Origin of the sequence: Paraburkholderia sp. Cy-641 (assembly GCF_011752945.1) — a bacterium.
Lineage (GTDB): Bacteria > Pseudomonadota > Gammaproteobacteria > Burkholderiales > Burkholderiaceae > Paraburkholderia.
Window position 1 is genome coordinate 1 of sequence record NZ_VWWM01000042.1, and the last position, 55,026, is coordinate 55,026.

Annotated in this window: 57 protein-coding genes and 1 riboswitch; of the genes, 14 read left to right on the plus strand and 43 right to left on the minus strand. The window is 63.7% G+C overall.

Features of this window, described 5'->3' with window-relative positions:
* Positions 1-140 (minus strand): NAD(P)-binding protein (locus tag F3J20_RS21520; protein ID WP_167284463.1); only part of this gene is annotated, 140 nt, incomplete at its 3' end.
* 240 nt (positions 141-380) lie between these two features.
* Positions 381-504: riboswitch (TPP riboswitch) on the minus strand.
* 433 nt (positions 505-937) lie between these two features.
* On the opposite strand from F3J20_RS21520, the gene F3J20_RS21525 reads away from it, so the two are divergent.
* The 5 genes from F3J20_RS21525 (at position 938) to F3J20_RS21545 (ending at position 6,751) form a co-directional block, all read left to right on the plus strand.
* A complete protein-coding gene (locus tag F3J20_RS21525; protein WP_167045539.1) occupies positions 938-2,689 on the plus strand; it encodes an ABC transporter ATP-binding protein/permease in 1,752 nt (583 codons plus the stop codon).
* 49 nt (positions 2,690-2,738) lie between these two features.
* Positions 2,739-3,551: an SDR family oxidoreductase gene (locus tag F3J20_RS21530; RefSeq protein ID WP_167284464.1), complete on the plus strand. Its 813-nt coding sequence runs from the start codon at positions 2,739-2,741 to the stop codon at positions 3,549-3,551.
* 194 nt (positions 3,552-3,745) lie between these two features.
* Positions 3,746-4,495 carry a response regulator gene (locus tag F3J20_RS21535; protein WP_167045533.1) on the plus strand — a complete coding sequence of 250 codons (750 nt, stop codon included), beginning with the start codon at positions 3,746-3,748 and terminating at the stop codon, positions 4,493-4,495.
* Positions 4,496-4,706: 211 nt separating this feature from the next.
* Positions 4,707-5,447: a response regulator gene (locus F3J20_RS21540; RefSeq protein ID WP_167045530.1), complete on the plus strand. Its 741-nt coding sequence runs from the start codon at positions 4,707-4,709 to the stop codon at positions 5,445-5,447.
* A complete protein-coding gene (locus tag F3J20_RS21545) occupies positions 5,444-6,751 on the plus strand; it encodes an ATP-binding protein (RefSeq protein WP_167284465.1) in 1,308 nt (435 codons plus the stop codon). The genes F3J20_RS21540 and F3J20_RS21545 overlap by 4 nt, the downstream gene beginning before the upstream one ends.
* Positions 6,752-7,123: 372 nt before the next feature.
* On the opposite strand, the gene F3J20_RS21550 is transcribed toward F3J20_RS21545, so the two are convergent.
* Entirely contained in the window at positions 7,124-8,071 is a 948-nt protein-coding gene (locus F3J20_RS21550) for a tyrosine-protein phosphatase (protein WP_167284466.1), read from the minus strand.
* Positions 8,072-8,416: 345 nt separating this feature from the next.
* Here F3J20_RS21550 and F3J20_RS21555 point away from each other — a divergent pair, with 345 nt between their 5' ends.
* Both F3J20_RS21555 and F3J20_RS21560 read left to right on the plus strand, forming a co-directional pair.
* Positions 8,417-9,676: an MFS transporter gene (locus F3J20_RS21555; protein WP_167045520.1), complete on the plus strand. Its 1,260-nt coding sequence runs from the start codon at positions 8,417-8,419 to the stop codon at positions 9,674-9,676.
* 17 nt (positions 9,677-9,693) lie between these two features.
* Positions 9,694-10,959, plus strand: a complete 1,266-nt coding sequence (locus tag F3J20_RS21560; protein ID WP_167284467.1) for a D-amino acid dehydrogenase — start codon at positions 9,694-9,696, stop codon at positions 10,957-10,959.
* A gap of 223 nt (positions 10,960-11,182) precedes the next feature.
* Here F3J20_RS21560 and F3J20_RS21565 read toward each other — a convergent pair whose 3' ends face one another.
* The 3 genes from F3J20_RS21565 to F3J20_RS21575 form a co-directional block, all read right to left on the minus strand.
* The gene (locus F3J20_RS21565; protein ID WP_167284468.1) at positions 11,183-12,652 is read right to left on the minus strand and encodes a glutamate synthase subunit beta; all 1,470 of its coding nucleotides are present in this window, start codon (positions 12,650-12,652) and stop codon (positions 11,183-11,185) included.
* Positions 12,653-12,764: 112 nt separating this feature from the next.
* On the minus strand, positions 12,765-17,462 hold the full coding sequence (locus F3J20_RS21570) for a glutamate synthase-related protein (protein WP_167284469.1): 4,698 nt from the start codon (positions 17,460-17,462) through the stop codon (positions 12,765-12,767).
* Between the two features lie 350 nt (positions 17,463-17,812).
* Positions 17,813-18,520, minus strand: coding sequence for a transposase (locus tag F3J20_RS21575; protein ID WP_167045507.1), 708 nt, complete (start codon positions 18,518-18,520; stop codon positions 17,813-17,815).
* Positions 18,521-18,707: 187 nt separating this feature from the next.
* Between F3J20_RS21575 and F3J20_RS21580 the strand changes: the two genes are divergently transcribed.
* On the plus strand, positions 18,708-19,433 hold the full coding sequence (locus F3J20_RS21580; RefSeq protein ID WP_167045504.1) for an OmpW family outer membrane protein: 726 nt from the start codon (positions 18,708-18,710) through the stop codon (positions 19,431-19,433).
* A gap of 339 nt (positions 19,434-19,772) precedes the next feature.
* The gene (locus F3J20_RS21585; RefSeq protein WP_167045501.1) at positions 19,773-20,153 is read left to right on the plus strand and encodes a DUF883 family protein; all 381 of its coding nucleotides are present in this window, start codon (positions 19,773-19,775) and stop codon (positions 20,151-20,153) included.
* A gap of 84 nt (positions 20,154-20,237) precedes the next feature.
* Here F3J20_RS21585 and F3J20_RS21590 read toward each other — a convergent pair whose 3' ends face one another.
* The 7 genes from F3J20_RS21590 to pilM all read right to left on the minus strand — a co-directional run bounded on the left by F3J20_RS21590 (position 20,238) and on the right by pilM (position 27,805).
* On the minus strand, positions 20,238-21,494 hold the full coding sequence (locus tag F3J20_RS21590) for a deoxyguanosinetriphosphate triphosphohydrolase (protein WP_167284470.1): 1,257 nt from the start codon (positions 21,492-21,494) through the stop codon (positions 20,238-20,240).
* Positions 21,495-21,566: 72 nt separating this feature from the next.
* Positions 21,567-22,652: a 3-dehydroquinate synthase gene (gene aroB / locus F3J20_RS21595; protein ID WP_167284471.1), complete on the minus strand. Its 1,086-nt coding sequence runs from the start codon at positions 22,650-22,652 to the stop codon at positions 21,567-21,569.
* A complete protein-coding gene (locus tag F3J20_RS21600; RefSeq protein WP_167045492.1) occupies positions 22,652-23,203 on the minus strand; it encodes a shikimate kinase in 552 nt (183 codons plus the stop codon). The genes aroB and F3J20_RS21600 overlap by 1 nt, the downstream gene beginning before the upstream one ends.
* 114 nt (positions 23,204-23,317) lie before the next feature.
* Positions 23,318-25,045 carry a type IV pilus secretin PilQ gene (gene pilQ, locus F3J20_RS21605; protein ID WP_240162860.1) on the minus strand — a complete coding sequence of 576 codons (1,728 nt, stop codon included), beginning with the start codon at positions 25,043-25,045 and terminating at the stop codon, positions 23,318-23,320.
* Between the two features lie 23 nt (positions 25,046-25,068).
* Positions 25,069-26,016: a hypothetical protein gene (locus tag F3J20_RS21610; protein ID WP_167284473.1), complete on the minus strand. Its 948-nt coding sequence runs from the start codon at positions 26,014-26,016 to the stop codon at positions 25,069-25,071.
* A complete protein-coding gene (locus F3J20_RS21615) occupies positions 26,013-26,813 on the minus strand; it encodes a fimbrial assembly protein (RefSeq protein ID WP_240162859.1) in 801 nt (266 codons plus the stop codon). The genes F3J20_RS21610 and F3J20_RS21615 overlap by 4 nt, the downstream gene beginning before the upstream one ends.
* Entirely contained in the window at positions 26,810-27,805 is a 996-nt protein-coding gene (pilM, locus tag F3J20_RS21620) for a pilus assembly protein PilM (protein ID WP_167284474.1), read from the minus strand. Before pilM ends, F3J20_RS21615 begins: the two co-directional genes overlap by 4 nt.
* Before the next feature lie 269 nt (positions 27,806-28,074).
* On the opposite strand from pilM, the gene F3J20_RS21625 reads away from it, so the two are divergent.
* Entirely contained in the window at positions 28,075-30,480 is a 2,406-nt protein-coding gene (locus F3J20_RS21625) for a penicillin-binding protein 1A (RefSeq protein WP_167284475.1), read from the plus strand.
* Positions 30,481-30,594: 114 nt separating this feature from the next.
* Here F3J20_RS21625 and cyaY read toward each other — a convergent pair whose 3' ends face one another.
* Complete coding sequence (gene cyaY / locus F3J20_RS21630; RefSeq protein ID WP_167045480.1) at positions 30,595-30,915, minus strand: iron donor protein CyaY; 321 nt, start codon at positions 30,913-30,915, stop codon at positions 30,595-30,597.
* 35 nt (positions 30,916-30,950) lie between these two features.
* Between cyaY and F3J20_RS21635 the strand changes: the two genes are divergently transcribed.
* Entirely contained in the window at positions 30,951-31,295 is a 345-nt protein-coding gene (locus F3J20_RS21635) for a lipoprotein (protein WP_167045477.1), read from the plus strand.
* Positions 31,296-31,304: 9 nt separating this feature from the next.
* Positions 31,305-32,567 (plus strand): diaminopimelate decarboxylase, encoded by a 1,263-nt coding sequence (gene lysA / locus F3J20_RS21640; protein ID WP_167284476.1) that lies wholly within the window; start codon positions 31,305-31,307, stop codon positions 32,565-32,567.
* Positions 32,568-32,740: 173 nt separating this feature from the next.
* On the opposite strand, the gene msrQ is transcribed toward lysA, so the two are convergent.
* From msrQ to F3J20_RS21665, 5 genes are all read right to left on the minus strand, one after another.
* Entirely contained in the window at positions 32,741-33,454 is a 714-nt protein-coding gene (msrQ, locus tag F3J20_RS21645; RefSeq protein ID WP_205193123.1) for a protein-methionine-sulfoxide reductase heme-binding subunit MsrQ, read from the minus strand.
* A gap of 16 nt (positions 33,455-33,470) precedes the next feature.
* The gene (msrP, locus tag F3J20_RS21650) at positions 33,471-34,466 is read right to left on the minus strand and encodes a protein-methionine-sulfoxide reductase catalytic subunit MsrP (protein WP_167045468.1); all 996 of its coding nucleotides are present in this window, start codon (positions 34,464-34,466) and stop codon (positions 33,471-33,473) included.
* 229 nt (positions 34,467-34,695) lie between these two features.
* The gene (gene ccsB, locus F3J20_RS21655; RefSeq protein ID WP_167045465.1) at positions 34,696-35,919 is read right to left on the minus strand and encodes a c-type cytochrome biogenesis protein CcsB; all 1,224 of its coding nucleotides are present in this window, start codon (positions 35,917-35,919) and stop codon (positions 34,696-34,698) included.
* A 4-nt stretch (positions 35,920-35,923) separates the two neighbouring features.
* Positions 35,924-38,128 carry a cytochrome c biogenesis protein ResB gene (locus tag F3J20_RS21660; RefSeq protein WP_167284477.1) on the minus strand — a complete coding sequence of 735 codons (2,205 nt, stop codon included), beginning with the start codon at positions 38,126-38,128 and terminating at the stop codon, positions 35,924-35,926.
* Positions 38,129-38,243: 115 nt separating this feature from the next.
* Positions 38,244-38,897, minus strand: a complete 654-nt coding sequence (locus tag F3J20_RS21665) for a c-type cytochrome (protein WP_167284484.1) — start codon at positions 38,895-38,897, stop codon at positions 38,244-38,246.
* Positions 38,898-39,117: 220 nt separating this feature from the next.
* On the opposite strand from F3J20_RS21665, the gene yihA reads away from it, so the two are divergent.
* Both yihA and hemB read left to right on the plus strand, forming a co-directional pair.
* Entirely contained in the window at positions 39,118-39,771 is a 654-nt protein-coding gene (yihA, locus tag F3J20_RS21670; protein WP_167045456.1) for a ribosome biogenesis GTP-binding protein YihA/YsxC, read from the plus strand.
* A 260-nt stretch (positions 39,772-40,031) separates the two neighbouring features.
* Positions 40,032-41,030 (plus strand): porphobilinogen synthase, encoded by a 999-nt coding sequence (gene hemB, locus F3J20_RS21675; protein WP_167284478.1) that lies wholly within the window; start codon positions 40,032-40,034, stop codon positions 41,028-41,030.
* 153 nt (positions 41,031-41,183) lie between these two features.
* Here the strand turns inward: hemB and dsbD are convergent, their stop codons facing one another.
* From dsbD to rplV, 25 genes are all read right to left on the minus strand, one after another.
* Positions 41,184-43,058, minus strand: coding sequence for a protein-disulfide reductase DsbD (dsbD, locus tag F3J20_RS21680; RefSeq protein ID WP_167284479.1), 1,875 nt, complete (start codon positions 43,056-43,058; stop codon positions 41,184-41,186).
* Positions 43,051-43,377: a divalent-cation tolerance protein CutA gene (gene cutA, locus F3J20_RS21685; protein ID WP_205988803.1), complete on the minus strand. Its 327-nt coding sequence runs from the start codon at positions 43,375-43,377 to the stop codon at positions 43,051-43,053. Before cutA ends, dsbD begins: the two co-directional genes overlap by 8 nt.
* Before the next feature lie 190 nt (positions 43,378-43,567).
* The gene (gene rplQ / locus F3J20_RS21690) at positions 43,568-43,960 is read right to left on the minus strand and encodes a 50S ribosomal protein L17 (RefSeq protein ID WP_013589828.1); all 393 of its coding nucleotides are present in this window, start codon (positions 43,958-43,960) and stop codon (positions 43,568-43,570) included.
* A gap of 183 nt (positions 43,961-44,143) precedes the next feature.
* A complete protein-coding gene (rpoA, locus tag F3J20_RS21695; protein ID WP_007730697.1) occupies positions 44,144-45,121 on the minus strand; it encodes a DNA-directed RNA polymerase subunit alpha in 978 nt (325 codons plus the stop codon).
* 124 nt (positions 45,122-45,245) lie between these two features.
* Positions 45,246-45,869 carry a 30S ribosomal protein S4 gene (gene rpsD / locus F3J20_RS21700; protein WP_167045447.1) on the minus strand — a complete coding sequence of 208 codons (624 nt, stop codon included), beginning with the start codon at positions 45,867-45,869 and terminating at the stop codon, positions 45,246-45,248.
* A gap of 148 nt (positions 45,870-46,017) precedes the next feature.
* Positions 46,018-46,422, minus strand: coding sequence for a 30S ribosomal protein S11 (gene rpsK / locus F3J20_RS21705; protein ID WP_006052224.1), 405 nt, complete (start codon positions 46,420-46,422; stop codon positions 46,018-46,020).
* A gap of 28 nt (positions 46,423-46,450) precedes the next feature.
* The gene (gene rpsM / locus F3J20_RS21710) at positions 46,451-46,816 is read right to left on the minus strand and encodes a 30S ribosomal protein S13 (RefSeq protein WP_006052223.1); all 366 of its coding nucleotides are present in this window, start codon (positions 46,814-46,816) and stop codon (positions 46,451-46,453) included.
* A 41-nt stretch (positions 46,817-46,857) separates the two neighbouring features.
* Positions 46,858-46,974, minus strand: a complete 117-nt coding sequence (rpmJ, locus tag F3J20_RS21715; RefSeq protein WP_004199844.1) for a 50S ribosomal protein L36 — start codon at positions 46,972-46,974, stop codon at positions 46,858-46,860.
* A gap of 20 nt (positions 46,975-46,994) precedes the next feature.
* A complete protein-coding gene (infA, locus tag F3J20_RS21720; RefSeq protein WP_004521905.1) occupies positions 46,995-47,213 on the minus strand; it encodes a translation initiation factor IF-1 in 219 nt (72 codons plus the stop codon).
* Between the two features lie 8 nt (positions 47,214-47,221).
* A complete protein-coding gene (secY, locus tag F3J20_RS21725) occupies positions 47,222-48,568 on the minus strand; it encodes a preprotein translocase subunit SecY (protein ID WP_008923333.1) in 1,347 nt (448 codons plus the stop codon).
* A gap of 46 nt (positions 48,569-48,614) precedes the next feature.
* A complete protein-coding gene (gene rplO / locus F3J20_RS21730; RefSeq protein WP_008923334.1) occupies positions 48,615-49,049 on the minus strand; it encodes a 50S ribosomal protein L15 in 435 nt (144 codons plus the stop codon).
* 29 nt (positions 49,050-49,078) lie between these two features.
* Positions 49,079-49,261 (minus strand): 50S ribosomal protein L30, encoded by a 183-nt coding sequence (rpmD, locus tag F3J20_RS21735; protein ID WP_008923335.1) that lies wholly within the window; start codon positions 49,259-49,261, stop codon positions 49,079-49,081.
* Positions 49,262-49,272: 11 nt separating this feature from the next.
* The gene (gene rpsE / locus F3J20_RS21740; RefSeq protein WP_167045433.1) at positions 49,273-49,791 is read right to left on the minus strand and encodes a 30S ribosomal protein S5; all 519 of its coding nucleotides are present in this window, start codon (positions 49,789-49,791) and stop codon (positions 49,273-49,275) included.
* Positions 49,792-49,805: 14 nt separating this feature from the next.
* Positions 49,806-50,171: a 50S ribosomal protein L18 gene (rplR, locus tag F3J20_RS21745; RefSeq protein WP_008923336.1), complete on the minus strand. Its 366-nt coding sequence runs from the start codon at positions 50,169-50,171 to the stop codon at positions 49,806-49,808.
* A 12-nt stretch (positions 50,172-50,183) separates the two neighbouring features.
* A complete protein-coding gene (gene rplF, locus F3J20_RS21750) occupies positions 50,184-50,714 on the minus strand; it encodes a 50S ribosomal protein L6 (protein ID WP_167045430.1) in 531 nt (176 codons plus the stop codon).
* Positions 50,715-50,732: 18 nt separating this feature from the next.
* Positions 50,733-51,128, minus strand: a complete 396-nt coding sequence (gene rpsH, locus F3J20_RS21755; protein WP_006052216.1) for a 30S ribosomal protein S8 — start codon at positions 51,126-51,128, stop codon at positions 50,733-50,735.
* Between the two features lie 14 nt (positions 51,129-51,142).
* The gene (rpsN, locus tag F3J20_RS21760; RefSeq protein ID WP_013340737.1) at positions 51,143-51,448 is read right to left on the minus strand and encodes a 30S ribosomal protein S14; all 306 of its coding nucleotides are present in this window, start codon (positions 51,446-51,448) and stop codon (positions 51,143-51,145) included.
* 7 nt (positions 51,449-51,455) lie between these two features.
* Positions 51,456-51,995 (minus strand): 50S ribosomal protein L5, encoded by a 540-nt coding sequence (gene rplE, locus F3J20_RS21765; RefSeq protein WP_085489231.1) that lies wholly within the window; start codon positions 51,993-51,995, stop codon positions 51,456-51,458.
* Between the two features lie 16 nt (positions 51,996-52,011).
* A complete protein-coding gene (rplX, locus tag F3J20_RS21770; RefSeq protein ID WP_008923340.1) occupies positions 52,012-52,320 on the minus strand; it encodes a 50S ribosomal protein L24 in 309 nt (102 codons plus the stop codon).
* A gap of 9 nt (positions 52,321-52,329) precedes the next feature.
* Positions 52,330-52,698, minus strand: coding sequence for a 50S ribosomal protein L14 (rplN, locus tag F3J20_RS21775; protein ID WP_006998478.1), 369 nt, complete (start codon positions 52,696-52,698; stop codon positions 52,330-52,332).
* Between the two features lie 290 nt (positions 52,699-52,988).
* Positions 52,989-53,261, minus strand: coding sequence for a 30S ribosomal protein S17 (rpsQ, locus tag F3J20_RS21780; RefSeq protein WP_007180129.1), 273 nt, complete (start codon positions 53,259-53,261; stop codon positions 52,989-52,991).
* Positions 53,258-53,452, minus strand: coding sequence for a 50S ribosomal protein L29 (gene rpmC / locus F3J20_RS21785; protein WP_007180130.1), 195 nt, complete (start codon positions 53,450-53,452; stop codon positions 53,258-53,260). The genes rpsQ and rpmC overlap by 4 nt, the downstream gene beginning before the upstream one ends.
* A 10-nt stretch (positions 53,453-53,462) precedes the next feature.
* Positions 53,463-53,879: a 50S ribosomal protein L16 gene (gene rplP / locus F3J20_RS21790; RefSeq protein WP_008923342.1), complete on the minus strand. Its 417-nt coding sequence runs from the start codon at positions 53,877-53,879 to the stop codon at positions 53,463-53,465.
* Positions 53,880-53,881: 2 nt separating this feature from the next.
* Entirely contained in the window at positions 53,882-54,685 is an 804-nt protein-coding gene (gene rpsC / locus F3J20_RS21795) for a 30S ribosomal protein S3 (protein WP_167284480.1), read from the minus strand.
* Positions 54,686-54,696: 11 nt separating this feature from the next.
* Positions 54,697-55,026 (minus strand): 50S ribosomal protein L22, encoded by a 330-nt coding sequence (rplV, locus tag F3J20_RS21800; protein ID WP_007730533.1) that lies wholly within the window; start codon positions 55,024-55,026, stop codon positions 54,697-54,699.

Genomic DNA, 55,026 nt, shown 5'->3' on the forward strand with positions numbered 1-55,026 from the left:
GCGGCCGCCTGCGTCCCGGCGGCATCGCCGCGCTCGTACAGCGCCACGCGATGCCCCTCGCCGGCAAGCCGCCACGCGACCAGCCGGCCGCACAGGCCGCCGCCGAGCACGGAGAAATCGGGTCGGGCGGGACGGTTCATCGCGCACGCTCCACGGCCAGGCGGCGCAGCGCATCGCCAGAGCGGGCCATGCCAAAGCGGCACGGCGCGCCTGCGGCGGCGTGACGGGAAGCAACGTACATGTATGAAGAATAGGCGGTCATCGAGTCCTTTCCGTACGGCCCAAAAACGCACGTACCGAGGACGAAACCGGCGGGTGAAGCCGGCCGGGCAAGATGCGCGCGCGTCATGCGCCAGCGCCGCCCGGCGGGGAATGGAAGACGGTTGCTTCCGGAAACTTCCCGCGCCGGTATTACCCGGATCGGGTGCAAAGGGTCTCTCTCAGCCTCGCCGCCGCAGCATGGAAATCATGCCGCCCGTGGGCGAAGCACCCCTGTTTCGTCACGGGTCATTAGACCATAAAAGGCCGGACGCCCGCAAACCAGCGGGGCGCCGAGGCGGCCGCGATTTCGCTCCGGCACCCTCTATGGCGATGCCGATGCGCCGCGAGCCGACGCTCTGGCACAATGCCGTGATCGGTGCCGCGAACGCGGCGCGCGCGGCGCTTCAGGCCGTATGCGCGGCGCTTACACGGGGGCGCGCCGGCGGCGCAAATTAATGCCCGCTTAAGGGCGTCACGCCAGAATCGGGCGCCCGTCCGGCGTCGCGCGCCCCGAGCACGAAAGCACGACGCCCGGGCAGGCATCGCAGACCCGCCGCAGGGCAACCCAGCATACGGACCGGCTCGTCGCGGGATCGCCCGACATGGCGCAACCCGACCAGCCCGACACCGAGGATCGACCGGCTCGACCCATGGCCAGCACATCACCAGGACGCTCATGACATCCAATACTTCCGCCAGCCCCGCGCTGCCGCCCGACGAAAAAGTCTCCGCCTGGAGCCTGATCAAGCCTTACTGGGTTTCCGAGGAACGCTTCGTGGCGTGGGGGCTGCTCATCGCGATCGTCGTGATGAACCTGCTCGTCGTCTGGATCAACGTGCGCCTGAACCGCTGGAGCGCCGATTTCTACAACGCGCTGCAGCAGAAGAACGTCCACGACTTCCCGCACCTGCTGATGATCTTCAGCGGGCTCGCGTTCGGTTTCATCATCCTCGCCGTGTATGGCCGCTATCTGCGCCAGATGCTCGGCTTCCGCTGGCGCCAGTGGCTGACCACGCGCTACCTGAACGAGTGGCTCGACGACAGCGCGTTCTACCGCATCGAGCGCGACCGCCTCGCCGACAACCCCGACCAGCGGATCAGCGACGACCTGCAATCGTTCGCCACCACCACGCTTTCGCTCACGCTCGATCTGCTCTCCACGGTCGTCACGCTCGTGTCGTTCATCACGATCCTGTGGTCGCTCGCGGGCGCGCTGACCCTTTCGCTCGGCGGCATGCCGCTGCATATCCCCGGTTATATGGTGTGGGCTGCTGCGCTGTATGCGGTGGTCGGCTCGCTCGTCACGCAGAAGGTCGGTCATCCGCTCGTGTCGATCAACTATCAGGCACAGAAAGTCGAGGCGGATTTCCGTTTCGGCCTGATCCGTCTGCGCGAGAACGCCGAGCAGATCGCGTTCTACAACGGCATGGAAACCGAGAAGCACAACGCACGCACGCTGTTCGGCCGCATCCGCGACAACTGGTGGCAGGTGATGAAGTACACCAAGCGCCTGACCTTCGTGCTGAGCTTCTACGGCCAGATCGCGATCATCTTCCCGATCGTGGTCGCCGCGCCGCGCTACTTCGCGGGCGCCTTCACGTTCGGCGTGCTGATGCAGATTTCGAGCGCGTTCGGCACCGTCAGCGATTCGTTCTCGTGGTTCATCAACAGTTATACGAGCCTCGTCGAATGGCGCGCCACCGTGAACCGGTTGCGCGAGTTCAAGCGCATCATGCATGCGCCGCGTCTGAAGGAATCGGTCTCGCCGGCCACCGAACACGGCGGCATCAACCTGCATTTCGTCGACGCCAACCAGCTCTCCACCGCCAGCCTCGAACTCGCGCTGCCGAACGGCAACCCGCTGTCGCGCATCCGCGATGTCGCGATCCGGCCGGGCTCGCGCTGGCTCGTGCGCGGTCCGTCGGGCGCCGGCAAAAGCACGCTGATGCGCGCGCTCGCGGGCCTCTGGCCGTTCGGCGACGGCTCGATCGACGCGCCCGTCAACGCGCGCATGATGTTCATCCCGCAGGTCAGCTACATGCCGATCGGTACGCTGAAGGCGGCGCTCGCGTATCCGTCGGCGGCCGACACCTATAGCGACGACGAATGCCGCGAAGCGCTCGTCACCTGCCATCTGTCCGAATACGCGGACCGTCTGCAGGAATCGGCGCACTGGACCCGCGTGCTGTCGCCGGGCGAGCAGCAGCGCTTCGCCGCCGCGCGCGTGCTGCTGCACAAGCCCGACTACCTGTTCCTCGACGAAGCGACCAGCGCGCTCGACGCGGAAAACGAGGCGCGCCTGTACCGCCTGTTCACGGAGCGGCTGCCGAAGGCGGCGATCGTCAGCGTCGCGCATCGCGAGTCGCTCTCGGCGTTCCACGACGAAACGCTCGACGTCGAACGCAGCCGCGAAGCAGTAGCGGCCTGATCCGCCCGGCGAGCAATCCAACGAGCAACCCGGCGAACCGAACGACGCGATGAGCGAGCAGGCAAGCAACGCCAACGCTGGCATCGACAACGACACCAACGGCAGCGCGCGCGTCGTGCTGATTACCGGTGCCGGCTCCGGCATCGGCGCGGCGCTCGCGCAACGTCTCGCCGCGCCGGACACCGCGCTGATGCTGCACGCGCGCGGCGCCGACGACGCTTCCCGCCAACGCCTCGCGCAAGTCGCCGATCGATGCGCCGCGAACGGCGCGCGCTGCGCGACCGTGTTCGGCGATCTCGCCGAGCGCGGCGCGGCGGAGCACGTAGTCCATCAAACGCTCGCGAACTTCGGCGCGCTCGATCAACTGGTCGCCAACGCCGGACACGCGCAACGCCAGACTCTTTCCGCACTCGACCCCGACACGTTCGGCGCGGCGTTTGCCGCGATGCCGGCCGCGTTCGCCGCGCTCCTCAAACGCGCGCTGCCCGCGCTCGAAACGTCGCGGCGCGGCCGCGTGGTCGCGGTGAGCTCGTTCGTCGCGCATCGCTATCGCGCGGACGCGCCGTTTGCCGCGACGGCCGCGGCGAAGGCGGCCCTCGAATCACTCGCGAAAACCGCGGCCGCCGAGCTTGCGCCGCGCGGCGTGACCGTCAATTGCGTAGCGCCCGGCTATACGCGCAAGGACCGCGGCCCGAGCGCCGACAACGCAGCGGCATGGGCACGCGCCGCCGAAGCAACACCGCTCGGCCACGTCGCCGAGCCGGCCGACGTCGCCGCGCTGATCGCCTTCCTGCTTTCCGGCGAAGCGCGTCACATCACCGGTCAGGTGATCCATATCGATGGCGGGCTCACGCTCGGCTGAGCCGCGTCCCTCGCCACGCAGCGCAGCGCAGCGCGCAAACCGTACGTGCAAAACCGTGCGTACGACAGCCGGCACAGCACCGGCCACCCGCGCCGCCCCATCAAGCACCGGCGGCTTGCCACGTCTTACATCGGAAAGGATTCGAAAGCCGGACACGCTTTGCCCGGCCCGCGCGGATCACTAAGATGCCCTGAATGAACCAGACCATCCTGATCGTCGACGACGATCCCGTCGTGCGCGAACTCGTCAGCGAATATCTGCAAGGGCGCGGCTTCAAGGTCGTCGCGCTCGAACACGGCATGGCGCTGCAGCGCAGCCTGCTCGAGGAACGCCCCGCGCTCGTCGTACTCGACATCATGATGCCGGAGCTCGATGGCATCAGCGCGCTGCGGGCGTTGCGCGTCGCCGGCGACGACCTTCCCGTGATCCTGCTGACCGCCCGCGCCGAGCCGATCGACCGCGTGATCGGCCTCGAACTCGGCGCGGACGACTATCTCGGCAAGCCGTTCGAACCGAGCGAACTGGTCGCGCGAATTCGCACCGTGCTGCGGCGTCGCGGCACGGTTGCGCCGGGCGCGCCCGAGCAGCGCGCGCCCTATCGCTTCGGCCACTTCGAAGTGAATTTCCCCGAGCGCGAGCTGCGCCGCGACGGCGAACGCATCATGCTGCGTTCGAGCGAATTCGCGATGCTGAAAGTGTTCGTCACGCATGCGATGACCGTGCTCACGCGCGCGCAATTGCTCGAAAAACTGCGCGGCAACGACGAGACGCATCGGAATCGCAGCCTCGACGTGTCGATCTGGCGTTTGCGCCGGCTCATCGAAGCGGACCCGTCGGCGCCGCGCTATGTGCAAACGGTGTGGGGGCGCGGTTACGTGTTCGTGCCCGACGGCGAGATCGGCGCGACCGGGCGCGGGCTCGCGCCACCACTCCGGGAGCACTGAAACCGGGGCTCGAAACGCCGCGCTTCCGTGCGCGGGCGCAGTGCGCCGCATCGGCCGGCCACAACCCCGGCAGCCCGTCGAAGCAGTGCTAAAGTAAGCGCTGGTAAGCGTTGCACCTTGCGTCGCGCGCCGGCAAGCCCCGCGTCACACCGTAAGCATTGGTAAGGAAACGCCCGGCCGCCTGCCGCACGCGCCCATCTAGAATTTCGCCATGAATCCACAGGTCCTCATCGTCGACGACGATCCGGTCGTACGCGATCTGCTTTGCAAGTTTCTGCAGTCGAACGGCTTCGATGCGTCGGTGCTGCACGACGGCACGCATCTGCAGCGCCGTCTCGAACGCGAGCGGCCGTCGGTCGTCGTGCTCGACATCATGATGCCGAACACCGACGGCCTGCGCGCGCTCACCGCGCTGCGCGCCGCCGGCGACGACATTCCGGTGATCTTCGTGACCGCGCGCGGCACGGTGGCCGACCGCATCGTCGGCCTCTCGCTCGGCGCGGACGACTACCTGACCAAGCCGTTCGATCCGCGCGAACTGCTCGTGCGCATCCAGACCGTGCTGCGCCGGCGCGGGCCGTCTACCACGAGCGCGCCCGAAGCGCGCAAGCGCTATCGCTTCGGGCCGTTCGAACTCGACTTCACCACGCGCTCGCTGACCCGCGACGACGCGAAACTGCCGTTGCGCGACAGTGAATTCGCGCTCCTGAAGATTTTCGTCAACAACCCGTACAAGGTGCTGTCGCGCGTGCTGATTCACGACCTCGTGCATCGCGACAACCTGGCCTTCCGCGACCGCAGCCTCGACGTGCCGATCTGGCGTCTGCGCCGCGTGATCGAGGACGACCCGTCCAATCCGTGCTACGTGCAAACGGTACGCGGCAAGGGCTATGTGTTCGTGCCCGACGCCAGCAGCGCGCCCTTCGAGGACGAGGCCGCCCCGAGCGCATGAAAAATCCGCTGAACACGCTGTTCGGCAGAATGGCGTTGCTGTCTGCCGTGGTGTTGTTCGCGATTCAGGCAAGCTGGTTCGTGCTCGTGACGATGCAGCCGCCGCGCCATGAAATCGACGGCTTCGCGCGCGGCATTCTGCTCGTGCTGCAGGCGATCAACGGCGAGCCGATCAAGGGCGCCGCGCTCGCGCCCGCAATGCGCGTGCATCTCGTGCCCACCTGGAACATGCCGACGAGCGTGCATCTGCATGAGCCGAAGGAACGTCTGCTGATCGAACTGGGCCAGCAGTTGCGCGAGAACCTGCCGGGCGGCACGCAGATCGCCGTCGACGATCTGCGTCCGCCGCAACTCTGGGTGCTGTTTCCGGGCAAATCGAACTGGGTCGTCGTGCCGGTCGACGTGCCGCCGCCGCCGCGCTTTCTGGTCGAGGCGGTCTCGATGCTGCTTGCCGCGCTGATCCTCTCGCTATTCGCGGTCTGGCAGATGCAACGGCCGCTCTCGCGCGTCGCCGACGCGGCCCGCGAGTTCGGCTCGGGCGTGCGGCCCGAGCCCGTGCCCGTGCAGGGCCCTCGCGAGCTGCGCGATCTGATCGGCTCGTTCAACGACATGATGCGGCGCCTGAACGAAGCCGGCGACGACCAAGCCGTCATGCTGGCCGGCGTCGCGCACGATCTGAAGGCGCCGCTCACGCGCCTGAAGCTGCGCGCGAGCGTGCTGGTCGAGGAAAGCGAGCGCGCCGGCCTGATTCGCGACGTCGATTCGCTGACCAACATCGTCCAGCAGTTCCTCGAATTCGCGGGCCAGTCGGCCGACGCCGGGCCGCCTGTCGAAGTGGACGAGTTCCTGCGCGAGCAGTTTTCCGCCGGTGAAAACGCCGGCAGCGCGGAAATGGCCGAAGCCGCCGACACCGCCGAAGCGCCGCTCTTCGCGCTCGATCTGCGCGCCGGAGCGTCGTTCACGCTGCCGCGCACGCTGCTCGACCGGCTCGTCACGAACCTCGTCGACAATGCGCTCGAACACGGCATGCCGCCGGTCGAGATCGCGACCGCGCGCAACGACGGGCGCTGGACGATCCGCGTGCGCGATCATGGCCCCGGCATTCCCGACGACCGCATCGCCGCCGCGATGAAACCGTTCGTGCGGCTCGACGCCGCGCGCGGCGGCGAAGGTCATTGCGGCCTCGGCCTCGCGATCGTCGCGCGGCTCGCGCACGATCGCGGCGGACGCTGCCAGGTGCGCAATCATGCGCAGGGTGGACTCGAAGTGCGGATCGAATTGCCGGTGAATGCGACAGTAACGTAAGGATGACGCGGCAAGCGGCGGCGCAGCCAACCCGAGCGGCGCGGCGCCGGCACATGGGCGAGGCGCGCTCGAACGGACGCCGCCCGCTCATGCACATGCTCACGCACACGGCGCCATGCGCTTACACGCCCTTACCGGATCGCCTTCGGCACTGGCTACGGCTTTATAGTCGGCCTTGGCAACCTCAATGCCGCCCTTCTCCATCCGCCCATGCCCTTGGGGCGGATTTTTTTTGCCCGGCCTTTTTGTCCGGTTCTTTTTGGTGCCGCCCTTGCCCGCGCTGCTCCTGCCGCGCGGCTTCACGGCCGATCGCCGTGCGGCTCAGTCCACGAGCCGCTTAGTGCACACGTCGCTCAGTGCGAGCCGGTTACCTCAGTGCACAAGCCGATTACGCAACGCGTCGATCGTCGCAGCGGAAAGACCGAGCCCTTGCGTCAGATAGCCAGTCATCGTGCCGTAGCTCGCCTGCACCTGCTCGAAACCCGCTTGCAGATAGCCTTCCTCGACGTCGAGCAACGGTGCTTCGACCGTGGCGACGGCGGCGCCGTCCTGCACGCGCAGCGTGGCCGTTTGCGCGGCGATCGATTGCGCGAGATAGGTGTTGCTGAGCAGATAGTCCTGCATGATGACGTCGAGCGGCACGTTGGCGATGCTGAGCAGCAGCGCCGCGACCCAGCCCGCGCGATCTTTCCCCGCATTCGAATGAAACAGCTGCGCGCCCGCGCCGTCGGCGAGCGCGGCGAGCAACGTGCCGTACGCGGCCCGCTGCGCGTCGCCCGTCACGTAGGCACGCGCCTGCGCCTCCATGAACGCGACGGCGTCCGCGGACGTATCGAAGGTGGGCGCAATGAAGTCGTTCGTGCCGAGCACATTGAGCCGGCGCGCGAACGCGCCGGCCGGCAGGCTGTCGGGATTGCGCGCGATTTCGGCGGGCGTACGCAGGTCGTAGATCGCTGCGATGCCGACCTTGTCGATCGTCGCTTCGTCGGCGCTGCTCAAGGTCAACGCATTCGAGCGATAGAACGCGCCGCGGCGCATCTGCTTGCCGTCGACGGTCGGATAGCCGCTGCCCACGCCCGCGAGATCGCGGAAATTGGTGACCGATGCGAGGCGCGGCGTCTCCACCTGATTGGGGTCGAGGCTGCCGCCGCACGCCGACAGCAGCGTGCTGCCGAACCCGGCGGCCAGCAGCGCGCCGGCCGAACCCCTGAGGAAACGCCGCCGCGCTACCGACGTTTCGCCCGACGCGTCATGGCCTGCCTGCACGGTCGTGCTGGCAACAAGGCGGAACGGCGAACGGTTTTTCGCGAAAACGGGCATCAGGGGTGACGGTAAGGAAGGGGGCGTGCAGCCGGGCTGCAGACGCAGTTTAACGTTCGTCAATAACTTTTGCGTTACACCGTAGTAGGCGGTAAGGAAAAGGGCGAGATCAACACAGCCTTTCGCGAAGCGCGTACGGCAGCGTGTGCGGGACCGGGCAGAGGCGACGCGCCGTTCTGAAACCGATTTCCGCCAGCTTGCGTGTCTTATCGGTGATTACGCGATCGTTACCGCTCGATGCCATTTTTGCCACATCCGACCGCACGACGCCGCATCCCCGTAAAATACAGAAAACCTATCGTTCAGCCCCCGCAGGCAAAAGAAACCTGGAGACCACAACAAAACATGGCTTCTCTCCAATGGTTCACCGAGTTGTCCCCGCGCGAGCGCCGCACGCTTTATGCCGGCTTCGGCGGTTACGCGATCGACGCGTTCGACTTCATGATCTACTCGTTTCTGATCCCGACGCTGATCGCAACATGGGGTCTGAGCAAAAGCGAAGCGGGGATGATCGCCACCAGTTCGCTGATCTCGTCGGCGCTCGGCGGCTGGCTCGCCGGCATTCTAGCCGATCGCCACGGCCGCATCCGCGTGCTGCAATGGACGATCGCCACCTTCGCGATCTTCACCTTCCTGTCGGGCTTTACGCAGTCGTTCTGGCAGCTGCTCGCCACGCGCACGCTGCAAGGCATCGGCTTCGGCGGCGAGTGGTCGGTCGTGACGATCATGATGGCCGAGACGATCCGTTCTCCGCAGCATCGCGCGAAGGCGGTCGGCACCGTGCAGAGCAGCTGGTCGTTCGGCTGGGCAGCCGCGGCGATCGTCTACTGGGCCGCGTTCGCGCTGCTGCCTGAAGAGTACGCGTGGCGCGCCTGCTTCTGGATCGGCCTGCTGCCCGCCGCGTGGATCATCTACATCCGCCGCAACGTGAGCGACCCGGACATCTTTCTGGAGACGCGCCGCGCGCGCGAAAGCGGCTTCAACACCTCGCACTTCATGCAGATCTTCTCGGCCGCGCATCTGAAGACGACGCTGCTCGGCAGCGCACTGTGCACCGGCATGCTCGGCGGCTACTACGCGATCACGACGTGGCTGCCCACGTACCTGAAGACCGTGCGCCATCTGTCGGTGTTCAACACGAGCGGCTATCTGATCGTGCTGATCGTCGGCTCGTTCGCCGGCTATATCGTCGGCGCGATTCTGTGCGACCGGATCGGCCGGCGCGCGTCGTTCGTGCTGTTCGCGATCGGCTCGTTCGTGCTCGGCATGGTCTACACGATGCTGCCGGTCACCGACACGATGATGCTCGCGCTCGGCTTCCCGCTCGGCATCGTCGTGCAGGGCATTTTCGCGGGTGTGGGCGCGTATCTGTCCGAGCTGTATCCGAACGAGATACGCGGCTCGGGACAAGGCTTCTGCTACAACCTTGGGCGCGGCGTCGGCTCGTTCTTTCCGATCCTCGTCGGCACGCTCGCGCAGGGCATGACGCTCGTGAAGGCGATGGGCATCGTCGCGGGCTCCGGCTATCTGCTCGTGATCGTCGCCGCGCTGTGCCTGCCGGAAACGAAAGGCAAGGTACTCGGCGCGAGCCGCTCCGCCGCCTGAATTCGCCGCACATACTCATGAAAACGATTGTTCTCGGCGGCGGCGTGATCGGTGTCGCCACGGCTTTTTACCTGTGCCAGCAAGGCTGCGAAGTCACGGTGATCGAGCGCGAACCCGACGTCGCGCTCTCCACGAGCTTCGGCAACGCCGGCGTGATCGCACCGGGCTACGTGACGCCGTGGGCCGCGCCCGGCATGCCGGCGAAGATTCTCAAATATCTGTTCAAGCCCGCTTCGCCCCTGATCTTCCGGCCGACGTTCGATCCGGCCCAATGGCGCTGGATCGCGCGCTGGCTGCGCGAATGCGACCTCGAACGCTTTCGCGTGAACAAGCAGCGCATGCAGCGCGTCGCGTATTACAGCCGCACGTGTCTGCACGAATTCCGCGGCCGTCATCCGTTCGACTACGGCCGCAGCCAGGGCTATCTGCAACTGTTTCGCAGCGACTTCGACGTCGAGCTGGCCCAGCCGGCGCTCGCGGTGCTGCGCGACGCGGGCATCGCGCATCGGGAAGTCAGCGCGGCGCAGTGCGTCGAGATCGAGCCCGGCTTGCGCTGGGCGCAGCAGGCGCCGCACGCGGGCCTTTATCTGCCCGACGACGAGGCCGGCGATTGCGCGCGCTTCACCCGCGAGTTGCGCGCGATCTGCGAGCGCAACGGCGTGCGCTTCCGCTTCGATACGCGCGTGGACTCGCTCGACGTGCAAGGCCGTGCGGTACGCGGCGTGCAAATTCAGAGCGAGCGCGGCATCGAGACGCTGCGGGCCGACCACGTGGTCGTCGCGCTCGGCGTCGATAGCCCGGCGCTGCTGGCGCCGCTCGGCGTGAAGGTGCCGCTTTATCCGGTGAAGGGGTATTCGGCGACGTTGCCCGTCATCGACGAAGAAAAGGCGCCGCACGCGGCGCTCATGGACGAATCGCTGAAAACGGCGATCACGCGCTTCGGCAACAACCTGCGCGTGGCGGGCACGGCGGAACTCGGCAATCATCAGACGACACTGCGCGAACAGGCCTTGCAGACGCTGCTCAAGGTGCTGCGCGACTGGTTTCCGCATGCGGCCAAGCCGACCTCGGCGCATTTCTGGGTAGGCCGCCGGCCGATGACACCCGACGGCGCGCCGCTGCTCGGTCCGTGCCGCGTGGAGAATCTGTGGCTGAACCTCGGGCACGGCTCGACGGGCTGGGCGATGTCGATGGGCTCGGGGCGCGTGGTCGCGGACCTGATCACGCAGCGCAAGCCGGAAATCGATCTCGATGGGCTGACCTTGGCGCGCTATCGCAAGTAGCGGCGCGAGAAGCCGGGCCAGCAAACGCAGCGCGCCATAAAAAAACCGGACTCGCCCTTTCAGGCGAGCCCGGTTTTCTTTTATTCACTGCTTCGCTTTACCGCTACCTGTGCCTGTGAACCGGCACATTGTCGTCTCCACGTCTTCCTGCAAATCGTGGCCGGCTCGCGCGCATCGGACATCGAGCGCGCAAGCCGTGCCGGAGACACTGACCAGAGACGCCTTAGCGCGGCAGTTCCGAATGCCCCATCAGGAACGCATCGACCGAACGTGCGCACTGACGGCCTTCGCGGATCGCCCACACCACGAGCGACTGGCCGCGGCGCATGTCGCCCGCGGTGAACACCTTGTCCACCGACGTGTAGTACGCCTTGTCGCCTTCGGTCGAGGCACGCACGTTGCCGCGCGCATCCTTGTCGACACCGAATGCTTCGAGCACCGGCGAAACCGGCTGCGTGAAGCCCATCGCGAGCAGCACGAGGTCGGCCTTCATTTCGAATTCGGAGTTCGGCACTTCGACCATCTTGCCGTCCTTCCATTCGACGCGCGCGGCGATCAGCTTCTCGACCTTGCCGTTCTTGCCTTCGAGGCGCTTGGTCGCGACCGACCAGTCGCGCTCGCAGCCCTCGTCGTGCGACGACGACGTGCGCAGCTTGATCGGCCAGTACGGCCACACGAGCGGCTTGTTCTCTTCTTCGGGCGGCTGCGGCAGCAGTTCGAACTGCGTGACGCTCTTCGCGCCATGACGGTTCGACGTGCCGACGCAGTCCGAACCCGTATCGCCGCCGCCGATCACGACGACGTGCTTGCCCTTCGCGAGCAGCTGGTTCGGCACCTTGTCGCCGGCATTGACCTTGTTCTGCTGCGGCAGGAACTCCATCGCATAGTGGATGCCTTCGAGCTCGCGGCCTGGCACCGGCAGATCACGCGGCGTTTCCGAACCGCCGGCGATCACCACCGCGTCGAACTGCTCGTTCAGCTCGGCCGGCGTGATGGTTTCCTTCGCGGTGTTGCCGATGTAAGCCGGCAGCGAATCGGCGCGGCCGATGAGCACGTTGGTGCGGAACGTCACGCCTTCGGCTTCCATCTGGCGCATGCGGCGGTCGATCTGCCACTTCTCGAGCTTGAAGTCGGGGATGCCGTAACGCAGCAGGCCGCCGATGCGGTCGTTCTTCTCGAACACGGTCACGTCATGACCGGCGCGCGCGAGTTGCTGCGCGGCCGCGAGACCCGCGGGGCCCGAACCGACCACGGCGACCTTCTTGCCGGTCTTGTGCTTCGGCAGTTGCGGCGCGACCCAGCCTTCGGCCCAGGCCTTGTCGATGATCGCGTGCTCGATCGACTTGATGCCGACCGGGTCGTTGTTGATGCCGAGCGTACACGCCGCTTCGCACGGCGCCGGGCAGATGCGGCCCGTGAACTCGGGGAAGTTGTTGGTCGAATGCAGCACTTCGATCGCGTTCTTCCAGTCCTGGTGGAACACGAGGTCGTTGAAGTCCGGAATGATGTTGTTGACCGGGCAGCCGTTGTTGCAGAACGGAATGCCGCAGTCCATGCAACGTGCGCCTTGAATCTTCGCTTCGTCGTCGCTCAGTGCCGCGACGAATTCCTTGTAGTGCTTCACACGCGTGAGCGGAGCCTCGTACGTCTCGTGGCGACGTTCGAACTCGAGAAAACCGGTTGCCTTGCCCATGTGGTTCTCTTCTCTAATCTGTATGTAGGGTGATCTGGACCCGCCGCGCGTCGAACCTTCGAGACGCGGCGGGTACGGCTAAATGATTTTTTGCGGAGCTTTGTGCGGAGATTTAGGCGGCGAGCACTTCCTTGTTCGCCTTCTTCGCGGCGAGTTCGCCGAGCGCGCGCTTGTATTCGGTCGGGAACACCTTCACGAACTGACGGCGCGAAGCGTCCCAGTTCTCGAGCAGCGCCTTCGCACGCGGCGAGCCCGTGAACTGAAAGTGACGTTCGATGAGACCGCGCAGCAGCACTTCGTCGGTCGTGCCGCGATGCCACACGCCCTGGTCGACCGTGCGCTCCTGTTCGGCCTGTTGCAGCACCGGGTCGAGCGCGACCATCGACTTGTTGCACTTGCCCGCGAACGTGCCGTCCGGATCGAACACGTAGGCAATGCCGCCCGACATGCCGGCCGCGAAGTTGCGGCCCGTCTCGCCGAGCACGACCACGGTGCCGCCCGTCATGTATTCGCAACCGTGATCGCCCGTGCCTTCGACGACCGCCGTCGCGCCCGAGTTACGCACGCAGAAACGCTCGCCCGCGACGCCGCGGAAGAACGCTTCGCCGTCGATCGCGCCGTACATCACCGTATTGCCGCAGATGATGTTCTCTTCCGACTTGCCGCGGAAATCGTTGGTCGGACGGATGATGATGCGGCCGCCCGACAGGCCCTTGCCCACGTAGTCGTTGCCGTCGCCGACGAGGTCGAGCGTGACGCCCTTCGCGAGGAACGCGCCGAAGCTCTGGCCCGCCGTGCCCTTCAACTGGATGTGGATCGAGTCGTCGGGCAGGCCTTCGTGGCCGTACTTCTTCGCGATCGTGCCGGACAGCATCGCGCCGACCGTGCGGTTCACGTTGCGCACCGGCTGGATGAACGAGACGTGCTCGCCCTTCTCGATCGCCGCCTTCGCCTTCTCGATCAGCGTATGGTCGAGCGCACGGTCGAGGCCGTGGTCCTGCACGTCGACGTGCTTGCGCGCGACTTCCGCCGGCACTTGCGGCTGATAGAACACGCGCGAGAAGTCGAGACCCTTCGCCTTCCAGTGCTCGATGCCCTTCTTCATGTCGAGCAGTTCCGCGTGGCCGATCAGGTCGTCGAACTTGCGGATGCCGAGTTGCGCCATGATTTCGCGCGCTTCCTCGGCGACGAAGAAGAAGAAGTTCACGACGTGCTCGGGCTGGCCCTGGAACTTCGCACGCAGCACCGGATCTTGCGTCGCGACGCCGACCGGGCAGGTGTTCAGGTGGCACTTGCGCATCATGATGCAGCCTTCGACGACGAGCGGCGCCGTCGCGAAGCCGAATTCGTCCGCGCCGAGCAGCGCGCCGATCACGATGTCGCGGCCCGTCTTCATCTGACCGTCGGCCTGCACGCGAATACGGCCGCGCAGCTGGTTCAGCACCAACGTTTGCTGCGTTTCGGCGAGACCCAGTTCCCACGGCGTGCCGGCATGCTTGACCGACGACAGCGGCGACGCACCCGTGCCGCCGTCATGACCGGCGATCACGACGTGATCGGCCTTCGCCTTCGCGACACCCGCTGCAACCGTACCGACGCCCGACTCCGACACCAGCTTCACCGAGATGCTCGACGACGCGTTGACGTTCTTCAGATCGTGGATCAGCTGCGCCAGGTCTTCGATCGAGTAGATGTCGTGGTGCGGCGGCGGCGAAATCAGGCCGACGCCCGGCACCGAACAGCGCAGCTTGCCGATGTACTCGGACACCTTGTGGCCCGGCAGCTGACCGCCTTCGCCCGGCTTCGCGCCCTGCGCCATCTTGATCTGGATCTGGTCGGCCGACGCGAGGTATTCCGCCGTCACGCCGAAGCGGCCCGACGCGACCTGCTTGATGCGCGAGCGCAGCGAATCACCTTCCTTGAGCGGAATGTCGGTGACCACTTCATCGCCGATGATCGACTTCATCGTGTCGCCATTCTTGATCGGAATGCCGCGCAGTTCGTTGCGATAACGGTTCGCATCCTCGCCGCCTTCGCCGGTGTTCGACTTGCCGCCGATGCGGTTCATCGCGACGGCGAGCGTGGCGTGCGCTTCGGTGCTGATCGAGCCCATCGACATCGCGCCGGTCGCGAAACGCTTGACGATTTCCTTCGCCGGTTCGACTTCGTCGAGCGGAATCGCCCTGGTCGGATCGAACTTGAACTCGAACAGGCCGCGGAAGGTCATGTGGCGTTTGGTCTGATCGTTGATCAGATGCGCGTATTCCTTGTACGTCTGGTACGAGTTGCTGCGTGCCGAGTGCTGCAGCTTGGCGATCGCATCGGGCGTCCACATGTGTTCTTCGCCGCGCACGCGGTAGGCGTACTCGCCGCCCGCGTCGAGCATGTTCGCGAGGACCGGGTTGTCGCCGAACGCGTCGCGGTGCAGACGGATCGCTTCTTCGGCGACGTCGAAGAGTCCAATGCCGCCCACCTTCGACGACGTACCGTAGAAGTACTTCGACACGAGGTCTTCAGCGAGGCCGACCGCTTCGAAAATCTGCGCGCCGGTGTACGACATGTAGGTCGAAATGCCCATCTTCGACATGACCTTCTGCAGGCCCTTGCCGACCGCCTTCGTGAAGTTGTAGACCGCCTTCTCCGCCGACAGGTCGCCCTTCAGGCCGGCCGCGAGCTGGCTGAGCGTTTCCATCGCGAGGTACGGGTGCACGGCTTCCGCGCCATAGCCCGCGAGCAGCGCGAAGTGGTGCGTTTCACGCGCCGAACCGGTTTCGACGACGAGGCCCGTGCTCGTGCGCAGACCCTGCTGCACGAGGTGCGTGTGGATAGCGGCAGTCGCGAGCAGCGCCGGAATCGCGACGTTGTCGCGGTCGGTCTTGCGGTCCGAGACGATCAGCATGTTGTAGCCGGACTTGACCGCATCGACGGCTTCCGCGCACAGCGACGCGAGGCGCGCCTCGATGCCTTCCTTGCCCCAGGCGACCGGATAGCAGATGTTCAGTTCGTACGAGCTGAACTTGCCGCCGGTGTACTGATCGATCGCGCGGATCTTCGCGATGTCCTTGAAGTCGAGCACCGGCTGCGACACTTCGAGGCGCATCGGTGGGTTGATGTTGTTCGTGTCGAGCAGGTTCGGCTTCGGGCCGATGAACGACACGAGCGACATCACCATGTTTTCGCGGATCGGGTCGATAGGCGGATTCGTGACCTGCGCGAACAGCTGCTTGAAGTAGTGGTAGAGCGTCTTGTTCTTGTTGGACATGACCGCGAGCGGCGAGTCGTTGCCCATCGAGCCGACCGCTTCCTCGCCCGCTTGCGCCATCGGCGCCATCAGGAACTTGAGGTCTTCCTGGGTGTAGCCGAACGCCTGCTGGCGATCGAGCAATGCAGCGGCTTCGCGGCGCTCCGTCACGACGTCTTCGGCCTTCGGCTCGATCTCGTCGAGCTTGATGCGCACGGCGTCGATCCAGCTCTTGTACGGCTTGGCGTTCGCGAGGTTGTCCTTCAGTTCCTTGTCGTCGATGATGCGGCCGTGCTCCATGTCGATCAGGAACATCTTGCCCGGCTGCAGACGCCACTTCTTGACGATCTTCGATTCGGGAATCGGCAGCGTGCCCGCTTCCGACGCCATGATGACGAGGTCGTCGTCGGTAACGATGTAGCGCGCCGGACGCAGACCGTTACGGTCGAGCGTTGCGCCGATCTGGCGGCCGTCGGTGAACGCGATCGCGGCGGGGCCGTCCCACGGCTCCATCATCGCGGCGTGGTATTCGTAGAACGCCTTGCGGTTCTCGTCCATCAGCGTGTGCTGCTCCCAGGCTTCCGGGATCATCATCATCATGGCGTGGACGAGCGGGTAGCCGGCCATCACGAGCAGTTCGAGGCAGTTGTCGAACGATGCCGTATCCGATTGGCCCGGATAGATGAGCGGCCACAGCTTCGGCAGATCGTCGCCGAGCACGTGCGAGGCGATCGCGCCGGTGCGCGCGTTCAGCCAGTTGACGTTGCCCTTCACCGTGTTGATTTCGCCGTTGTGGGCGATCATGCGGTACGGGTGAGCCAGTTCCCATGCCGGGAACGTGTTGGTGGAGAAGCGCTGGTGCACGAGCGCGAGCGCCGAGACGGTGCGCTCGTCCTGCAGATCGCGGTAGTACACGCCGACCTGGCCCGCCAGCAGCAGCCCCTTGTAGACGACCGTGCGCGCCGAGCACGACGGCACGAAGTATTCCTTGCCGTGCTTGAGCTTGAGCGCCTGGATGCGGTGGCTCGCGGTCTTGCGGATGATGTACAGCTTCCGCTCGAGCGCGTCGGTCACCATGATGTCCTTGCCGCGGCCGATGAAGATCTGGCGGATCAGCGGTTCGCTCGCCTTGACGGTCGGAGAGATCGGCATGGTGTGGTCGACCGGCACGTCGCGCCAGCCGAGCACGACCTGGCCTTCGGCCTTCACCGTGCGCTCCAGTTCCTGTTCGCAGGCGATGCGCGAGGCGTGTTCCTTCGGCAGGAAGATCATGCCGACGCCGTATTCGCCAGCCGGCGGCAGCGTCACGCCCTGCTTGGCCATCTCTTCGCGATAGAAGCCGTCCGGAATCTGGATCAGGATGCCCGCGCCGTCGCCCATCAGCGGATCGGCGCCGACGGCGCCCCGGTGGTCGAGGTTTTCGAGAATCTTCAGACCCTGCTCGATGATCTCGTGGCTCTTCTGGCCCTTGATGTGGGCGACGAAGCCGACGCCGCAGGCGTCATGCTCGTTCTGCGGGTCGTACAGACCTTGGGCGGCGGGAACCGGGTGTTGCTGGTGGTCGTTCATGGGGACACCGTCTGTGAGGGGCCGGACAGGCCGTTAAACCGTTTTTCTTTTGCCGCAGTGCGGATCGCAGCCACGACGACGCTCTTCCCGCGGACGGACCATGCGTATCAAAAAGCGTCGGAATTCGGAATATACGCGACGAATCAATGGAATAGCAAATAAAACATGATGATTGATCCCCAATTATCGAATTGGTGCATCGCAGATATTTTTTATTGGTTCCATATCAAAACAGGGCAAAAGAAAACGGCATGCGCAATGCCGTTTTCATGCAGCCCTTTGATGCAAAACGCTTTCTTTCGATTCAGGGCGGCGCTATGAGGAGCGCCCTACGCTGCACCAGCGTCGCCTCACTGCGTATGCGGCGTCTCGCGCACCTTGCGCGGCCGCCCGCGCGGCAGCGGCGAAACGCGCCGGTTCGCGGCGCGCGCCGCCCACTCGCGGTACGTGTCGCTGCCGAGCACCCAGCCTTTCAGCGTGGCCTGCTGGAGCTGGCTGGCTTCGCGCTCGTCGAGCGGCTGCTCGCACAGTTCGCGGTACGCGCGCTGCCGCTCGAACGGCGTATTGCCGAGCGACCAGTAGAGCGGATGATCGGTGATGAGGCTGTCGAGGGTCAGCCCGATGTGATGCCGGTAGCTCGACCAGCGATAATCCTCAGGCGCCGTGGCCAGTTGCGCGCGTACCGGACACATCTCGACGACGCGGCTCGCGAGCAGGAAATAACGCTCGCCTTCGATTACCGTGGCCCGGTAACGGCCTTCCCACAAGGTACCGCGGCGCGCATAACGGCGGTTGAAATGCGCGACGTAGCGCCGGCCGACGGCCTGCATCGCCTTGGGCAGGCTCGACTCCTCGGTCGGCGTGACGAGCAGTTGCACGGCGCCCGGCATCAATGCGTATGCGTGAATCGAGAGGTGATGGTCCCGCGAAGCCGCCTTCAGGCAGTCGATGAAAAGCTCGTAGTCCTGGTCGTCGACGAAAGCGGGCTGCTGGTCGAGCCCGCGAAGGATGACGTGTTGCGGCTGGTCGGGGACATAAAGACGTGCAAGCCGTGCCATGCTGGAGTATCCAATAGTCGCGTTGGTATATACCCGAAGGTCCGAAGAGCCACATGCGCGCGAGGTTCGGCGCCACGCGGCCAAGCCAGAAACCACGCGGCGCTTAGGGAGAAAGCTCTAACCGCCGCGTATGGTTTGTTTCAAACGTTCTCGTCATAATGAGCAGGCCTTTTATGGAGGAGCACATATGAAATTAAAACAGGCCGTAACGGGGATGGCAGTGCTAGCCTGCATGAGCACGGCAGCGCACGCGCAATCGGCCGGAAGCATTTACGTCACGACAGGCTGGTTCCACCTTGCGCCTCAGTCGAGCAGCGACCCGCTCACAGTGACCAGCATCGGCGGCAGCCCAACCAACATCACCCAGCCGAACACCGGCGCCTCGCTCAGTTCGGCCGACACCATCGGTTTCACCGCCGGCTACTTCATTACCGATCACATCGCCACCGAATTCGTTCTGGGTGTTCCGCCTACTTTCGACCTGTACGGCACGGGCAGCCTCGAACCGTTCGGCAAGATCGGGCAGGCGAAACAGTGGAGCCCGACGCTGCTGTTCAAGTACTACTTCAATGCGCCGACAACTTCGTTCCGGCCGTATCTCGGTGTCGGCGTAAGCCGTATCTGGTTCACGGGCGAGCAGATCACCAACAGCGCATTCGAAGCGAACGTTCTGCATGGTCCGACCAGCGTCTCCACGGATAGTTCGTGGGAACCTGTGTTTAATGCGGGCTTCACGTACGCGTTCAATCAGCACTGGTTCGCCGGCATGTCGATCTCGTACCTGCCGCTCAGCACGACCGCCAAGCTGAGCTCGGCAGCGGCTACGCCGGTCGGCACGCTGACAGTGCAATCGCAAACCAAGATCAAACTGAACCCGATCGTCACTTACGTCAACATCGGTTACCGTTTCTAACGCTTCGGAATATTAGGGGTCGTTCAGTTAGGGTAGTCGAATTTTCGGGGCATGGGTAACGCCGTCATCGATCCGATGGCGGCGCTTTCATGCGGCGAGCGCCGCGCGCTGCGGTGCGCCTCGCGCATTTGTAAATTTGACGTGAGTGCGCGCGAGCGCGTGCAATATCTGCTGACGATAAGCCCGCCTTCGCCGCGGTCCGGGCTCCCGACCGCCATGCGCCGAAGGTGCTCCGCGGTTTGGCACTGAAGTTGCGTTCCGGTGGCGTTTCCCGCATGGCAACAGTCATGCTGTGCGCGACTGCGCGCGGGACACTTTCCACTCATCGACGGAGCGACCATGACAGCACTTCCGAATACCAGAGACGCCCTCGGCGAATCCTGGACCAGCGCGAGCCGCCGCGCGCGGCGCATCGCCCGCCATAGCCGGCATGCGGCCGAAGACATCGCGGACGAATTGCGCACGCTGCTGTCGGAACTCGAATCGACGCTCGCGGACGGCACGCATGCCGATGCCGTGGCCTTGCGCGGCAAGCTCAACAAACGGCTCGACGAGGCGCGCACGCGCCTGAACGACACGCGCGACTCGATGCGCCAACGCGCCGGAGTCGCCATGGCGGATGCCGACACCTACGTGCGTGAAAACCCGTGGCAGACGATTGCGATCGTCGGCGGACTCGCGCTGCTTGCCGGCGCCTTGTTCGCGTCGCGCCTGCGTTGAGGGGACGCGCGCGCGCAATGCAGTGAGGCAGGCGCGCCCGGAGCCGTGCGGGGGATGAACCAATGGCAAGCCGGGCGAGCCTGCCTAGTAGCTATCGTCGATCACGAACAGCCGCTGATACTCCTTCACCGCGTAGCGATCCGTCATGCCCGCGATGTAATGCGAGATCAGACGTGGTTGCAGTGCCGCATCGGCCGACTGGTAAGCCGGCGGCAAAAGCCGCGGATCGTCGGTGAATGCGTCGAACAGGCCGACGACGACGCGACGCGCCTTGTTGGCCATGCGCATCACGCGGTAGTGACGGTACAGGTTTCTGAACAGAAAACGCTTCAGCACAGCGGCTTGCGCGGCGACCGCCTCGCTGTGCGCGACGAGTGGCGGCGAGCCGCGCACGTCGTCTAGCGACGCCGGCGCGTAACGCGCGAGATTCGAGCGGGTCGTCTCGATCAGATCGACGATCAGCGTATTGATGATGCGCCGCACCGTCTCGTGAATCAGCCGGCGCCCCTCGATGTGCGGAAAATCGCCGCGCGCCGCCGCGTAGTGCGTCTGCCATAGCTCCACTTCGGCAAGCTGCTCGATCGTGAGCAGGCCCGAGCGCAAGCCGTCGTCGACGTCGTGGTTGTTGTACGCGATTTCGTCGGCGACGTTGGCGATCTGCGCTTCGAGCGACGGCTGCCGTCCTTCGAGAAAGCGCTCGCCGAGCGCCCCCAGACGCCGCGCATTTTCACGCGAGCAATGCTTGAGAATGCCCTCGCGCGTCTCGAAGCAGAGGTTCAGGCCATTGAACGCGCCGTAGTGCTCTTCCAGTTCGTCGACGACCGCGAGGCTCTGCAGGTTGTGCTCGAAGCCGCCGTGCTCGCGCATGCATTCGTTCAGCGCATCCTGGCCCGCATGGCCGAACGGCGTATGGCCGAGATCGTGCGCCAGCGAAATCGCTTCGACGAGGTCTTCGTTGACACGCAGATTACGCGCAACCGAACGCGCGATCTGCGCGACTTCGAGGCTATGCGTGAGGCGCGTGCGAAACAGGTCGCCCTCGTGATTGACGAACACCTGGGTCTTGTATTCGAGCCGGCGGAATGCGGTCGAGTGAACGATGCGATCGCGGTCGCGCTGAAACTCGGTGCGCGCGCTCGGCGCGGCCTCAGGATAGCGGCGCCCGCGCGACTCGGCCGAGTGCGCCGCATACGGCGCGAGATGCGCTTCGAGTGCCTGCTGGGTCGGTGCGGTGACAGCGGTCGCATGCGCGCCGATGGTTGCGGTACTCGCTGTGTTCGCAGCGGCAGCGGCACGCGCCGCCGGTTCATGCTTGAGGTCGTCGCTGCGCCTGTCGGTCACCGGGTTCTCCGAAACATGGGCGGCCTCTCCTGACTCCGATGCGCGACGCGTGGCAGCCATGCCGCGGCGTGTTTAGACGGCGGCGGCCAGCGTCGCCTGCACCTCGGCGTCGGGCGCCCGGGTGATCAGCGTCTCACCGAAACGCTTCAGCAAAATGAATTTGATCGCGCCGCCCTCCGCTTTCTTGTCGACCTGCATCAGTTCGACATAGCGGTTGGCGCCGAGCGAGGGCGCGCGAGTGGGCAAATGCGCGCCGACGATTACGTCGACGAGACGCTTGCGCGACGCTTCGTCGAGATGGCCGAGACGCACCGACAGATCGGCCGCCATCACCATCCCGCAGCCAACCGCCTCGCCGTGCAGCCACTCGCCGTAGCCGAGCCCGGCTTCGATCGCATGGCCGAACGTATGGCCGAAGTTGAGGATCGCGCGCAATCCGCCTTCGCGCTCGTCCTGCGCAACCACCGACGCCTTGATCTCGCACGAGCGCTTGACCGCCTCGGCCAGCGCCTCGGGTTCGCAGCGGTTCAACGCTTCGATATTGGCTTCGATCCAGCCGAAGAAACCGGCGTCGGCAATCGCACCGGTCTTGATGACCTCGGCGATGCCCGCCGCCAGTTCGCGCGCGGGCAGGGTTCGCAATGCGCCGATGTCGGCGATCACGGCCTGCGGCTGGTAGAACGCGCCGATCATGTTCTTGCCGAGCGGATGGTTGATGCCGGTCTTGCCGCCTACCGACGAATCCACCTGCGACAGCAACGTGGTCGGCACCTGGATGAACGGCACGCCGCGCATGTAGCAGGCCGCGGCAAACCCGGTCATGTCGCCGATCACGCCGCCACCGAGGGCGATCAGCGTGGTCTTGCGGTCGGCGCGCGAGCCGAGCAGCGCGTCAAAGATCAGGTTCAGCGTTTCGAGATTCTTGTACGCTTCGCCGTCCGGCAAAACGACCGTGGACACCTGCTTGCCGAGCGGCGCGAGCGCCGCGCGCAGCTTGTCGCCATAGAGCGGATCGACGGTGGTATTGGTGACGATCGTGACCGAACTGCCGCCGATGTGCGGCGCGAACAGCGCGGTCTGTCCGATCAGGTCGGCACCGATATGGATGGGGTAGGCACGCTCGCCCAGTTCGACGTTGACGGTAATCATACGGTCCATTATGACGCAGGATGTTTGGCGACACCGGCCATCTCGAGCTGCATCAGAACCATGTTGACGAGTCCGTTGACCGAGGGCCGGCCGGTTTCAATCACGAAATGCGCGCACTCGCGGTAGAGCGGATCGCGCACTTCATAGAGCGCTTCGAGGCGCGCCTTGGGGTCTTCCGTTTGCAGCAGCGGACGATTCTTGTCGCGCCGCGTGCGTAGCCACAGGTCGTGCGGATTGGCGCGCAGGTAGATCACGAGGCCGCGGCTTTTCAGCGCTTCGCGGTTTTCCGGCCGCAGCACCGCGCCGCCGCCGGTCGCGAGCACGATATTGTCGCGCCCGGTGAGATCGGAGATCACGCCCGCTTCGCGGTCGCGAAAGCCCGCCTCGCCTTCCAGCTCGAAGATCGTCGGAATGCGCGCGCCCGTGCGAGCCTCGATTTCATGGTCGGAATCGAAGAACGGGCGCTCGAGACGGCGCGCAACCGCCCGACCCACGGTGGTTTTCCCTGCCCCCATGAGCCCTACGAAAAAAACATTGGCGTGTGCGTCCCGCGCTTGCAACGGTGTCCTCTGGCTAATCCGGTGTAGTTCGTGCCGCAGCTTACTGGCAAAGCGGCTGCCTTGTCGAGCCTGCGCACCGCCCGTGAACGGCAGCGGTGGCCTGCCTGACGCGCCCTAATTTTCGTGAACGACGCTCGGCGTGATGAAAACCGCCAGTTCGCTAAGCGAGTCACGGTGGGCCCGGTTGCGGAAAAGCGCGCCCAGAACCGGTATTTTGCCGAGAAAGGGCACCCGTTCCACGTCGTCCCGGTCGTCGGTCGCGTAAATTCCGCCTATCGACACCGTACCACCATCCTCGACCTCGACGCGCGTTTGCACGTGCTTGGTGTTGATCGCGGGCCCGGCGTCGGTCTGCTCGCCGACGCTGTCCTTCGCCACGTCGAGATCGAGCACGACGCGGCCGTCCGGCATGATCTGCGGCTCGACTTCCAGTTTCAGCGTGGCCCGGCGGAACTGCACGCCCGACACGCCCTGCCCGACCTTGGCCTGATACGGCAGCTCGGTGCCCTGCTCGACGATCGCCTTCATCCTGTCGGCGGTGACGACCCGCGGGCTCGAGACGATTTTCCCATGCCCCTCGGCCTCGAGCGCGGAGAGTTCGAGATTCAGCAGCCGCGTGGCGTGGGCCGCGAACAACGTGAGGCCCGCGGTGGCGGCATCGAAGCCCGAGACCGGCCGGGCGGACAGATCGAAGACGGTGCCGTCCGCGCCGCCGCCGAGGCCTCTTGCCGTGCCGTCCGCACTCGTGCCCGCGAGCGAGAGCTTCACGCCGAGATTGCGCGAAAAGCCATGGTCGCCCTCCACGATGCGCGCCTCGATCAGCACCTGGCGGGTCGGCCGGTCGACGGCCGCGATCAGCGCCGCGATCTGTTCGAGCCGCCCCGCGAGATCGGTCACGAACAGCAGGTTGGTGCGAGGATCGGCGGTCACGGCGCCGCGTTTGGAGAGCACGCGCTGGGTGCCGGAGCCGGTCAGCAGACGCCGCACGTCCTCGGCGTGCGCGTAGTGCAACTGGAACGTGCGGCTCGCGAGCGGTTCGAGATCGGCGGCCCGCGCGTGCGCTTCGAAGCGCTGCCGTTCGCGCGCGGCCAGCTCCGCGGCCGGCGCGACCCAGAGCACGTTGCCGTGCCGTTCCATCGACAGATTGTTGACGTCGAGCAACGTGTCGAACGCGGTGCGCCATGGCACCTTGTCGAGCCGCAGCGAAACGGCGCCGCGCACCTTGTCGCTCGCGACGATGTTCAGGCCGGTGAACTCGGCGAACGCTTTGAGCACGGCACCGAGTTCCGCGTGCTGGAAATTCAGCGAGATCGGTTTGTCGCCGGCCGGCAGACCGGCATCGGCGGCAGCGTTCGCTGCGTCGCTCAGGCGCGCGGGCGGCGGCAGCGGGACGGGTGGGCCTTCGAGCGTGCCGCCGGCGGTGTCGTCGCGCGCGGCTGCGGCGGATTGTTTCGGCGACGGGACGGCGCTGCCGGTGCTTGCCGTGTCGTCGGCGGAGTCGCTCAGGGATGCGTTTGGCGCATCGGCCGAGGGCGCGGCCGTTCCGGTAGCGTCCGCATCTTGCGCGGTGTTTTGCGTCGCGCTTTGTGCCGCGTTTTGTGCCGAACCGTCGCGAAACGGATTCGGCACCTCGCCGCCGCCACCGCTTGGCAACGGCGCCGTTCCGTATCCCGAATCCGCTGACGAATCCGTATCTTCGAGCGACATATAGGCCGGCAGCGGCGGCAACAATGGCGGTATCGAAGCCTGCGCGAGGTCTGCACCCACCGTGGCGTTGATGCAGAGGCCGAGGCAAAGACCGGCACTGCCGCTCCAGCCGCGCCCGATGCGCGACACGACCATGCCCCATCGCTTCACCCGATTCGTCATGACGCCTCCGTCAACGTGAGCGTGCGTGTCGCCGCGCCGTTCGCGAGCGTGATGCCGAGCGCGTCGAGCCGCGCGACACGCTCGGTGCCAAGCTGCTGCCCGGCCGTGACCGTGGTGGCGCCGTCCGGCGTATCGAGCAGTGCGAGCCCGTGCCCGCGATCGCTGAGCAGGCCGACCAGACGCAACGGTTCGGCATCGTCCGGTGCGCCGCTGGTGTACGTCGGCGGCTGCGCAAACGGATCGAAGAACACGAGCTCCTCGTCGTCTTCATCGGTCTCGTCCGGATCGAGGCTGGCATCGACGCTCGCGCCATCGCGCAGCCGAGCCGCGTCGGCCGCCACGGCCGGCCGCAGCGCCTCGAACACGCGCAACGTCGCGCTCACCGCGAGCGCCGTGCTGTCCTGCTTGACGGTCACGTCGACGGGAACGATCAGCACCGGCAATTGCGCGAGCCCATGAAAGAACGCCATCAGATGAACGAAGTCGCTGCGCGCCGTGAGTTGCAAAGGGCGCATGCGTTCGGCGCCGTCGCCGCTCGCGGCACCGGGTTCCACGGAGAGCAACGCCACGCCGTTCTGCGCGGCCAGTTCGGAAACGACGCGCACGTCGTCCGCCGAACCCCATGAGGCAGCAACCGGAGAGACAACCGGCAGCGCGGCCGCCTGACGGCGCAACGACGGCAATTGCGCGAGCGCGCGCCGCGCATCGGCGAGACGCTGCGTGCTGAGCGCGAGCGTCGCTCGGCTCGCGACCAGACCGCCAAGATCGGCGGCAATCCAGCCATACGCGCCGAGGCCAAACACGAGCAGCGCAAGCAGCGACGCGACCAGCCAGCGGCGACGCCGGCTCCACGCATCGAGCGGCACCCGCACACGCCTTATCCAGCGCGAAAGATCGAACGAGGCGTACGGCACGCCGCCCGCTTCGAAAAAGGTCGTGCTCATTTTTCACCTCCCGATTTTGCGGACTTCGCCCCGTGCGCCGCCGACGCCCCAGCCAGCAGCGTGTTTTTCGGCGGCGGCTCCCCCCAGCGCAAACGCGCGTCGAACTCGACTGGACCGCTTGCCGTCTTATCCGTCGCCGTATCCGCCGTCTTATTTGCCGCCTTATTTACCGTCTTATCCGTCGCCGCGCCGCCGCGCGTGGCCGGCCGATGCAGGTCGCGCATCTCCGCGCCCTGCACGCCGTGAACCGCCCCGACGCGTTTGAGCCATTCAGCCGACGCAACATGGCTGCGCGACGTCGCGAGCAACTCCGTCTCATACTCGCGCTGGCGCAACTGCCGCAGCACGACGCCGTCGCCGGGTTCGAAACTCAGCACTTCGAGCAGATCGAGCAGGTGCGCGAGCGGCACCGACAGGCTCGTTGCGCGCGCAGCGTCGTTGCGCTGCTCGTCCTGCGCTCGCCGCAGCTTCGCGTGCTCGGCGAGCGGCGCCGCAAGTTGCGCGAGCGCCTGTTCGGCCAACGCACGCCGTGCCTCGAGCCGCGTCTTTTCGACTGCCTGCCAGCCGGCAAATGCAAGTACGCCGGCCGCGCCGACGCACGCCGCCACCGCCCAGTCGCGCAGACAGCGCCGCCGCGCCAGCCGTGCATTGCGTTGCCGGTAAGGCAGCAGATTGAAACCGCCGAGCCACGGCTTCGCGAAGCGCGTCTCACGCGACGCGACCGGCGGCGTCGGCGGCAGCGATGGGCGCGCCGCCGGCCAGAACGGCAGGAACACAAACGAAAGGCCGCGCATCATTCGATCACCCCGCGCAGCGCGAGCCCGAACGCGACCGCGCCGGCCGGCTCGTACAGCAGTCCGTCGTCGAGCGGCCGCATGCGGCTGCCGAGCAGCGCGCATTCGAATGGCAGCACCGAGCAGCCGAGCACGTCGCCGATATCGGCCATCGAAAAGCCGACGCCATCGAGCAGATCGATCTCGCCGCCGACCAGCGCGCAATCGAACACCGGCCCGCGAACGAGGTCGCGCAGCGCATCCGCGAGATCGGTGTGCTCGGGCGCCGGGTAATGCATCTCGCCCTTGATCGCGCCGTCGACGACACGCCACCCGTACACGCCGTCCGTGCCGATCCACAGCGCCGCATACGGCTCGTGCGCATCGAGTTCCTGATCCGCTGCATAGCGCAGCGCGCGCAACGCCGCATGCGGCTCGCCGTCGATCGCGGTCAGCGAAATGCCCGCGGTCGCCGCGCATTCGATGCGCGCTTCGAGATGCTGGCGAGCGGTCGCCGCGATCGTCACCGAACGCACCGGCGCCGGCGTGTCGTCGACATACCAGTCGACCGCGAGCGCATGCCGCTCGATGCCGGCGATGCGCTCCGCCTCGCCCATCACCGCGGGCGCGAGTCCGGCAAGCGCGGGCCCGCCGTCCTCTTCCACGCAATGACTCTGCGCCGCGAGCTGTGCGAGCGGCACCGTGGTCGTGAGCGTCGCCGACGCGGGCACCGCCATCGAACATTGCAGCGCATGCGTCGCGCACAGCCGCGGCAGCCCCGCAAACGCATCGCGCAAGGCGCGCGCGATGGCTTGGCGGTCGGCGATCTCGGTGCCCGCCATCGCGCCAGCCGCCAGCGGCACCGTCTTCACATATTCGAGATGCAGCGCGCCATAGGCGCGCGCACGCTGACTCAGCACGACGAGCCGCACGCTTTGCGAACCGACGTCGATCCCGGCGGCGAAGCGCTGCCGCCCCGACTGCATCGCTTCAAGCCACGAATTTTTATATGCCATCAGGCCCTCCCTTTGACTCACGCGACGAACCATTCGAACGCGAGCAACGAGGGACCATTGTGGAGAGACACGGCTCCGAGCGACATTCAGCCAAATGGCCAACGTTGCGGCGAGGACGCCCCTCGCGGGATCAAAGCGACTACAGTGAAGCCATCTCCAGGCACGGCGCGCCGCCAGTTTTCACACTGCTTTCCAGACCATTCGTAAGCATGCCGAAAGCTGAGGAAGCGAGGCGGCTATAATCGCGGGACCGTTTTTTCGATACCCCTATGCAACCCACGTCTCCTACGTCCCCGCCGCCCGCGCCGCCAAAGCGCAAACGCCCGTTGTGGCTGAAGCTCGTCCTCGGCTTTGTGGGCCTGATCGTGGCGGGCGTCGTGTGCATGGCGCTGGTGCTCGGCTATGCGCTCGTGGTCGCCACGCCGAACCTTCCTTCGCTCGATGCGCTGACCGACTATCGTCCGAAAGTGCCGCTGCGCATCTACACGGCCGACCACGTGCTGATCGGCGAATTCGGCGCGGAACGGCGCGACATCGTGCATATCCAGGACGTGCCCGACAGCCTGAAGAACGCGATCCTCGCGATCGAGGACGCGCGCTTCTACGACCACGGCGGCGTCGATCTGACCGGCATCGCGCGCGCGGGCTTCGTCGCGCTGACCAACGGCCACGCGACGCAAGGCGCGAGCACGATCACGATGCAGGTCGCGCGCAACTTCTTCCTCTCCAGCGAGAAAACCTATACGCGCAAGATTTACGAGATGCTGCTCGCGTACAAGATCGAGTCGAAGCTGACGAAGGATCAGATTCTCGAGGTGTACATGAACCAGATCTATCTCGGTCAGCGCGCCTATGGTTTTGCGAGCGCCGCACGGGTGTACTTCGGCAAGGATCTCAAGGATCTGACGCTCGCCGAATCGGCGATGCTCGCGGGCTTGCCGAAAGCGCCGTCCGCGTATAACCCGGTCGTCAATCCGAAGCGCGCGAAGGTGCGGCAGGAGTACATCCTGCAGCGCATGTACGAGCTGCGCTACATCACCCAGCAGCAGTACGACGACGCGCGCGGCCAGCCGCTCGTCGTCAAGGGCATGGGGAAGGAGTACAGCGTGCACGCGGAGTACGTCGCGGAAATGGTGCGGCAGATGATGTACACGCAGTATCGCGAGGAAGCCTACACGCGCGGGCTGAACGTCGTGACCACGATCGACTCGGCCGATCAGGACGTCGCCTATCGCGCGCTGCGCAAGGGGCTGATGGACTACGAACGGCGGCACGGCTATCGCGGGCCGGAGGCGTTCATCGATCTGCCGTCCGATGCGCAGGAGCGCGAACAGGCGATCGACGACGCGCTCGTCGAGCATCCGGACAACGGCGAGATCATCGCGGCCGTCGTCACGGCGGCGAGTCCGAAGCAGGTGCAGGCGACGTTCATCGACGGCAACGTCGCGACGATCCAGGGCGACGGCCTGCGCTATGCGCAGTTCGCGCTCGGCCCGCGCGCGCAGCCGAATCAGCGCATCCGGCCCGGTGCGATCGTGCGGCTCGTGAAGAACGACGACGGCGACTGGTCGATCACGCAATTGCCGCAGGTGGAAGGCGCGTTTATTTCGGTGGTCCCGCAGGACGGCGCGATTCGTGCGCTGGTCGGCGGCTTCGACTTCAACAAGAACAAGTTCAATCACGTCACGCAGGCGTGGCGTCAGCCGGGGTCGAGCTTCAAGCCGTTCATCTATTCGGCGTCGCTCGAAAAGGGACTCGGGCCGGCCACGATCATCAACGACGCGCCGCTCTTTTTCAGCGCCGCCGAAACCGGCGGCCAGGCGTGGGAGCCGAAGAACTACGGCGGCGGCTTCGACGGTCCGATGACGATGCGCACCGCGCTGCAGAAGTCGAAGAACCTCGTGTCGATCCGCATCCTGAACCAGATCGGCACCAAGTACGCGCAGCAGTACATCACGCGCTTCGGCTTCGACGCCGAGCGTCACCCCGCCTATCTGCCGATGGCGCTCGGCGCGGGTCTCGTCACGCCGTTGCAGATGGCGGGCGCGTTCTCGGTGTTCGCCAACGGCGGCTACCGCATCAACCCGTATCTGATCGCCGAAGTCACCGATCAGCGCGGTGTCGTCGTCGCCCATGCGCAGCCGCTCGTGGCCGGACAAAGCGCGCCGTTCGCGATCCAGCCGCGCAACGCCTACGTGATGAACAGTCTGCTGCAAAGCGTCGCGCAGCGCGGCACCGGCGCGAAGAGCAACGCGCTCAAGCGCACCGATCTCGGCGGCAAGACCGGCACGACCAATGATTCGCGCGACGCGTGGTTCGCCGGTTATCAGCACACGCTCACGGCCATCGCATGGATCGGCTACGACAACCCGCGCAGTCTCGGCGACAAGGAAACCGGCGGCGGCCTCGCGCTGCCGGTGTGGATCGAGTACATGGGCCACGCACTGAAGGGCGTGCCCGAGTACAGGATGGCGCGCCCCGATGATGTCAGCGAAATCGGCTCGGAGCTTTATTTCGACGACTTCACGCCGGGGCACGGTTTCGTCGCGACGGTCGGCGTGAGCCAGGCCACGCTCGACGCCGGGGCGAGCGCCGCTTCCGCGGCCTCGGCGGCGCCCGAGCAGGTCGGCGAGCAGGAGAAGCAGGACATCATGAATCTGTTCCGCGGGCATTGAGCCGCGGACACCGAGGCTACGTCGCGAAGTTGCGTAGAACTCCCGCCGGAAAGCAAAAACCGCCGCGTTCGATGGCTCGATACGCGGCGGTTCTGTTTTGAGAGCGCCTCGGGCTTACTGCGCGGCGATCTGCACCGGCTCGCCGGCCTGCTCGGTCGCGTACTGCGAGAGCGCCGCGAAAAACTCCGCGCCGCTGCGCGTGTCGCGCCATTGCCCATCGACGAAACGGAAGTGAAAACCGCCCGCCTTCGCGGCGATCCAGATCTCGCTCATCGGCGGCTGAAGGTTGACGATGATCTTCGTGCGGTTCTCGAATTCGAGCGTCAGAACATTGCCGCTGCGCTCGGCTTCGATGTCGGCGCCGATGTCGTCGAGCGCGCTCTCGATGGCGGCCAGCACGGCTTCCGCACGGGTCAGGTAATCACTATCGGACATGCTAAACTCCATCGATTATTCATTCAGGGACAGTCATGCGAGTCGTATCTCGGATGCGCGCGGCGGCACCCGGCCGCGCGATTGTAGCGGTTTTAGCCATTTTCGCAGGTTGCGTGCTCGCCGGTTGCGGTCAACGCGGCTCGCTCTATCTGCCAACCGTGCCGCCCATGCCTGCCCCGCCGGCTCATCGCACGCAAACGCCGGCGCCGGATCAAACGCAACCGGCTAGCGGCAGCGCGGCCGACATGGGCTCGATCCCGGACACCTCGGGCACGCCGCTCACGCTGGCCCCCGAAGATCAGCTTGCCACGCCGCCCGCTTCGGCGGCTTCCGCTCCCGCCGTGCCGCTGCCCGCCTCTGCCGCTCCTTCCGTTCAATAAGACTTTCGCATGACTCGATCCGCATTTGACTACGTCGACGGCATATTGCACGCCGAAGACGTGTCCGCCGTTTCCCTCGCCGAGCAGTTCGGCACGCCGCTCTACGTTTATTCACGCGCCGCGCTCACCGCCACATGGAACGCCTACGCAGGCGCCTGCGCCGGACGCCGCGCGAGCGTGCACGTGGCCGTCAAGGCCAACAGCAATCTCGCGGTGCTGAACGTGTTCGCGCGCCTCGGCGCGGGCTTCGACATCGTCTCGGGCGGCGAACTGGCGCGCGTGCTGGCGGCGGGCGGCAAAGCGGAAAACACCGTGTTTTCGGGCGTCGGCAAGCAGGCGGGCGAAATGCGCGACGCGCTCGCGGCCGGCGTCAAATGCTTCAACGTCGAATCGATTCCCGAACTCGACCGCCTCAACACGGTGGCCGGCGAAATGGGCAAGAAAGCGCCGGTGTCGCTGCGCGTGAATCCCGACGTCGACGCGAAAACGCATCCGTATATTTCCACCGGACTCAAGAGCAACAAGTTCGGCGTCGCCTTCGAAGACGCGCGCGCCACGTACCGGGCGGCCGCGGCGATGGCGAATCTCGAGGTGGTCGGCATCGACTGCCATATCGGCTCGCAGATCACCGAAGTCGCGCCGTATCTCGACGCGATCGACAAACTGCTGGACCTCGTCGAGCAGATCGAGCAGGACGGCGTGACGATTCGCCATATCGACGTGGGCGGCGGTCTCGGCATCACCTACGACGACGAAACGCCGCCGGAAATCGGCATGTTCGTGCGCACGGTGCTCGATCGCATCGAAGCACGCGGCCACGGCCATCGCGAAGTGTATTTCGAGCCGGGCCGCTCGCTGGTCGGTAATGCGGGCGTGCTGCTCACGCGTCTCGAATTCCTGAAGCCGGGCGCGGACAAGAACTTCGCAATCGTCGACGCGGCGATGACCGATCTCGCGCGCCCCGCGATGTACGAGGCGTATCACGCGATCGACCCCGTCGTGAAGCGTGACGTGCCCGCGCAGGTGTACGACGTGGTCGGCCCGGTCTGCGAAAGCGGCGACTGGCTCGGCCGAGAACGGTTGCTCGCCGTCGAGCCGGGCGACCTGCTCGCGATCCGCTCGGCCGGCGCGTACGGCTTCGTGATGAGCTCGAACTACAACACGCGTGCACGCGCCGCCGAAGTGATGGTGGATGGTACACAGGCGCATGTGGTTCGCGCGCGTGAAGAGGTGCAGCAGCTGTTTGCGGGTGAGGCGATTTTGCCGGAGTAAACATCGATAAGCATCGGTCAGCATCGAAGAACGTCGAGCGCCGCACTGAAACCCGCGCGGGCCTCGACTCTTCGTGCAAGCAGCAAAAAGCAAAAAGGCGATGCCACTACGGCATCGCCTTTTTGCTATTGAACGCTATCGCCACCCAAGCAGCGTAAACCGAGCGCCCGCCGTCACCGTCGCCGCGTTTTCAGACTCCGCTCGCGCAGCCACACCACCAGACGCCAGCCGAGCAGCGCGATCATGATCGCGCCGTAAATCTTCGGCAGCAGCAGATCGTGCTTGCCGGCCTTCATCCACCAGAAGTGCAGGATCGCGAGCACGCCGATCGCGTAGATCGCGCGATGCAGCGTCTGCCAGCGACGCCCGAGCTTGCGCACCATCGCGCGCGGCGAGGTGGCCGCGAGCGCGATCAGCAGCACGAACGCCGCGAAGCCCACCGTGATGAACGGCCGCTTGCCGATGTCCTTCAGAATCGCCGCGAGATCGAACCACTTGTCGAACCAGAGGTAGGTGGTGAAATGCAGCGCCGCGTAGAAGAACGCATAAAGACCGAGCATGCGCCGCAAGCGCAGTAGCGCGGCGACACCGGTGAGGCGGCGCAGCGGCGTCACCGCCAGCGTGATGCAGAGGAACACGAGCGTCCACAGGCCCGTCGAGCGTGTGATGAACTCGATCGGATTCGCGCCGAGCCGGTCGGTCATGCCGAACAGCACGATGCGCGCGAGCGGATACAGCGCCGCGATGAACACCGCGACCTTGGCCGGCACGATCCAGCGCGCGCCGCCCACGGGCCGCTGCGCCGCCGACGCTTTCGCTCGCGCGGCCGAGGTCGCCCCTTGCGTCGCGGGTTCGTTCCGGGTGACGGATTGCGTCTCGGAAGTCATCGTCATCGCCGTCGCCTCAGAAATTCTTCTTCAGGTCCATGCCCTGATAGAGCGATGCGACCTGATCGCCGTAGCCGTTGAACATCAGCGTCTTGCGCTTCGGCGTGAAAAAACCGTCCTCGCCGATGCGCCGCTCGGTCGCCTGGCTCCAGCGCGGATGATCGACGTTCGGATTCACGTTCGAATAAAAGCCGTATTCGTTCGACGCATACGTGTTCCAGCTCGTCGGCGGCTGCTTCTCGACGAAGCGGATTTTCACGAGCGACTTCGCGCTCTTGAAGCCGTACTTCCACGGCACCACGACCCGCACCGGTGCGCCGTTCTGGTTCGGCAGCACCTGACCGTAGACGCCCATCGTCAGCAGCGTCAGCGGATGCATCGCTTCGTCCATGCGCAGGCCTTCGGAATAGGGCCAGTCGAGCACGGGCGTCGACAACCCCGGCATCTGCGACGGATCGGCAAGCGTGATGAACTGTACGTACTTCGCGTTGCCGGTCGGCTCGACGCGCTTGATCAGTTCCGACAGCGACACGCCGATCCACGGAATCACCATCGACCAGCCTTCGACGCAACGCAGCCGGTACACGCGTTCCTCGAGCGGCGCGAGCTTCAGCAATTCGTCGATGTCGTACACCTTCGGGTTCTTGATCGCCCCCTCGACGCTCACCTTCCACGGGTGCGGGCGCAGCGTGCCCGCGTTCTGCGCGGGATCGGATTTGTCGGTGCCGAACTCGTAGAAGTTGTTGTAGGTCGTGATGTCCTTGTACGGCGTGATCTTGTCCAGCGCGACGAACTTCGTGTTCGTTTTCGCCGCGAGTTTCTGCGCCTTCGGGTCCGGTGACGAGTACGTCGCAAGTGCCTCTCCGCTCACGCCGATCAGGCTGCCGAGCGCCATCGCGCCCGCCGCCTGCAGAATGCGCCGCCGGTTCTCGAAGACATGCCGCGGCGTGATTTCGCTGCGCGCGATGTCATCGCCGGTCAGTTGAATGCTGTCGCTTCGCTTGATCCACATGGTGCTGCTCCTTGCTGCCCCGCCGCGTCGCGCGCGTCGCAGGGCCGTATTGATGATCGCCCGTTCGGGGGCATCTGTCATCCGCGGTATTGACGCCAATCCCCGCGCCGGTACTGGCGCAGGCACTCGAACGGCAAACGTCTGGATGCAGCGGATATTCCGTCCGCCATGAAAAAACCGCCGGTGACCAGGCACTCGGCGGTTTTTAGTCGGTGCAGCGCGGCCGATCTTACAGCTTGCCGTAACTATGCAAGCCCGACAGGAACATGTTCACGCCGAGGAATGCGAACGTCGTGACCAGCAGGCCGGTCAGCGCCCACCATGCGGCCACCGCGCCGCGCAGGCCTTTCATCAGACGCATATGCAGCCACGCCGCGTAGTTCAGCCAGACGATCAGCGCCCACGTTTCCTTCGGGTCCCAGCTCCAGTAGCCGCCCCACGCTTCGGCGGCCCATAGCGCGCCGAGAATCGTCGCGATCGTGAAGAACGCGAAACCGACCGCGATCGACTTGTACATCACGTCGTCGAGCACCTCGAGCTCGGGCAGACGATCCGCGAGTATGCCGCGTTCCTTCGCCAGATACGCGACGCCGACCATCGCCGACAGCGCGAAGCTGCCGTAGCCGATGAAGTTCGCCGGCACGTGAATCTTCATCCACCAGCTTTGCAGCGCCGGCACGAGCGGCTGGATCTGCTGCGCATCGCGTGCGACCGAATACCACATCAGGAAGCCGACCGCCGCGCTGATCACGAGCAGCACGAATGCGCCGAGCGCACGCGTGTTGTAGTGCTGCTCGTAGTACAGATAGAACAGCGCCGTAATCAGGCTGAACAGCACGAACACTTCATAGAGGTTCGAGATCGGAATATGGCCGACATCCGCGCCGATCAGGTACGACTCGTACCAGCGCACCATCATGCCGACGAAGCCCATCAGCACAGCCGCCCACGTCATTTTCGAGCCGATCGCGGCGCCGGTCGGCGAGCGCGACAGCAGCGCGATCCAGTAGAACACGGTTGCAAATACGAACAGCGCGCTCATCCACAGGATCGCGGACTGGCTCGACAGGAAGTATTTGAGGAAGAACGCGTTGTCGGCGCGGCTCAGATCGCCGTGATAGATCTGGATTGCGAACAGCGACAGCGCGGCGATCCCCACCATCAGCGGACGCACCGGCTTCCAGCGCCAGCCGAGCACGACGAAAACCGGCACCGAGCACACCAGCACCAGCTTGTCGTAGTAATTCATGAACGGGTGATAGCGCGACAGCGCGAACCCGGCGCCCCCGACGAGCACCAGCGCGAACAGCCAGTCGACGATACCGAGCCGTTTCAGGAACGGCCGTTCGTCGTAGTACGGAAGCTGTTCGGGCGTGCCGCCCGCGAACGCCTTGTCGGCACGCGCGGCGGAAGCGGGAGAAGAAGCGGATGAGGAAACGTGAGTCAAGTCCATGATCTTACCGGGTCGAATCCTGTGAGCTTGGCGCGCCGGCCTGAGCGGACGGGCCGGCGTCGGCTGCTGCGCTGAGTTTCGCGCCCAGTGCGGCGCCAACGGCGTCGCGCGTCTGGACGAACTCCTTTTCGAAGTCGAGCGTCTTGCGCGCACTCGACATCGCCATCACGACGTTCGTGCCGTGTTCGGTATCCTTGAGCCAGAACCACAGACGCCGTTCGCGGACATAGAACATCGAAAAGATGCCCAACACGAGAAGCAGGCTGCCAAGATACACGACTTTTTTGCCAGGTGCGCGCGTCAACTGAAATACCGAAGCTTGCACCTGCTTGAATGAGTCAAGCTGCAAATAGACGGGCGATCCATATAGAAAGCTGTCGGATATCGCGTTGAGCGAACTCTGGATGAAGCGGCTCGAGTCCGCGTTGGCCGGCGCGGCGGGCTCGCCGAGTTGCTGGCGCGACAGTTGCCACAAGTCCCACGTCACGCCTTCGAGCATGCGCAGCAGCAGGCTCGCAGCCTTTTCCTGCTCGCCCTTCGGCACCGAATGGTCGATAAAACCGGCGATCGCCTGGAAACCGCCGGGCGTTTCGCCATTCGGCATCTTCAGGCTGCTGTCGGCGCCCGCAAAAAGGGTCAGCACGCGCAGCGCGCTTTCCTCGAGATGTTGCTGCAGTTCGGCATTCGAGCCCGGCACCGAGCGCAGCGCGAACTGGTGCGCGGCCGTGGCGCGTTTCGCGGGGTCTTCGAGCGTCGCGCGCAGGCCCATCCACTCCTTGAGCGTGCCGCCACTGTCGGCCGGAATGCGCAGGTAGCGGAACGGGTCGTCGGGGTTCAGGCGCATGCCGGCGAGGAACATCTTTTCGCCGTTCACGTCGACCGGCAGCATGTAATTGTTGTACTCGCGCGCCTGGCCATCCTTGCCGCGAATCTTGTACTGCACCGACGGGCCGACGTTGTGCAGATCGAGCGGCTTCGAGGTCTTCGCGCCGGAGCCGAGGCGCTCGTCGAACGCTTCCTTCAGCGAGTGATGCGCGGCGACGCCGCGCGCGTCGTTCTGGCCGCTGCCGTTCGAGATGTTTTCGACGTTGATCGCGCGGAAGTCGGTGAACTCGACGGTCTGCCCATCCGCGAGCGGCGTGGCCGTGCTCAGCGGCGCGCTGCCACCGATCGTGCCGCCGAACGGCGCGGTCTTCGCGCTCGGCCCCGACATCGGGTAGGCGGTCATCTGCATCTGCGAGCCGCCGTCCTGGAAGCTCGACTGATAGATCGACACGCCGTCGTATTCGAACGGCTTGTTGACCTCGACGCGCGCCGGCACGCGCGCGCCGGTCTTGTGATCGATCACGACGATGTCGCTTGCGAACAGCTTCGGCATGCCGGTCGAGTAGTAATCGACGATGAACTTGTTCAGCTCGATCGAAAACGGCAGGTCCTGGATCAGCGAGCCGTTGGGCTGGTTCAGGATCGCCGTCGACACGTGCTGCCCTTCGGGGACCCACGCGTAGCCGCGGAACGTCGGGTTCGATTGCGACAGCCGATGCTCGGGCGGAATCTCGTTGATGACCGTGTTCGAGTTGATCGGCGACTTGTCGAACAGCCACATCTGCAGCTTGATCGGCAGGTTGCTGTCGAGCAGGCCGCCGAGGCAGATCACGACGATCGCGAGGTGCGCGGAAATGTAGCCGAACTTCGTCAGCGCGCCGCGCTTCGCGGCGATCAGCGTCGCGCCTTCCGACTCGCGCGTGACGAACTTGTAGCCGAGTTTCGCCGAGAGCCTGGCGAGCACCGCCGAGGTCTGCGCGCGCGTGCCGTGCACCGCGAACTCGCCCTTGTGATGAAACGCACGCAGGCTGCCTTCGCGGACCTTGTCCTTCCAGCTCTTCGCGTCGGCGAGCATCTTCGGCGCATTGCGGATCACGCACAGCGACACCGACACCATCAGGAAGCCGAGAATCAGCATGAACCACCACGAGCTGTACACCGTGTAAAGGCTCAGCGCGCGGAAGATGTCCGCCCAGAACGGGCCGAACTGGTTGACGTAGTTGGGATACGGATCGTCCTGCGTGAGGACGGTGCCGATGATGCTGGCGATCGACAGAATCACGAGCAGTGCAATGGCGAAACGCATCGAGCTCAGAAGCTCGACGGTACTGCGCAAGACGCGATTGCTCGACTTCGACTGCAGACCCGACGTGGTGACGCTCATTCAAACTCCGACTGAACAGCAAAAAAGGGTGCAGGGCTATCGTAGAGACGACACCCTCACCCTTTTCTTGTTTTTACCGGCCTCGCCGAGCCGGTTGCATTCCGCGTGCGGATTCCTAATGCAAGCCCGCGATGTAATCGGCGACGGCCTTGATCTCGTTGTCCGACAAACGCGATGCTATCGCATGCATCGCGTCGTTGTTATTACGCGCGCCCGGCCCTTGGGCAAACGCGGTCAACTGCGCCACCGAGTACTCGGCCCACTGCCCCGACAAGCGCGGGAACTGCGACGGGATGCCTTGACCGGTGGGACCATGGCAGCTTGCGCAGGCCGGCACGCCCCGGTCGGCGATGCCGCCGCGATAAATCTGCTGACCGAGTGCGACAGTGTTCTTGTTATGCGCATAGCCGGGCTTCGGCGTCTGCGTCGAGAAGTAGGCAGCGACGTTGACCATGTCCTGATCGGACAGCGCCGCAGCCATGCCCGCCATGATCGCATTGTTGCGCGCGGGCTGCCTGGCGCCCGGCTGCGTCTTGAAATCTCTGAGCTGCTTGACGAGATACTCAGGATGCTGGCCCGCCAGCTTCGGATAGGCACCACCGGCGCTGTTGCCGTCTGCCCCGTGGCATGACGCGCAGACCTGCATGGCGATTGCCTGCCCCCGATTGACGTCCGGTTTCGCCGGATCTGCTGCTCGTGCCTGAATTGCCAAACCTGAAAGACCTGCCGCTACGTGAAGCACCATCAGAGTCTTGCACAGTCGATTCATTCGCACACCCTGTCTCGTCTTGTGGGATTTTAGAGGTTCTGCAAAGTACGACGACGGCGACCGAGTGACCGCCAGGAGCCCCCAAGGCACGTGGGGCGGCCCCCTCAGGTTTTCAGTAAACCATCGTATTGTACAATAACTCGCTAATCGCTTAGACGCCAGTCGGGCTTGACCCCGTTCCCGCTGCGAGTTCCGCGGCGTCTTCCATCTGGCTTCCACCATGCCCTTCCTGCTCCACGAATCCCGTTTCTTCACTACCGTCAATCATCTGCGCGATCTGCCCGCAACCGCGCAGCCCGAAATCGCTTTTGCCGGACGCTCGAACGCGGGCAAATCGACCGCGATCAATGTGCTCTGCAATCAGAAGCGGCTCGCGTTCGCGAGTAAGACGCCCGGCCGCACGCAGCACATCAACTATTTTTCGGTGGGCAAGGTGGACGAACTGACGGGCTATCTCGTCGACCTGCCCGGCTACGGCTATGCGGAAGTGCCTGGCGCGGCGAAGGCGCACTGGGAAGCGCTGCTGTCCACCTATCTGCAATCGCGCTCGCAGTTGCGCGGCATGATCCTGATGATGGACTCGCGCCGGCCGCTGACGGAGCTGGACCGGCGCATGATCGAGTGGTTCGCGCCGACCGGCAAGCCGATCCACACGCTGCTGACCAAATGCGACAAATTGACGCGCCAGGAAAGCACGAACGCGTTGCGCACCGCCCAGAAGGGATTGGCCGAATACCGCGCCGCCGGCTATCGCGGTGAACTGAGCGCGCAACTGTTCTCGGCGCTCAAGCGCACCGGGCTCGATGAGGCGCATGCGCTGATCGAAAGCTGGCTGATTCCCGAGGCGGCGGCCGATACGCAGACCGCCGAATGAATGCCAACCGGCACCGGAAACCATGAAATGGCGGCTAAGACCGCACTTTCAGGCCGCCCATAAAAAAACCCGCCGCTTGAACGGCGGGTTAAACAGCCTAATCGAAAAAACGACAGGCACCCGCTCAGGGAGGAGAAGCGGGGAGGTCAGCGCAAGGCGCCTTGCTCGATCGGTATGATATACCATTGTCTCGAAAAGTTTCCGGGAGCGGAGGCAGGCGCTACGTGTCCACTCCACCCATCCACGATCCTCGATTCGATATGAGCTTCTATCCTCACCACCGTCCGCGCCGCATGCGCCATGACGACTTCTCGCGTCGCATGATGCGCGAAAACATCCTCACCACCAACGATCTGATCTACCCCGTCTTCATCGTCGAAGGCACGAATGTGCGTCAGGCCGTGCCGTCGATGCCGGGCGTCGAGCGTGTATCGGTCGACCTGCTGATGGGCGTCGCCGAGCAATGCGTCGAGCTGGGCGTGCCGGTCCTGTCGCTGTTTCCCGCGATCGAGCCGTCGCTGAAGACGCCCGATGGCCGCGAGGCGGCCAACCCTGCCGGCCTGATTCCGCGCGCCGTCCGCGAGCTGAAAAAGAATTTCCCCGATCTCGGCGTGCTCACCGACGTCGCACTCGATCCGTACACGAGTCACGGCCAGGACGGCGTGCTCGACGAAGTCGGCTATGTGATCAACGACGATACCGTCGAGATCCTCGTCGAACAGGCGCGCGCGCAGGCTGAGGCCGGCGTCGACATCGTCGCGCCGTCGGACATGATGGACGGCCGCATCGGCGCGATCCGCGAGATGCTCGAGAGCGAGAACCACATCCACACGCGCATCATGGCTTACGCGGCGAAGTACGCTTCGGCGTTCTACGGCCCGTTCCGCGACGCCGTCGGTTCGGCGACGAACCTCGGCAAGAGCAACAAGATGACGTACCAGATGGACCCGGCCAATTCGAACGAGGCGCTGCGCGAAGTGCAGGCGGACATCAACGAAGGCGCGGATATGGTGATGGTCAAGCCGGGCATGCCGTATCTCGACATCGTGCGCCGCGTGAAGGACGAGTTCCAGTTCCCGACCTACGTGTATCAGGTAAGCGGCGAATACGCGATGCTGAAGGCCGCCGCGCAGAACGGCTGGCTCGATCACGACAAGGTGATGATGGAATCGCTGCTCGCGTTCAAGCGGGCTGGTGCGGACGGCGTGCTGACGTATTTCGCGCTCGATGCCGCGCGAATTTTGCGTTCGCAGAAGTAGGCCGCAGCGCGCAGTAGCTTGAGCGCGATTTAGCGCTCGCCTGCTGGTTGATGCAACGAAGAACGGCGGCAGACCTCGTGGTCGAGCTGCCGTTTTTTATGCAGGTCTTCTTCAGGCGATGCGGCGCAGGAGCGCCGCCTGCGGCACGCCCCACTACACGCCGGCCGGCTTCACCCGATCCAGCGTGCGAAGAAATTTATCCGCCGACTCGTAGCCGACAACCCGCAGTACTTCCTTGCCGCCCGGGTCGAAGAAAATGATGCCCGGCGGCCCGAACAGATCGAAGCGCTTGAGCAGCGCGTGATCGTCGGTATTGTTCGCGGTGACATCGGCGCGCAGCAGCTTCATCTGCTTCAGTTTTGCCTGGACGCGCGGGTCGCTGAAGGTGAACTTCTCCATTTCCTTGCAGCTCACACACCAGTCCGCGTAGAAATCGAGCATGGCGGGCTGTGCGGCGGTTTTGACGGCCTGGTCGAGTTGATCCGACGAACGTACCGGCGCGAACGTCAAATCGCTCTGTGGCGCCGCGCCAGTGGAATCGGGCCCATTGGCGGCAGTCGCCTCGACGCCGCCGCGCGCCGCGAGGACCGCGAGCGGCCGCAGTGGGTCCGACGATCCCGCCGCCAGACCGACCAGCAATGTCGCCGCCCATACGGCCATCACCACCCCGACCGCGCGGCCGAGCCGGCGCCATACCGATCCGCCGGCGATCGGCGCTGAAAAAAGCCCGAGCGCGGCCGCCGCGATCAGCAGCCAGAGTGCGCTCAACAGCATGGTCGCGGCCGCGCCCAGCACCGGCCAAACGATCCACAGCGCGGCAGCGAGCAGCACGACGCCGAAGAACACCTTCACGCCGTCCATCCACGCACCCGCGCGCGGCAGGAACGTGCCTGCGCCGAGACCGAGGATCAGCAGCGGCACGCCGAGCCCGATACCCATCGAGAACAGCGCGGCACCGCCGAGCACGGCGTTGCCGGTATGCGCGATAAACGCGAGCACGGCAAAGAGCGGAGCAGTCATGCACGCGCCGACCACCAGCGCGGAAAGCGCACCCATCACAGCGACAGCGGTAAATTTGCCGCCCGAGCGTCCCGCCGACGCGCTCGACATGCGATCCCGCCAGCGCGCCGGCAGTTCGATGTCGACACCGGAGATCAACAGCAGCGCGAAAATCGTCAGCAACACGCCGAACGCGCCGAGCACCCACGGGTTTTGCAACCACGCGCCGAGACTCTGCCCAACGAGTGCCGCCGCGACGCCGAGCGCGGTGTACACGAGCGCCATGCCGATCACATAGGCGAGCGACAGCGCGAAGCCACGCGAACGCGTGACTCGCGCGCCTTCACCGATGATGATCGCCGACAGGATAGGGATCATCGGATACGAACACGGCAACAGGCTCAGAATCGCGCCGGCCACGAAATACAGCCCGACGATCGCGAAGAAGCCGCCGCGCTGCAGCAGCGACTGGGCATAGTCGGCGCTGGTGGCGCGCTCATACCAGGGCTCGTCGTCCGCCGTGGATTGCTGGGTGGCCACGGCGGGCGCCCCGCTGCCAGCAGGCTGCAAAGCCGCGCCGCTCACGTGATACACACGCTCCATCGGCGGATAACAAATGCCGGCGTCGGCACAACCTTGCGACGTCACCGCCAGATCGAATGGGCCCGTGGCCTGTTTGACCGGAATGCGGATCGTCAACTCGTTGCGATAGGTTTCGACGTTCTTGTTGAACGTCTGATCGAACTTGACGTGACCCGCCGGCAATTGCGGCTCACCGAGCGTGACCGTGCCGTTTCGGGTCGCGAATGCAAAGCGCTCGCGGTACATGTAGTAGCCGTCCGCGATCTTGTATGTCACGTCGACTTCGCCGGGCTGCTCGGTCGCGCTGAATTTGAATGCGACGGCGGGGTCGAGAAAGTCGTCTGCGGCACGGGCAGGCGTGGCGAATTGCGCGAGCATCGCGCAGCCGAGCAGGAAGAATACGACGCGCAGGACATCTCGCGCACGTCGGTCGAGACCGTTAAACATGGAGAGTACGTTGGGTTTCAGCAGTGATCCACTGGCCGTACGCGGCCGATGCCGTCGCTTGCCAGCAAAGGATCTCCGGCGTGTCGTAGGGATGGTGAGCCTGGATGTACTGCTCGAGTTCGGGCGCGCGTGCCAGGCTGGTCTTGAACAGCAACTGGATTTCCTCGGCAGTCTCGACTGCACCCTGCCAGTGATAACTCGACTGCACGCTGCCGAGTTGCGTCACGCACGCACAAAGACGGGCGGCGAGCGCCTCCGCAGCGAGCTTCTGAGCGACGGCCGCATCCGGCACAGTCGTCAGCATCAAGGTCACATTCACACTCACAAAAAACTCCGGCGACGCGCGATTCAGACCCATATCGTATCACCGGGTCCTTCCGCCCCGCAGATCGCTGCCCGCTGCATTTGGCCGCTGCCGAGGCGCTGTTTGCGTGTGGCGATCAGGAGTCAGGCGTGGAAAACAAAAAAGCCAGGCTAGGTGCCTGGCTTTTTCTCGAAGCTAAAAAAGCTTATTCAGCTTCTTGCACTTCAACTTCTTCAACTTCCGGACGGTCGAGCAGTTCGACCAGTGCCATCGGTGCGTTATCGCCAACGCGGAAGCCGAACTTCAGGACGCGCAGGTAGCCGCCCGGACGATTTGCGTAGCGCGGACCGAGCACGTCGAACAGCTTCGTGACCGAGTCACGATCGCGCAGGCGGTTGAACGCGAGACGACGGTTTGCCAGCGACGGCTTCTTGCCGAGCGTGATCAGCGGCTCGACGACTTTACGGAGTTCTTTTGCTTTCGGCAGCGTGGTCTTGATGACTTCGTGCTCGATCAGCGAGTTGGACATGTTACGGAGCATTGCCAGACGGTGGCTGCTCGTGCGGTTCAGTTTCCGCAGACCATGACGGTGACGCATGTTAATTCCTTCAGTTCAAAGTTTTGGTCCAGCTCTTCTATCGCGCTCGTTTCGCTGCATCGACATGCAGGCGGTGAGAGTGCACGGGCCGGTAGTGAAAAAAGACAAGACGCGGATTTTAAAGGAAAATCCGCGTCTTTGCCAGTACAGTACAGCGGAACGACTCGCGGGCTACACCCGAAATTACTTGTCGAGACCAGCCGGCGGCCAGTTTTCGAGCTTCATACCGAGCGTCAGACCACGCGACGCCAGAACTTCCTTGATTTCGTTCAGCGACTTGCGGCCAAGGTTCGGCGTCTTGAGCAGCTCGTTTTCCGTGCGCTGGATCAGGTCGCCGATATAGTAGATGTTCTCGGCCTTCAGGCAGTTCGCGGAACGAACTGTCAGTTCGAGGTCATCGACCGGACGCAGCAGGATCGGATCGATCTGCGGTGCGCGCGACGGCGCTTCAGCCGCAGCTTCCGTACCTTCCAGAGCCGCGAACACCGACAGTTGATCGACCAGAATGCGAGCCGATTGACGGATCGCTTCTTCCGGCGAAATCACACCGTTGGTTTCGATGTTCATCACGAGCTTGTCGAGGTCGGTACGCTGCTCGACGCGAGCGCTTTCGACCGCGTAGCTCACGCGGCGAACCGGCGAGAACGACGCGTCCAGCACGATACGGCCGATGATCTTGGCCGACTCTTCGCCGTAACGACGCACGTTGCCCGGCACATAGCCGCGGCCCTTTTCGACCTTGATCTGCACGTCGAGCTTGCCGCCCTTCGACAGGTGCGCAATCACGTGATCCGGGTTGATGACTTCGCAATCGTGTGCGAGTTCGATATCACCGGCAGTGACCACGCCTTCGCCTTCCTTGCGCAGCGTAACCGTCACTTCGTCACGGTTATGCAGCTTGAAGACGACACCCTTCAGGTTCAACAACAGGTTGACCACATCCTCTTGCACACCGTCGAGCGTCGAATACTCATGCACGACGCCTGCGATCGTCACTTCGGTCGGCGCGTAGCCCACCATCGACGACAACAGTACGCGCCGAAGCGCGTTACCCAAGGTGTGGCCATAACCGCGTTCAAACGGTTCCATGACCACTTTCGCGTGGCTCTCGCCAAGCGATTCAACTGCGATGATCTTGGGCTTCAACAAACTGGTTTGCATAGGTTTTCCTTTTCAATACCCTCGGCTCGTTACACCGATAAGGCTGACCGGTAACAACCTGAAAATAAACAGCCGAGACGGCCCCTTGCACAACGCAATCGGGCCGCCCCGGCAGTCAATCCGATTACCGCGAATACAATTCGACGATCAGGCTTTCGTTGATGTCGCCAGCGATGTCGCTGCGTTCCGGCTTCTGCTTGAAGGTACCTTCGAACTTCTTCGCGTCGACCGCGACCCAGCTCGGCATACCGCCTTGCTCAGCGAGCGACAGGGCTTCGATGATACGAGCCTGCTTGCGCTTCTGTTCGCGCACGGCGACGATGTCGCCAGCCTTCACTTGCATCGACGGGATGTTCGTCACGACGCCGTTCACTGTGATCGCCTTGTGGCCCACGAGCTGACGTGCTTCAGCGCGCGTCGAGCCGAAACCCATGCGATACACGACGTTGTCCAGACGCGACTCGAGCAGTTGCAGCAGGTTTTCACCCGTGTTGCCCTTCAGGCGATCTGCTTCAGCGAAGTAGCGGCGGAACTGGCGCTCGAGCACACCGTAAATGCGCTTCACTTTTTGCTTTTCGCGAAGCTGCGTGCCGTAGTCGGACGTACGTGCGCCCGAGGTGCGGCCGTGCTGACCAGGCTTGCTGTCAAGCTTGCACTTGTCGGCGAGCGAGCGGCGGGCGCTCTTCAGGAAGAGGTCGGTGCCTTCACGGCGAGACAGCTTGGCCTTAGGGCCGATATAACGTGCCACGTTGATTCCTTCTGTGAATAATCACGCGAGTGTATCCACTCACGCTAGTCCGAACCCTTTGGGTCGAACGGTGGGCTTAGTCAATTCAGTAACGCGCACAGCCCGCCGCCGCGCAAAGCGGCAACAGGCGCTCGCAAAAACCAGCGTCTTAGATACGACGACGCTTCGGCGGACGGCAGCCGTTGTGCGGGACCGGCGTCACGTCGGAGATCGCGGTGATCTTGATACCAAGACCATGCAGCGCGCGCACCGCCGATTCACGGCCAGGACCAGGGCCCTTGATCCGCACTTCGAGGTTCTTCACGCCGTATTCCATCGCCACGCGGCCAGCCGATTCAGCTGCAACCTGAGCTGCAAACGGGGTCGACTTACGCGAACCCTTGAAGCCCTGACCACCCGACGTTGCCCAAGCAAGCGCGTTGCCTTGACGGTCGGTGATCGTGATGATGGTGTTGTTGAACGACGCGTGAACGTGAACCACGCCCTCGGCGACGTTCTTCTTGACCTTCTTGCGAACGCGTTGCGCCGCGGAGTTGTTCGAAGCCTTAGCCATTACGTTTTCCTGTAACTGTCAGTTCCGCTTACTTCTTCAGCGACTGCGCTGCACGACGCGGACCCTTACGCGTACGGGCATTCGTACGCGTACGCTGGCCGCGCAGGGGAAGACCCTTACGATGCCGCACGCCACGATAGCAGCCGAGATCCATCAAGCGCTTGATGTTCATCGTCGTTTCACGACGCAGATCACCTTCGACGATGAACTTGCCGACTTCTTCACGCAGCTTTTCGAGGTCTGCGTCGTTCAGGTCTTTGACCTTCTTCGAAAATGCCACACCAGCAGCGACGCAAATGTCGCGCGAGCGCGTGCGGCCGATACCGTAAATAGCCGTCAGGCCGATTTCGGTATGCTGGTGATTCGGGATGTTAACCCCTGCGATACGAGCCATTGTTTTTCCTCAAACAAAAAGCGCAAGCAAAAGCGCGGCGTTCAGCCTTGACGCTGTTTGTGGCGCGGATCAGAGCTGCAAATCACGCGCACAACGCCTTTGCGCTTGATGATCTTGCAATTGCGGCAAATGCGCTTAACCGATGCCATCACTTTCATGATATTACCCTTTTTTCAAATCACTTCGCCCGGAACACGATCCGCGCACGCGACAGATCGTAAGGCGTCAATTCAACCGTCACCTTGTCGCCCGGCAGAATTCGGATGTAATGCATCCGCATCTTGCCGGATATGTGTCCCAATACGACATGGCCGTTTTCCAGCTTCACCCTGAAGGTAGCGTTAGGCAGGTTCTCGATTACTTCGCCCTGCATCTGGATAACATCGTCTTTGGCCATAAGTCCTTTCAACGCATCGGGACGCCGCCGCCTTTGAAATTAGCTTTCTTCAGCAGCGATTCATACTGTTGCGACATAACGTACGACTGCACCTGCGCCATGAAATCCATTGTGACGACGACAATGATCAGCAGCGACGTTCCACCAAAATAAAACGGCACGTTCCAGCGCAGCACCAGAAATTCGGGCAGCAGGCAAACGAACACGATGTAGATCGCACCGGCCAGCGTCAGACGCGTGAGGATGCGGTCGATATATCGCGCTGTCTGATCGCCCGGGCGGATGCCTGGGACGAAAGCGCCACTCTTTTTCAGGTTGTCGGCCGTTTCTCTGCTGTTGAACACCAGTGCGGTGTAGAAGAAACAGAAGAAGACGATCGCCAACGCGTACAGCAACACGTACACGGGTTGACCAGGCTTCAAGGCCTCGGCCACGTTGTGCAACGTGTCTGCGAACCAGCTGGTGCGCGAACCCGAACTGAACCAGTTCAGGATGGTTGCCGGGAAGAGAATGATCGACGATGCGAAGATCGGCGGAATCACACCCGACATGTTCAGCTTCAGCGGCAAATGCGAAGACTGGCCACCGTAAATCTTGTTGCCCACCTGGCGTTTCGCGTAATTCACAAGAATCTTGCGCTGGCCGCGTTCGATGAACACCACCAGATACGTCACAGCGGCAATCAGCGCGACGACGATAATCGCCGAGATGATGCTCATCGAGCCGGTTCGCACCAGTTCAAAGAGACCACCGATTGCGTTCGGGAAACCGGCCGCAATACCACCGAAAATGATGATCGAGATACCGTTGCCAAGCCCGCGCTCCGTGATCTGCTCACCCAGCCACATCAGGAACATCGTGCCGGTCACCAGCGTTACGACCGTCGTCAACCGGAACACCATCCCCGGATCGATCACGAGGCCCGGCTGATTTTCCAGCGCGACGGCAATGCCGAACGCCTGAAAGGTCGCCAGCACAACCGTGAAGACCCGCGTGTACTGCGTAATCTTCCGTTGGCCTGCCTGCCCTTCCTTTTTCAACGCCTCGAGCTGCGGCGAGACAATCGCCAGCAACTGCATGATGATCGACGCCGAAATGTACGGCATGATCCCCAGCGCGAAAATCGTGAACCGCGAAAGTGCGCCACCCGAGAACATGTTGAACATGCCAAGGATGCCGCCCGACTGGCTTTGGAACAGCTTCGCCAGTTGGTCCGGGTCGATACCCGGCACCGGAATGTGCGCGCCGATACGATAGACGACCAGCGCCAGCAGCAGGAACACTGCTCGCCGACGCAGATCGCCAAACTTCGCCGCGCTGCGACCGGGTTTTGCGAGACTCGGGCTGTTAGCCAAGTACCTTCTCCGATGCAAATGCTAGTGACGGCAAATAACTTGCGCGTTACTCGGCAAACGAGCCACCGGCTGCTTCGATAGCAGCGCGTGCGCTCTTCGTCGCACCCAGACCCTTCACAACGACCTTGCGCTTGAGCTCGCCCGTTGCAATGATCTTGGCGCTACGGATCAGCTCGCCGACCAAGCCGGCTTGCTTGAGAGCCAGCAGATCGATTTCGTCGACCGGCAGCTTCTCGATATCCGAGAGACGCACTTCACCGACGAATTCCTTCGTCAGCGAGGTGAAGCCACGCTTCGGCAGGCGACGTTGCAGCGGCATTTGACCGCCTTCGAAGCCAACCTTGTGAAAGCCGCCCGAACGCGACTTCTGACCCTTGTGACCACGGCCAGCGGTCTTGCCGAGGCCGGAGCCGATGCCGCGGCCAACGCGACGCTTTGCATGCTTCGCGCCTTCAGCCGGCTTCAGGTTATTCAATTCCATTATCAACTCCTTGAGTCCTGGTCAGCCGCTTAGCTGATGACCTTAACGAGGTACGAAACCTTGTTGATCATGCCGCGCACAGCCGGCGTATCCTGCAACTCGCTAACCGAGTTGAGTCGGCGCAGGCCCAGACCACGCACCGTTGCACGGTGCGATTCGCGGGTGCCGATCAGGCTCTTGACGAGCTGGACCTTGACAGTTTTATCAGACATGGTGTCCACCTTTAGCCCAGAATTTCTTCGACGGACTTGCCACGCTTCGCAGCGATGTCGGCCGGCGTGGACTGCTTGCGCAGGCCGTCGAGCGTCGCACGAACGAGGTTGTACGGATTCGTCGAACCGTGGCTCTTGGCCACGACGTTCTGCACGCCCATCACGTCGAACACTGCACGCATCGGACCGCCAGCGATCACACCGGTACCGTCCTTCGCCGGAGCGAGGAGGACCATCGATGCGCCGTGCTTACCGTGCACTTCGTGTTGCAGGGTACCGTTCTTCAGCGGCACCTTGAACATGTTGCGGCGGGCCTGCTCCATCGCCTTCTGGACAGCAACCGGCACTTCCTTCGCCTTGCCCTTGCCCATACCGACGCGACCATCACCGTCGCCAACCACGGTCAGTGCAGCGAAGCCGAGAATACGGCCCCCCTTCACGACCTTGGTCACGCGGTTGACCGAGATCATCTTTTCACGAAGGCCGTCGTCGCGTTCGTCAGCCTGAACTTTAGCTTGCATCTTTGCCATGACGAATTCTTCCCTTAGAACTTGAGTCCGGCTTCGCGCGCCGCATCAGCCAGCGCTTTCACGCGGCCGTGGTAACGGAAACCCGAACGGTCGAAGGCGACGGATTCGATGCCGGCAGCCTTAGCCTTTTCTGCAATGCGCTTGCCGATCAGGGTCGCAGCAGCAACGTTGCCGCCCTTGCCCGATTGATCAGCCAGTTGCGCACGCACTTCGGCTTCGAGCGTCGACGCGCTGGCGAGCACCTTGGTGCCGCACGGCGAGAACACTTGTGCGTAGATGTGCGTGTTCGTGCGATGCACGGCGAGACGCGCGACCTGCAGCTCAGCGATCTTGATACGCGTCTGACGAGCGCGGCGCAGGCGAGATTGAGTCTTATCCATGATTGCGCACCCTTACTTCTTCTTCGTTTCTTTGAGGATCACAACCTCGTCGGCGTAACGCACGCCCTTGCCCTTGTAGGGCTCCGGCGGACGGTAGCCGCGCACTTCTGCCGCGACTTGACCGACTTGTTGCTTGTTGATCCCCTTGATCACGATTTCGGTTTGCGACGGGGTTTCTGCCTTGACGCCAGCCGGCATCTGGTGCACCACCGGGTGCGAGAAACCCAGCGACAGATTCAGCTTGTCGCCTTGCGCCTGCGCGCGGTAACCAACGCCAACCAGCGTCAGCTTGCGCTCGAAACCCTTCGTCACGCCGTGCACCATGTTCGCCACCAGTGCGCGCATCGTGCCCGACATCGCATTCGCTTCGCGGCTTTCGTCGACCGGCTCGAACTTCAGCGTGCCGTTGTCGTTCACCACCTTCACGAGGCTGTTTGCAGCCTGCGAAATCGTACCCAGCGGACCCTTGACAGTGATGCTGTCGGCGCTCAGGGCCGCTTCCGCGCCTTGCAGCGCGATCGGGCTCTTACCTACTCGAGACATGTTTCTCTCCTTTCGGCCTTAAGCGACGTAGCAGATGACTTCGCCGCCAACGCCCGTTGCACGTGCCTTGCGGTCCGTCATCACGCCCTTCGGCGTCGACACGATTGCGACACCGAGACCATTCATGACCACGGGGATGTCGTTGCGGCCGCGGTACACACGCAGACCCGGCTTCGAAACGCGTTCAATGCGCTCGATGACCGGACGGCCAGCGTAATACTTCAACACGATGTTCAATTCTGACTTCGCACCTTCGGACTTCACTGCGAAATCGTCGATATAACCTTCGTCCTTCAGGACCTGCGCAATCGCAACCTTGACTTTCGACGAGGGCATAGTCACCGAAACCTTCTCGACCATCTGCGCATTGCGGATGCGAGTCAGCATATCGGCGATAGGATCACTCATGCTCATTTATGTTTCTCCTATTACCAGCTCGCCTTGGTCAGGCCAGGGATCTCGCCGCGGAACGCGATTTCACGAATCTTGTTACGCGCCAGCCCGAATTTACGGAACGTGCCGCGCGGACGACCGGTAATTGCGCAACGGTTGCGCTTACGAGTCGGATTGGAGTTACGCGGCAGTTGCTGCAGTTCCAGACGTGCTGCGTAATGCTCTTCGTCCGACTTGCTCATATCGCTAATGATCGCCTTCAACTCTGCACGCTTGGGAGCGTACTTAGCAGCGAGACGAGCACGCTTCTTTTCACGTTCGATCAGTGCCAGTTTAGCCACGGTAACCTCAGTTTCTGAACGGGAACTTGAAGCTGGCGAGCAGAGCCTTTGCTTCATCGTCAGTCTTCGCAGTCGTCGTGATGCTGATGTTCAGCCCACGCAGTGCGTCGATCTTGTCGTAGTCGATTTCGGGGAAAATAATCTGCTCTTTCACACCGATGTTGTAGTTGCCGCGACCATCGAACGCCTTGCCCGACACACCGCGGAAGTCGCGCACACGGGGGAGCGCAACCGTCACGAAACGGTCGAGGAATTCGTACATTGCTTGGCCACGCAGCGTGACCATTGCACCGATCGGATAGCCCTGACGGATCTTGAAGCCAGCGATTGCCTTACGCGCCTTCGTGATCACAGGCTTCTGACCAGCGATCTTCGTCAGATCGCCAACGGCGTTTTCGATGATCTTCTTGTCAGCGATCGCTTCGCCAAGGCCCATGTTCAGGGTGATCTTGGTGATGCGCGGCACTTCCATCACGGACTTGTAACCGAACTTCTCGATGAGGCCGGGTACAACCTTCTCTTTGTAAAACTCTTGCAAACGAGCCATTTTTTACTCCGCAGCGTCAGGCGCTCAGCACGGCACCGGTCGTCTTCAGGAAACGGACTTTCTTGTCTCCTTCGACCTTGATGCCTACACGCGATGGCTTGCCATTCGCGTCGACCAATGCGACGTTCGAAATTTGCAGCGGCATCGTCTTGGCTTCCACGCCGCCCGTCGTACCCTTCATCGGGTTCGGCTTGACGTGCTTCTTGACGAGGTTGATGCCCTCGACAGTCACGGTTTCGCCGTGAACGGCCAGCACAACGCCACGCTTGCCTTTATCTTTGCCGGTAATGACGATAACTTCGTCACCCTTGCGAATCTTGTTCATCGCGACTCCTTACAGCACTTCAGGCGCCAGCGAAACGATCTTCATGAATCGTTCGCTGCGCAACTCGCGCGTGACAGGCCCAAAAATACGGGTGCCAATAGGTTCGAGCTTGGTATTCAGCAGCACTGCGGCATTGCCGTCGAACTTGATCAGCGAGCCGTCCTGACGGCGCACGCCCTTGGCGGTGCGAACCACCACGGCGTTGTAAATTTCGCCTTTCTTCACGCGCCCGCGCGGCGTTGCCTCTTTGACAGTCACCTTGATGATGTCGCCAATACTGGCATAACGACGCTTCGAGCCGCCGAGCACCTTGATGCACATGACTTCACGTGCACCCGTGTTGTCGGCTACTTCAAGCCGAGTTTCGGTCTGGATCATGGTTTATCTTTCCCAACTTAATCCGGTTACACCACCATGGTGCTTCCCGGTCAGTCTTGGTCCCGTCAGCCAATCGGCTGCTTGGGTTAGAACAGCAGCGACGGCAAACGAAACCCGCCATCGCAATCCGGTGAATCCTTCGATACAGGCTGGCGCCCGAACCGCTTCCCCCACCAACTTCGCCCGCGACGGGGCTCCCACAAAGAGGGAAGACCGAGATTATATCAAATAATCCCGGTCTTGCAAGCGAAACTTACTGCGATTTCAACTACTTCTACAGCTTTGCGACATTAGATGACGCGAGCAGCCTCGACCAGGCGAGCCACAACCCAAGCCTTCGTCTTCGAAATCGGACGAGTTTCCTGGATTTCAACGAGGTCGCCCTCGTTGTACGTGTTCGCATCGTCATGCGCGTGGTACTTCTTCGAACGCACGACGTACTTGCCGTAGATCGGGTGCTTCACGCGGTGTTCGACCAGCACGGTAACCGTCTTGTCCATCTTGTTGCTGACGACCTTGCCGACCAGCGTCCGCTTGAGCGAGGTTTTTACGCTATCGTTCATTTCTGGTTCGCCTTCTCAGTCAGGACGGTCCGCACACGTGCGATGTCGCGACGGACCTTCTTCAGCTGGCTCGTGTTCGTGAGCTGCTGGGTCGCGAGTTGCATGCGCAGGCCGAATTGCGCCTTCAGCAGGTCCGACAGCTCCTTGTTGAGCGCGGCCTGATCTTTCTGGTGAAGTTCGGAAGCCTTCATCATTTGCTCCTTAGGCGCCGAGCTGACGCACGATAAACGTCGTCTTCAGCGGCAGCTTCGCTGCAGCCAGACGGAACGCTTCGCGCGCCAGTTCTTCGGTTACGCCGTCCATTTCGTACAGCATCTTGCCCGGTTGAATCTCAGCGACGTAGTACTCCGGGTTACCCTTACCGTTACCCATACGCACTTCAGCCGGCTTGGTCGAGATCGGCTTGTCCGGGAAAATGCGGATCCAGATGCGGCCACCGCGCTTGATGTGACGCGTCATTGCACGACGCGCCGCTTCGATCTGGCGCGCGGTCAGACGGCCACGACCGACAGCCTTCAGGCCGAATTCACCGAACGACACCGCGTTGCCGCGGGTAGCAACGCCGGTGTTACGACCTTTCTGCTCTTTGCGATACTTTCTGCGTTTCGGTTGCAGCATCGTTATTCTCCAGTCTTCCCGTCGCCGGCACCGCCAGCACGACGGGGAGCGCCACGGCGTGCACCTGCCGGGCCACCACCTTCACCATCACGACGCGGACGGCGATCGCCACCCGGACGTGCGTTGCGGCGCGGACGCTTTTCTTCGGCGACTTCTTCGACCACCGGTGCGTCGTTGCGGCCGAGCGTGTCGCCCTTGTAGACCCACACCTTCACGCCGATGATGCCGTACGTCGTCTTTGCTTCCGACGTTGCGTAGTCGATATCAGCACGCAGCGTATGAAGCGGCACGCGACCTTCGCGATACCATTCCGTACGGGCGATTTCGATACCGTTCAGACGGCCAGCGCTCATGATCTTGATGCCTTGAGCACCCAGACGCATCGCGTTCTGCATCGCACGCTTCATCGCGCGGCGGAACATAATCCGGCGCTCAAGCTGTTGCGTGATCGAATCAGCGATCAGTTGCGCGTCGGTTTCCGGCTTGCGGATTTCTTCGATGTTGACGTGAACCGGAACGCCCATGCGCTTTTGCAACTCGGACTTCAGCAGTTCGATATCCTCGCCCTTCTTGCCGATCACGACACCCGGACGCGAGCTGAAAATCGTGATACGTGCGTTCTTTGCAGGACGCTCGATCACCACGCGGCCGACGGACGCGTTCTTCAGCTTCTTCTTCAGGTATTCACGAACACCGATGTCTTCCTGCAACATCGCCGCGAAATTGTTGTTGTTCGCGTACCAACGCGAAGCCCAATTGCGGCTGACGGCCAAACGGAAGCCAGTCGGATGAATTTTCTGTCCCATCGTATGACCCCTTAATTCCCGACCGTCACAGTGATGTGACAGGATTGCTTCTCGATGCGGTTACCGCGGCCCTTGGCGCGTGCGGTGAAACGCTTCAGCGATGCTGCCTTGTCGACGTAGATGCTCGTGATCTTGAGCTCGTCGATATCGGCACCTTCGTTGTGCTCCGCATTCGCGATCGCCGACAGCACGACCTTTTTCACGATTCCCGCAGCCTTCTTCGGCGAGAACGTCAGAACGTTCAGCGCCTTGTCGACCGGCAAACCGCGGATCTGGTCAGCCACAAGGCGCGTTTTCTGCGCCGAGATGCGGGCACCGCGATGAATTGCTTTCACTTCCAT

What these genes read in the sequence shown, in the direction of transcription:
- F3J20_RS21565 (WP_167284468.1), bottom strand. Translation starts at nt 12,652, where the DNA reads ATGGGCAAGGCAACCGGTTTTCTCGAGTTCGAACGTCGCCACGAGACG.
- rpmC (WP_007180130.1), bottom strand. Translation starts at nt 53,452, where the DNA reads ATGAAGGCTTCCGAACTTCACCAGAAAGATCAGGCCGCGCTCAACAAG.
- infA (WP_004521905.1), bottom strand. Translation starts at nt 47,213, where the DNA reads ATGGCCAAAGACGATGTTATCCAGATGCAGGGCGAAGTAATCGAGAAC.
- lysA (WP_167284476.1), top strand. Translation starts at nt 31,305, where the DNA reads ATGACTCGATCCGCATTTGACTACGTCGACGGCATATTGCACGCCGAA.
- rpsE (WP_167045433.1), bottom strand. Translation starts at nt 49,791, where the DNA reads ATGGCAAAGATGCAAGCTAAAGTTCAGGCTGACGAACGCGACGACGGC.
- rplX (WP_008923340.1), bottom strand. Translation starts at nt 52,320, where the DNA reads ATGAACAAGATTCGCAAGGGTGACGAAGTTATCGTCATTACCGGCAAA.
- rpsQ (WP_007180129.1), bottom strand. Translation starts at nt 53,261, where the DNA reads ATGAACGATAGCGTAAAAACCTCGCTCAAGCGGACGCTGGTCGGCAAG.
- hemB (WP_167284478.1), top strand. Translation starts at nt 40,032, where the DNA reads ATGAGCTTCTATCCTCACCACCGTCCGCGCCGCATGCGCCATGACGAC.
- F3J20_RS21615 (WP_240162859.1), bottom strand. Translation starts at nt 26,813, where the DNA reads ATGATGCGCGGCCTTTCGTTTGTGTTCCTGCCGTTCTGGCCGGCGGCG.
- F3J20_RS21560 (WP_167284467.1), top strand. Translation starts at nt 9,694, where the DNA reads ATGAAAACGATTGTTCTCGGCGGCGGCGTGATCGGTGTCGCCACGGCT.
- ccsB (WP_167045465.1), bottom strand. Translation starts at nt 35,919, where the DNA reads ATGGACTTGACTCACGTTTCCTCATCCGCTTCTTCTCCCGCTTCCGCC.
- rpsM (WP_006052223.1), bottom strand. Translation starts at nt 46,816, where the DNA reads ATGGCTCGTATCGCAGGGGTTAACATCCCGAATCACCAGCATACCGAA.
- cyaY (WP_167045480.1), bottom strand. Translation starts at nt 30,915, where the DNA reads ATGTCCGATAGTGATTACCTGACCCGTGCGGAAGCCGTGCTGGCCGCC.
- rplO (WP_008923334.1), bottom strand. Translation starts at nt 49,049, where the DNA reads ATGGAATTGAATAACCTGAAGCCGGCTGAAGGCGCGAAGCATGCAAAG.
- yihA (WP_167045456.1), top strand. Translation starts at nt 39,118, where the DNA reads ATGCCCTTCCTGCTCCACGAATCCCGTTTCTTCACTACCGTCAATCAT.
- rplE (WP_085489231.1), bottom strand. Translation starts at nt 51,995, where the DNA reads ATGGCTCGTTTGCAAGAGTTTTACAAAGAGAAGGTTGTACCCGGCCTC.
- dsbD (WP_167284479.1), bottom strand. Translation starts at nt 43,058, where the DNA reads ATGTTTAACGGTCTCGACCGACGTGCGCGAGATGTCCTGCGCGTCGTA.
- rpsH (WP_006052216.1), bottom strand. Translation starts at nt 51,128, where the DNA reads ATGAGCATGAGTGATCCTATCGCCGATATGCTGACTCGCATCCGCAAT.
- rpsK (WP_006052224.1), bottom strand. Translation starts at nt 46,422, where the DNA reads ATGGCTAAGGCTTCGAACAACTCCGCGGCGCAACGCGTTCGCAAGAAG.
- F3J20_RS21635 (WP_167045477.1), top strand. Translation starts at nt 30,951, where the DNA reads ATGCGAGTCGTATCTCGGATGCGCGCGGCGGCACCCGGCCGCGCGATT.
- F3J20_RS21610 (WP_167284473.1), bottom strand. Translation starts at nt 26,016, where the DNA reads ATGAGCACGACCTTTTTCGAAGCGGGCGGCGTGCCGTACGCCTCGTTC.
- F3J20_RS21550 (WP_167284466.1), bottom strand. Translation starts at nt 8,071, where the DNA reads ATGCCCGTTTTCGCGAAAAACCGTTCGCCGTTCCGCCTTGTTGCCAGC.
- aroB (WP_167284471.1), bottom strand. Translation starts at nt 22,652, where the DNA reads ATGGACCGTATGATTACCGTCAACGTCGAACTGGGCGAGCGTGCCTAC.
- rpoA (WP_007730697.1), bottom strand. Translation starts at nt 45,121, where the DNA reads ATGCAAACCAGTTTGTTGAAGCCCAAGATCATCGCAGTTGAATCGCTT.
- rplQ (WP_013589828.1), bottom strand. Translation starts at nt 43,960, where the DNA reads ATGCGTCACCGTCATGGTCTGCGGAAACTGAACCGCACGAGCAGCCAC.
- F3J20_RS21580 (WP_167045504.1), top strand. Translation starts at nt 18,708, where the DNA reads ATGAAATTAAAACAGGCCGTAACGGGGATGGCAGTGCTAGCCTGCATG.
- F3J20_RS21575 (WP_167045507.1), bottom strand. Translation starts at nt 18,520, where the DNA reads ATGGCACGGCTTGCACGTCTTTATGTCCCCGACCAGCCGCAACACGTC.
- msrP (WP_167045468.1), bottom strand. Translation starts at nt 34,466, where the DNA reads ATGTGGATCAAGCGAAGCGACAGCATTCAACTGACCGGCGATGACATC.
- F3J20_RS21525 (WP_167045539.1), top strand. Translation starts at nt 938, where the DNA reads ATGACATCCAATACTTCCGCCAGCCCCGCGCTGCCGCCCGACGAAAAA.
- pilM (WP_167284474.1), bottom strand. Translation starts at nt 27,805, where the DNA reads ATGGCATATAAAAATTCGTGGCTTGAAGCGATGCAGTCGGGGCGGCAG.
- F3J20_RS21530 (WP_167284464.1), top strand. Translation starts at nt 2,739, where the DNA reads ATGAGCGAGCAGGCAAGCAACGCCAACGCTGGCATCGACAACGACACC.
- rpsC (WP_167284480.1), bottom strand. Translation starts at nt 54,685, where the DNA reads ATGGGACAGAAAATTCATCCGACTGGCTTCCGTTTGGCCGTCAGCCGC.
- rplN (WP_006998478.1), bottom strand. Translation starts at nt 52,698, where the DNA reads ATGATCCAGACCGAAACTCGGCTTGAAGTAGCCGACAACACGGGTGCA.
- F3J20_RS21535 (WP_167045533.1), top strand. Translation starts at nt 3,746, where the DNA reads ATGAACCAGACCATCCTGATCGTCGACGACGATCCCGTCGTGCGCGAA.
- msrQ (WP_205193123.1), bottom strand. Translation starts at nt 33,454, where the DNA reads ATGACTTCCGAGACGCAATCCGTCACCCGGAACGAACCCGCGACGCAA.
- rpmD (WP_008923335.1), bottom strand. Translation starts at nt 49,261, where the DNA reads ATGTCTGATAAAACTGTCAAGGTCCAGCTCGTCAAGAGCCTGATCGGC.
- rplV (WP_007730533.1), bottom strand. Translation starts at nt 55,026, where the DNA reads ATGGAAGTGAAAGCAATTCATCGCGGTGCCCGCATCTCGGCGCAGAAA.
- F3J20_RS21570 (WP_167284469.1), bottom strand. Translation starts at nt 17,462, where the DNA reads ATGAACGACCACCAGCAACACCCGGTTCCCGCCGCCCAAGGTCTGTAC.
- F3J20_RS21585 (WP_167045501.1), top strand. Translation starts at nt 19,773, where the DNA reads ATGACAGCACTTCCGAATACCAGAGACGCCCTCGGCGAATCCTGGACC.
- F3J20_RS21665 (WP_167284484.1), bottom strand. Translation starts at nt 38,897, where the DNA reads ATGAATCGACTGTGCAAGACTCTGATGGTGCTTCACGTAGCGGCAGGT.
- rplR (WP_008923336.1), bottom strand. Translation starts at nt 50,171, where the DNA reads ATGGATAAGACTCAATCTCGCCTGCGCCGCGCTCGTCAGACGCGTATC.
- F3J20_RS21625 (WP_167284475.1), top strand. Translation starts at nt 28,075, where the DNA reads ATGCAACCCACGTCTCCTACGTCCCCGCCGCCCGCGCCGCCAAAGCGC.
- F3J20_RS21555 (WP_167045520.1), top strand. Translation starts at nt 8,417, where the DNA reads ATGGCTTCTCTCCAATGGTTCACCGAGTTGTCCCCGCGCGAGCGCCGC.
- rplF (WP_167045430.1), bottom strand. Translation starts at nt 50,714, where the DNA reads ATGTCTCGAGTAGGTAAGAGCCCGATCGCGCTGCAAGGCGCGGAAGCG.
- F3J20_RS21540 (WP_167045530.1), top strand. Translation starts at nt 4,707, where the DNA reads ATGAATCCACAGGTCCTCATCGTCGACGACGATCCGGTCGTACGCGAT.
- pilQ (WP_240162860.1), bottom strand. Translation starts at nt 25,045, where the DNA reads ATGGTCGTGTCGCGCATCGGGCGCGGCTGGAGCGGCAGTGCCGGTCTT.
- rpmJ (WP_004199844.1), bottom strand. Translation starts at nt 46,974, where the DNA reads ATGAAAGTGATGGCATCGGTTAAGCGCATTTGCCGCAATTGCAAGATC.
- F3J20_RS21660 (WP_167284477.1), bottom strand. Translation starts at nt 38,128, where the DNA reads ATGAGCGTCACCACGTCGGGTCTGCAGTCGAAGTCGAGCAATCGCGTC.
- F3J20_RS21545 (WP_167284465.1), top strand. Translation starts at nt 5,444, where the DNA reads ATGAAAAATCCGCTGAACACGCTGTTCGGCAGAATGGCGTTGCTGTCT.
- rplP (WP_008923342.1), bottom strand. Translation starts at nt 53,879, where the DNA reads ATGCTGCAACCGAAACGCAGAAAGTATCGCAAAGAGCAGAAAGGTCGT.